At 47.5% G+C, this 57522-nt stretch carries 57 protein-coding genes, 1 pseudogene and 1 riboswitch (1 of these 59 only partly in view); of the genes and pseudogenes, 36 read left to right on the top strand and 22 right to left on the bottom strand.

Annotated features, from left to right (window positions below; translation table 11 throughout):
- The 5 genes from DN599_RS16745 to DN599_RS16725 form a co-directional block, all read left to right on the top strand.
- Positions 1-983, top strand: the end of a protein-coding gene (locus DN599_RS16745) for a molybdopterin-dependent oxidoreductase (RefSeq protein ID WP_110458740.1). Its footprint begins 1873 nt before the window's first position; 983 of the gene's 2856 nt are visible here — the last part of the coding sequence; its start codon lies beyond the left edge, outside the window; the stop codon is at positions 981-983.
- A gap of 20 nt (positions 984-1003) precedes the next feature.
- Positions 1004-1573 carry a formate dehydrogenase FDH3 subunit beta gene (fdh3B, locus tag DN599_RS16740; protein WP_110458739.1) on the top strand — a complete coding sequence of 190 codons (570 nt, stop codon included), beginning with the start codon at positions 1004-1006 and terminating at the stop codon, positions 1571-1573.
- A 72-nt stretch (positions 1574-1645) separates the two neighbouring features.
- Positions 1646-2635 carry a formate dehydrogenase subunit gamma gene (locus DN599_RS16735; protein ID WP_110458738.1) on the top strand — a complete coding sequence of 330 codons (990 nt, stop codon included), beginning with the start codon at positions 1646-1648 and terminating at the stop codon, positions 2633-2635.
- A gap of 321 nt (positions 2636-2956) precedes the next feature.
- Positions 2957-4339: a class II fumarate hydratase gene (locus tag DN599_RS16730; protein WP_110458737.1), complete on the top strand. Its 1383-nt coding sequence runs from the start codon at positions 2957-2959 to the stop codon at positions 4337-4339.
- Positions 4340-4671: 332 nt separating this feature from the next.
- Complete coding sequence (locus DN599_RS16725; protein ID WP_110458837.1) at positions 4672-6255, top strand: methyl-accepting chemotaxis protein; 1584 nt, start codon at positions 4672-4674, stop codon at positions 6253-6255.
- A gap of 111 nt (positions 6256-6366) precedes the next feature.
- Here DN599_RS16725 and DN599_RS16720 read toward each other — a convergent pair whose 3' ends face one another.
- On the bottom strand, positions 6367-7530 hold the full coding sequence (locus DN599_RS16720) for an iron-containing alcohol dehydrogenase (RefSeq protein ID WP_110458836.1): 1164 nt from the start codon (positions 7528-7530) through the stop codon (positions 6367-6369).
- Positions 7531-7722: 192 nt separating this feature from the next.
- Between DN599_RS16720 and DN599_RS16715 the strand changes: the two genes are divergently transcribed.
- The 6 genes from DN599_RS16715 to DN599_RS16690 all read left to right on the top strand — a co-directional run bounded on the left by DN599_RS16715 (position 7723) and on the right by DN599_RS16690 (position 13510).
- Positions 7723-8601, top strand: coding sequence for an AraC family transcriptional regulator (locus DN599_RS16715; RefSeq protein ID WP_239473338.1), 879 nt, complete (start codon positions 7723-7725; stop codon positions 8599-8601).
- A gap of 245 nt (positions 8602-8846) precedes the next feature.
- Positions 8847-10184 carry a coproporphyrinogen III oxidase family protein gene (locus DN599_RS16710; RefSeq protein ID WP_110458735.1) on the top strand — a complete coding sequence of 446 codons (1338 nt, stop codon included), beginning with the start codon at positions 8847-8849 and terminating at the stop codon, positions 10182-10184.
- Positions 10185-10259: 75 nt separating this feature from the next.
- Complete coding sequence (locus DN599_RS16705; RefSeq protein WP_110458734.1) at positions 10260-10895, top strand: HD domain-containing protein; 636 nt, start codon at positions 10260-10262, stop codon at positions 10893-10895.
- 198 nt (positions 10896-11093) lie between these two features.
- A complete protein-coding gene (locus tag DN599_RS16700; RefSeq protein WP_110458733.1) occupies positions 11094-11951 on the top strand; it encodes a PfkB family carbohydrate kinase in 858 nt (285 codons plus the stop codon).
- Between the two features lie 447 nt (positions 11952-12398).
- Positions 12399-13100: an MOSC domain-containing protein gene (locus DN599_RS16695; protein WP_110458732.1), complete on the top strand. Its 702-nt coding sequence runs from the start codon at positions 12399-12401 to the stop codon at positions 13098-13100.
- 89 nt (positions 13101-13189) lie between these two features.
- Positions 13190-13510: a DUF4870 domain-containing protein gene (locus tag DN599_RS16690; protein ID WP_110458835.1), complete on the top strand. Its 321-nt coding sequence runs from the start codon at positions 13190-13192 to the stop codon at positions 13508-13510.
- A gap of 96 nt (positions 13511-13606) precedes the next feature.
- Here the strand turns inward: DN599_RS16690 and DN599_RS16685 are convergent, their stop codons facing one another.
- Positions 13607-15523 (bottom strand): methyl-accepting chemotaxis protein, encoded by a 1917-nt coding sequence (locus tag DN599_RS16685; protein ID WP_110458731.1) that lies wholly within the window; start codon positions 15521-15523, stop codon positions 13607-13609.
- A gap of 241 nt (positions 15524-15764) precedes the next feature.
- The gene (locus DN599_RS16680) at positions 15765-17414 is read right to left on the bottom strand and encodes an electron transfer flavoprotein-ubiquinone oxidoreductase (RefSeq protein ID WP_110458730.1); all 1650 of its coding nucleotides are present in this window, start codon (positions 17412-17414) and stop codon (positions 15765-15767) included.
- 228 nt (positions 17415-17642) lie between these two features.
- A riboswitch (molybdenum cofactor riboswitch) is annotated at positions 17643-17776 on the top strand.
- On the opposite strand from DN599_RS16680, the gene moaA reads away from it, so the two are divergent.
- The 16 genes from moaA (at position 17764) to gltS (ending at position 29115) form a co-directional block, all read left to right on the top strand.
- Positions 17764-18744 carry a GTP 3',8-cyclase MoaA gene (gene moaA, locus DN599_RS16675; protein WP_110458729.1) on the top strand — a complete coding sequence of 327 codons (981 nt, stop codon included), beginning with the start codon at positions 17764-17766 and terminating at the stop codon, positions 18742-18744. (Overlaps the previous riboswitch by 13 nt.)
- A 116-nt stretch (positions 18745-18860) precedes the next feature.
- A complete protein-coding gene (gene moaB, locus DN599_RS16670; protein ID WP_110458728.1) occupies positions 18861-19391 on the top strand; it encodes a molybdenum cofactor biosynthesis protein B in 531 nt (176 codons plus the stop codon).
- Positions 19384-19860: a cyclic pyranopterin monophosphate synthase MoaC gene (gene moaC / locus DN599_RS16665; RefSeq protein WP_110458727.1), complete on the top strand. Its 477-nt coding sequence runs from the start codon at positions 19384-19386 to the stop codon at positions 19858-19860. The genes moaB and moaC overlap by 8 nt, the downstream gene beginning before the upstream one ends.
- A gap of 28 nt (positions 19861-19888) precedes the next feature.
- Positions 19889-20140 (top strand): molybdopterin synthase sulfur carrier subunit, encoded by a 252-nt coding sequence (gene moaD / locus DN599_RS16660; protein ID WP_110458726.1) that lies wholly within the window; start codon positions 19889-19891, stop codon positions 20138-20140.
- Between the two features lies 1 nt (position 20141).
- The gene (moaE, locus tag DN599_RS16655) at positions 20142-20609 is read left to right on the top strand and encodes a molybdopterin synthase catalytic subunit MoaE (RefSeq protein ID WP_162599231.1); all 468 of its coding nucleotides are present in this window, start codon (positions 20142-20144) and stop codon (positions 20607-20609) included.
- Between the two features lie 165 nt (positions 20610-20774).
- Complete coding sequence (gene modA, locus DN599_RS16650; protein WP_110458833.1) at positions 20775-21527, top strand: molybdate ABC transporter substrate-binding protein; 753 nt, start codon at positions 20775-20777, stop codon at positions 21525-21527.
- Between the two features lie 3 nt (positions 21528-21530).
- Positions 21531-22211: a molybdate ABC transporter permease subunit gene (gene modB, locus DN599_RS16645; protein WP_110458725.1), complete on the top strand. Its 681-nt coding sequence runs from the start codon at positions 21531-21533 to the stop codon at positions 22209-22211.
- On the top strand, positions 22192-23310 hold the full coding sequence (locus DN599_RS16640) for an ABC transporter ATP-binding protein (RefSeq protein ID WP_110458724.1): 1119 nt from the start codon (positions 22192-22194) through the stop codon (positions 23308-23310). Before modB ends, DN599_RS16640 begins: the two co-directional genes overlap by 20 nt.
- Positions 23311-23422: 112 nt before the next feature.
- Positions 23423-23770, top strand: coding sequence for a NirD/YgiW/YdeI family stress tolerance protein (locus tag DN599_RS16635; RefSeq protein ID WP_110458723.1), 348 nt, complete (start codon positions 23423-23425; stop codon positions 23768-23770).
- A 62-nt stretch (positions 23771-23832) separates the two neighbouring features.
- On the top strand, positions 23833-24369 hold the full coding sequence (locus DN599_RS16630) for a PepSY domain-containing protein (protein WP_110458722.1): 537 nt from the start codon (positions 23833-23835) through the stop codon (positions 24367-24369).
- 4 nt (positions 24370-24373) lie between these two features.
- Complete coding sequence (locus DN599_RS16625; RefSeq protein WP_110458721.1) at positions 24374-25051, top strand: response regulator transcription factor; 678 nt, start codon at positions 24374-24376, stop codon at positions 25049-25051.
- A gap of 49 nt (positions 25052-25100) precedes the next feature.
- Positions 25101-26360, top strand: coding sequence for a sensor histidine kinase (locus DN599_RS16620; RefSeq protein WP_110458720.1), 1260 nt, complete (start codon positions 25101-25103; stop codon positions 26358-26360).
- A gap of 15 nt (positions 26361-26375) precedes the next feature.
- Positions 26376-27050, top strand: coding sequence for a TIGR01621 family pseudouridine synthase (locus tag DN599_RS16615; RefSeq protein WP_110458719.1), 675 nt, complete (start codon positions 26376-26378; stop codon positions 27048-27050).
- 21 nt (positions 27051-27071) lie between these two features.
- A complete protein-coding gene (locus DN599_RS16610; protein ID WP_110458718.1) occupies positions 27072-27236 on the top strand; it encodes a YqaE/Pmp3 family membrane protein in 165 nt (54 codons plus the stop codon).
- Positions 27237-27243: 7 nt separating this feature from the next.
- On the top strand, positions 27244-27618 hold the full coding sequence (locus DN599_RS19015) for a DUF2986 domain-containing protein (protein ID WP_239473337.1): 375 nt from the start codon (positions 27244-27246) through the stop codon (positions 27616-27618).
- Positions 27619-27891: 273 nt separating this feature from the next.
- Positions 27892-29115: a sodium/glutamate symporter gene (gene gltS, locus DN599_RS16600; protein WP_110458717.1), complete on the top strand. Its 1224-nt coding sequence runs from the start codon at positions 27892-27894 to the stop codon at positions 29113-29115.
- A 106-nt stretch (positions 29116-29221) separates the two neighbouring features.
- On the opposite strand, the gene DN599_RS16595 is transcribed toward gltS, so the two are convergent.
- The gene (locus DN599_RS16595) at positions 29222-31762 is read right to left on the bottom strand and encodes a M14 family zinc carboxypeptidase (protein ID WP_239473336.1); all 2541 of its coding nucleotides are present in this window, start codon (positions 31760-31762) and stop codon (positions 29222-29224) included.
- A gap of 204 nt (positions 31763-31966) precedes the next feature.
- On the opposite strand from DN599_RS16595, the gene nfuA reads away from it, so the two are divergent.
- Entirely contained in the window at positions 31967-32545 is a 579-nt protein-coding gene (gene nfuA, locus DN599_RS16590) for a Fe-S biogenesis protein NfuA (RefSeq protein ID WP_110458715.1), read from the top strand.
- 109 nt (positions 32546-32654) lie between these two features.
- Here nfuA and DN599_RS16585 read toward each other — a convergent pair whose 3' ends face one another.
- Positions 32655-33998, bottom strand: a complete 1344-nt coding sequence (locus DN599_RS16585) for an MATE family efflux transporter (RefSeq protein WP_110458714.1) — start codon at positions 33996-33998, stop codon at positions 32655-32657.
- Positions 33999-34020: 22 nt separating this feature from the next.
- Here DN599_RS16585 and DN599_RS16580 point away from each other — a divergent pair, with 22 nt between their 5' ends.
- Positions 34021-35067 (top strand): polysaccharide deacetylase family protein, encoded by a 1047-nt coding sequence (locus tag DN599_RS16580; RefSeq protein ID WP_110458713.1) that lies wholly within the window; start codon positions 34021-34023, stop codon positions 35065-35067.
- 46 nt (positions 35068-35113) lie between these two features.
- Here DN599_RS16580 and DN599_RS16575 read toward each other — a convergent pair whose 3' ends face one another.
- From DN599_RS16575 to DN599_RS16555, 5 genes are all read right to left on the bottom strand, one after another.
- A complete protein-coding gene (locus DN599_RS16575) occupies positions 35114-35767 on the bottom strand; it encodes an SCO family protein (protein ID WP_110458712.1) in 654 nt (217 codons plus the stop codon).
- Complete coding sequence (gene cyoE / locus DN599_RS16570; RefSeq protein ID WP_110458711.1) at positions 35758-36660, bottom strand: heme o synthase; 903 nt, start codon at positions 36658-36660, stop codon at positions 35758-35760. Before cyoE ends, DN599_RS16575 begins: the two co-directional genes overlap by 10 nt.
- Before the next feature lie 11 nt (positions 36661-36671).
- Positions 36672-37655, bottom strand: coding sequence for a COX15/CtaA family protein (locus tag DN599_RS16565; protein ID WP_110458710.1), 984 nt, complete (start codon positions 37653-37655; stop codon positions 36672-36674).
- Entirely contained in the window at positions 37655-38200 is a 546-nt protein-coding gene (locus DN599_RS16560; RefSeq protein ID WP_110458709.1) for a hypothetical protein, read from the bottom strand. The genes DN599_RS16565 and DN599_RS16560 overlap by 1 nt, the downstream gene beginning before the upstream one ends.
- A 191-nt stretch (positions 38201-38391) precedes the next feature.
- Positions 38392-39126 (bottom strand): SURF1 family protein, encoded by a 735-nt coding sequence (locus DN599_RS16555; protein ID WP_110458708.1) that lies wholly within the window; start codon positions 39124-39126, stop codon positions 38392-38394.
- Between DN599_RS16555 and DN599_RS16550 the strand changes: the two genes are divergently transcribed.
- Positions 39125-39343: a DUF2909 family protein gene (locus DN599_RS16550; protein WP_110458707.1), complete on the top strand. Its 219-nt coding sequence runs from the start codon at positions 39125-39127 to the stop codon at positions 39341-39343. The two genes, DN599_RS16555 and DN599_RS16550, sit on opposite strands and share 2 nt — an antisense overlap.
- Here the strand turns inward: DN599_RS16550 and DN599_RS16545 are convergent, their stop codons facing one another.
- The 7 genes and pseudogenes from DN599_RS16545 to yrfG all read right to left on the bottom strand — a co-directional run bounded on the left by DN599_RS16545 (position 39344) and on the right by yrfG (position 46064).
- Positions 39344-40219: a cytochrome c oxidase subunit 3 gene (locus DN599_RS16545; protein ID WP_110458706.1), complete on the bottom strand. Its 876-nt coding sequence runs from the start codon at positions 40217-40219 to the stop codon at positions 39344-39346.
- The gene (locus tag DN599_RS16540; protein ID WP_110458705.1) at positions 40216-40785 is read right to left on the bottom strand and encodes a cytochrome c oxidase assembly protein; all 570 of its coding nucleotides are present in this window, start codon (positions 40783-40785) and stop codon (positions 40216-40218) included. Before DN599_RS16540 ends, DN599_RS16545 begins: the two co-directional genes overlap by 4 nt.
- A 1-nt stretch (position 40786) precedes the next feature.
- Positions 40787-42397: a cytochrome c oxidase subunit I gene (ctaD, locus tag DN599_RS16535; protein ID WP_110458704.1), complete on the bottom strand. Its 1611-nt coding sequence runs from the start codon at positions 42395-42397 to the stop codon at positions 40787-40789.
- Positions 42398-42415: 18 nt separating this feature from the next.
- A pseudogene (gene coxB, locus DN599_RS16530) lies at positions 42416-43528 on the bottom strand (cytochrome c oxidase subunit II); the annotation flags it as partial.
- Positions 43529-43929: 401 nt separating this feature from the next.
- Positions 43930-44439, bottom strand: coding sequence for a cell division inhibitor SulA (locus tag DN599_RS16525; protein WP_110458702.1), 510 nt, complete (start codon positions 44437-44439; stop codon positions 43930-43932).
- Positions 44436-45053: a transcriptional repressor LexA gene (gene lexA / locus DN599_RS16520; RefSeq protein WP_110458701.1), complete on the bottom strand. Its 618-nt coding sequence runs from the start codon at positions 45051-45053 to the stop codon at positions 44436-44438. Before lexA ends, DN599_RS16525 begins: the two co-directional genes overlap by 4 nt.
- 339 nt (positions 45054-45392) lie before the next feature.
- Positions 45393-46064, bottom strand: coding sequence for a GMP/IMP nucleotidase (yrfG, locus tag DN599_RS16515; protein WP_110458700.1), 672 nt, complete (start codon positions 46062-46064; stop codon positions 45393-45395).
- Between the two features lie 96 nt (positions 46065-46160).
- On the opposite strand from yrfG, the gene nudE reads away from it, so the two are divergent.
- The 4 genes from nudE to DN599_RS16495 all read left to right on the top strand — a co-directional run bounded on the left by nudE (position 46161) and on the right by DN599_RS16495 (position 49986).
- Complete coding sequence (gene nudE / locus DN599_RS16510) at positions 46161-46706, top strand: ADP compounds hydrolase NudE (protein WP_110458699.1); 546 nt, start codon at positions 46161-46163, stop codon at positions 46704-46706.
- Between the two features lie 49 nt (positions 46707-46755).
- A complete protein-coding gene (gene cysQ, locus DN599_RS16505) occupies positions 46756-47568 on the top strand; it encodes a 3'(2'),5'-bisphosphate nucleotidase CysQ (protein ID WP_110458698.1) in 813 nt (270 codons plus the stop codon).
- On the top strand, positions 47561-48016 hold the full coding sequence (locus DN599_RS16500; protein WP_110458697.1) for a GNAT family N-acetyltransferase: 456 nt from the start codon (positions 47561-47563) through the stop codon (positions 48014-48016). The genes cysQ and DN599_RS16500 overlap by 8 nt, the downstream gene beginning before the upstream one ends.
- 119 nt (positions 48017-48135) lie before the next feature.
- Entirely contained in the window at positions 48136-49986 is a 1851-nt protein-coding gene (locus tag DN599_RS16495) for an MFS transporter (RefSeq protein WP_110458696.1), read from the top strand.
- Positions 49987-50156: 170 nt separating this feature from the next.
- Here DN599_RS16495 and mnmH read toward each other — a convergent pair whose 3' ends face one another.
- The 3 genes from mnmH to DN599_RS16480 all read right to left on the bottom strand — a co-directional run bounded on the left by mnmH (position 50157) and on the right by DN599_RS16480 (position 53590).
- A complete protein-coding gene (gene mnmH, locus DN599_RS16490) occupies positions 50157-51263 on the bottom strand; it encodes a tRNA 2-selenouridine(34) synthase MnmH (RefSeq protein ID WP_110458695.1) in 1107 nt (368 codons plus the stop codon).
- Positions 51263-52306: a selenide, water dikinase SelD gene (selD, locus tag DN599_RS16485; RefSeq protein ID WP_110458694.1), complete on the bottom strand. Its 1044-nt coding sequence runs from the start codon at positions 52304-52306 to the stop codon at positions 51263-51265. Before selD ends, mnmH begins: the two co-directional genes overlap by 1 nt.
- A gap of 177 nt (positions 52307-52483) precedes the next feature.
- Positions 52484-53590 (bottom strand): fatty acid desaturase, encoded by a 1107-nt coding sequence (locus DN599_RS16480; protein WP_110458693.1) that lies wholly within the window; start codon positions 53588-53590, stop codon positions 52484-52486.
- A gap of 139 nt (positions 53591-53729) precedes the next feature.
- On the opposite strand from DN599_RS16480, the gene fabR reads away from it, so the two are divergent.
- Positions 53730-54344 carry an HTH-type transcriptional repressor FabR gene (gene fabR, locus DN599_RS16475; RefSeq protein ID WP_110458831.1) on the top strand — a complete coding sequence of 205 codons (615 nt, stop codon included), beginning with the start codon at positions 53730-53732 and terminating at the stop codon, positions 54342-54344.
- 109 nt (positions 54345-54453) lie between these two features.
- Here fabR and trmA read toward each other — a convergent pair whose 3' ends face one another.
- The gene (gene trmA, locus DN599_RS16470) at positions 54454-55551 is read right to left on the bottom strand and encodes a tRNA (uridine(54)-C5)-methyltransferase TrmA (RefSeq protein WP_110458692.1); all 1098 of its coding nucleotides are present in this window, start codon (positions 55549-55551) and stop codon (positions 54454-54456) included.
- 141 nt (positions 55552-55692) lie between these two features.
- On the opposite strand from trmA, the gene murI reads away from it, so the two are divergent.
- On the top strand, positions 55693-56475 hold the full coding sequence (gene murI, locus DN599_RS16465; protein ID WP_110458691.1) for a glutamate racemase: 783 nt from the start codon (positions 55693-55695) through the stop codon (positions 56473-56475).
- A gap of 84 nt (positions 56476-56559) precedes the next feature.
- Here murI and DN599_RS16460 read toward each other — a convergent pair whose 3' ends face one another.
- A complete protein-coding gene (locus DN599_RS16460) occupies positions 56560-57021 on the bottom strand; it encodes an RNA recognition motif domain-containing protein (RefSeq protein WP_110458690.1) in 462 nt (153 codons plus the stop codon).
- Positions 57022-57522: the final 501 nt, after the last annotated feature.

Raw genomic sequence — 57522 nt, 5'->3', positions numbered from 1 at the left:
GCAACAAGACGCTTGAAGCAGAAGGTGGTCCAGCGAAAGGTGAAACTTATGGTCTACCTTGGCCATGTTGGGGTACGCCAGAGCAGAAACACCCTGGTACTCAAATCCTATATAACACACACAAACATGTGCTTGAGGGCGGCGGTAACTTCCGTGCGCGCTACGGTGTTGAATACAAAGGTAAGAACCTATTGGCCGAAGGCAGCTTCTCTAAAGGTGCTGAGATCCAAGACGGTTATCCAGAGTTCAGCGCAGATATGCTCAAGCAACTTGGCTGGTGGGACGACCTTACTGCAGAAGAGAAAACCTCTGCCGAGGGGAAAAATTGGAAGACCGACCTTTCTGGCGGTATCCAGCGTGTGGCAATGAAACACGGTTGTATTCCATTTGGTAATGCTAAAGCGCGTTGTATTGTATGGACCTTCCCTGATCAAGTACCGGTTCATCGTGAGCCACTGTATACGCCACGTCGTGATCTTGTGTCTAAATACCCAACTTATGACGATATGCAAGTGCACCGTCTACCTACGCTGTACAAGTCAATCCAAGAGAAAGACAGTTCAGCCAAGTACCCACTAGGGTTGACCTCGGGTCGTCTAGTTGAGTACGAAGGTGGTGGTGAAGAGTCACGCTCTAACCCATGGCTCGCAGAGCTTCAACAAGAGATGTTTGTTGAAATTAACCCAAGCGATGCTGCCGATCGCGGTATTCGTAACGGTGACACAGTATGGCTAGAGGGGGCTGAAGGCGGCCGCATTAAGATTCAGGCCATGGTAACCCCACGGGTTAAACTTGGTGTGACTTGGATGCCTTACCACTTTGCGGGTGTGATGCATGGCGAAAGCCTCGAGAACAACTATCCAGAAGGTACAGTGCCTTATGTGATTGGTGAGTCAGCGAACACGGCATTAACTTACGGTTATGACCCTGTGACGCAGATGCAAGAGACGAAAGCTTCGCTTTGTCAGATCACTAAAGCCTAAGTACCGGGAGAATTGCCAATATGGCTACAATGAAATTTTTATGTGATACCAAGCGCTGCATCGAATGTAACGGCTGTGTCACTGCATGTAAAAACGAAAACGACTCTGCTCTCGAGTGGGGTATCCAGCGTCGCCGCGTCGTCACCATCAATGATGGTGTCAGAGGTGAAGCGTCTATCTCTGTGGCATGTATGCATTGTACCGATGCACCTTGCCAAGCAGTTTGTCCTACAAACTGTTTCTACAAGACTGAAGATGGCCTAACGCTACACAACAAAGATACCTGTATCGGTTGTGGTTATTGCCTATACGCTTGCCCATTTGGCGCACCTCAGTTCCCTAAACAGGGGGCATTTGGTAGCCGCGGTAAAATGGACAAATGTACTTTCTGTGCCGGTGGTCCTGAAGAGAACCATTCTGATGCAGAACGTCAGAAGTACGGTGCAAACCGTATTGCCGAAGGCAAATTGCCTATGTGTGCAGAGTTGTGTGCGACTAAGTCGTTACTTGCTGGTGATGCTGAGGTTATCTCAAACATCTTCCGCGAGCGTGTTGCATATCGTGGTTCCAAAAATGCAATTTGGGGTTAACCCTCTGCTTGCATAATGCCACTATTATTCCGCACCGTGCTGTCGAGCCGGTGCGGACGATAAGGATGTAATATGAACAACTGGTTCAAACAAATTAGCCTAGTGTTAGCCCTTGTCGTGGGGACAATGTTTAGTGCATTGTCGTTTGCCCAAGACGCTGCGGTGGCTAACCCTCAGGCAACAGAAGGGCAGATCTGGGCGCAGTTACAAGCGGGCGCTACCGGTGAAACCACTTCACATGGTCAATTCCATAATCAACCTATTAATACCTATGATTTGCGCGTCCTCGAGCTACGTAGTGACTGGTTAGCACCAGCACTAATGGCCGCGCTGTTTGGCATGATCATCATCTTTGTACTGTTTATTAAGGTGAATGGTATCTCCAAGTTACACGGCGGCTTCTCTGGTAAGTTAGTGTACCGCTGGTCTAAGTTCGATGTATCGATTCACTGGCTGGGCGCCATTCCTTGCTTGCTGTTAATCCTCACCGGATTAACCCTGTTGGCTGGACGTTTCTTCTTCCAACCTTATTTGGGGGAAGGCTTCTGGGCGGCATTGATCTACGGCGCTAAGCAAGTGCATGACGTCATGGCGATTCCGTTCATGATAGGTTGGGCCTTGATGACCGTATTATGGGCCAAGAATCAGCTACCTAAAATGTACGACTTAAAGTGGATGTTGGTCGTGGGTGGCTACATCAACTTCGGTCCATTCAAAGGCAAGCACCCAGATGCGGGCTTTGCTAACGCCGGTGAGAAGTTATGGTTCTGGGCATTTGCAATATTTGGTCTCGTGATCTCGGCATCAGGTATGTTGTTGTTATTCCCGAACTTGTTCGAGCCTAGCCGTACCCTAAGCCTGATAGCTTTGATATTGCACTCAGTTAGCGCCATCATTATCACCGCGTTCTCTATCGTACATATCTTTATGGCGACCGTGATGTCTGAAGGTGGTATGGAGTGTATGGTGTCGGGTTACTGTGATGAAAACTGGGCGACTCAGCACCACAACCTTTGGTTCGATGAGATCAAAGCCGACGGTACGCTTAAGTATAAAAAATAGGCTGTAGTCTTAGGTGATAGTGCTGAGGCGCTAGCCGCTATAATCGATTTGATAAAACACCTCGTTGGGTTACTAACGAGGTGTTTTTTTATGCCTGTTTGAACTGTGCCTACCCCACATGGCGTGACGGATATAAAGGTACTCGACGGTCTGCACCAAACAAGAGCAAGGCTGAGCTTAAATAGCCTCGGCGCCGCCAGAGTGAATACCTCAGATATTATTAACTGAAAAACTCTCTCAATTAATTGATTGGCTAGCGGACAGTGAAGTCATCGGTTTTGATCTAAGCTCAACATAGGGTGAGTTGAGAAGAGAGATACGATGAAATATAAAACGGTGCGAGACAGTATGGGGGAGGTTAAGGTGCCATTTGATGCTTTATATGGCGCGCAAACGGCGCGAGCCTTGGTTAACTTCCCCATCAGTGGCGACCCTATGCCCGAGGCCTTTATACGCGCCTTATTACTGGCCAAGCGCGCGGCAGCAGAGGCCAATGGCCAGCTAGCATTACTCGATAGCGTGACGGTAAATGCCATTGTCAGTGCGGTACAACAACTGCTGGACGATCCCCAATTGATGCAACATTTTCCCGTTGATAGGTTTCAAACCGGGTCGGGTACCAGTAGCAATATGAACGCTAACGAGGTTATTGCCAGTTTGGCCAGTCAGCGCCTAGGTCGTGAGGTGAGTGCCAACGACGAGATCAATTTAGGCCAAAGCAGTAACGATATTATCCCTAGCAGTATTCATATCAGTGCCATGTTGGCGCTTGAGCAGCAACTATTGCCCGCGCTGAGCCATCTGCAACAGATTATCAGCCAAAAAGCACTGACCTTAACCGAGCAAGTTAAAACTGGCCGTACTCATTTGATGGACGCTATGCCGGTGCGTTTTAATCAAGTGCTTGATGGTTGGGCCAGTCAAATTGAGCAATGCCAGCAGATGCTCATCGCGCTGCAGCCGTCATTATTGGCGCTTGCCCAAGGCGGCACTGCGGTCGGCACTGGGGTCAATACCCACCGCGATTTTGCGAGTAGCTTCTGCGATAAACTCGGTGCGATCACCGGCGTTGGATTTCGCCCAGCCGATAATCTCTTTAGTCGCATGGGCAGCCACGACACAGCGGTGGCGCTATCGGGGCAACTGAAGACCTGCGCGGTGGCAATGATGAAGATAGCTAACGATCTGCGTTGGATGAACTCTGGGCCGCTGGCCGGTCTTGGTGAGATTGCTTTATTAGCCTTGCAGCCTGGGTCGTCCATCATGCCGGGAAAAGTCAATCCGGTGATCCCCGAGGCGGCTTGTATGGTGGCCGCACAGGTGATTGGTAATGATGCGGCCATCACCGTTGGTGGCCAGTCGGGTAATTTTGAACTCAATGTGATGCAACCACTAATAGCGGTTAACCTTTTACATAGCATAGAGTTGCTTAGCAACACGAGCCATTTGCTGGCCGATAAGGCGATTGTCAGCTTTAGCGTGAATCAGGCCAATATAGCGGGGCCACTAGGGCGTAACCCCATTCTGGTAACAGCGTTAACACCTGTGATTGGCTACCTTAAAGCGGCCGAGATAGCTAAACAAGCCTATGAGCAGCAACGCGAAATCCTTGAGGTGGCCGTAGAGCAGACCGACCTAAGCCGTGATGAACTTAGACGCTTACTTAACCCTAAGCGGCTGACTAATGGTGGTTTAGGTGAATAAAAATAGGCCTTATTTCTGGAGTTAAATCTTGTTTTTGAAGCGTTTATACAATGAGATGTGCTGGTCAGATGTCTGCAGGCCTTATGTTTGCTGGAATATTGTCGATATTTAATACGGTAAGGGTGGTGCAGTACAATGTATCAACTCATAACTAAATCTAATGGATAAGGCTTTGTTATCGATAGTGAAACAGCGGCTATGCTTACTTCATGGGTAGTGAAATGTGCAGCAATGAGAGGGCATTTCCCCTTGGCTTAGTTTGCTAAGTGATGGTTTTCTTGTTGGTTATCGCCTTGATTGCCCACCTATTACGTTAGAGGTTTATGTTTATTATGATCCAGCACATCAAAACCAGTATTCTTACCGCACTACCCACTGCAATAACCAGCCTATTACTTATTGTTATTGGACTATTTTCTTACAGCACCTTTCTTGATCTAGAAGATGGAAATCGGCGTTTAGTGAATAATACTCAACTTGCAGAAGGTTTCACCAATGTGCGTGAAGCCTTTTTTCTATTGCGTCTTGCCACCGCGACTCATAATGCCGCAGAGGTTATTAATAGCCAAAATAAAACGCGCCAGTTAATTGCTGAGTTAAACAAATATGATATGGCTTTTTTAGGCCAAGTGAACAAGCAGAAGGAACAACTCCTGCCAGCGGTTGAGCGCTACGTTCGCTTATATAATGAAGAGCTAGCACTGGCTGAGCGTACTGGCACCGAGCCGGTTTTTACCCGTGAGCGTCGTGCGTTAGGTCCTGAAATTAGTGATATTATTCGCAGTTTGGTATCGGCTATTACCGCGCGTAATCATGACTTAGGTAAGCTGGCCAATGATGAAATTAAACAGGCTGAAATCACCATTATTAGCCTCATTTTACTGACCATTGCCATATCGTTAATCACGGCCTTAGTGATGAGTAATAAGCTAGTTGCCATTATTAATCAGATTAAATCTGTGGTCGAGCGGTTAGCCCAAGGTGACTTAACCCATAAAACCAATATCAAGGGGAATAATGAACTGTGTTCATTAGCTGGAGATCTGGACAGTGTGATTGATAATTTGTGCCATATGATTACCGATATTTCTCAAGCATCAGATCATATGTCACAGCAAATTGGTCAACTTAACGAGCAGTCGACCAGTAATAGTCAGGCACTACAAACTCATGCGATTGAAACCGATCAGGTCGTCACGGCAATGACGGAGATGAGCGCCACCGCACAAAATGTGGCAGGCGATGCGGCCTCGGCGGCGCAATTTACTCAACAAGCTAATGCTCAGGCGGATAAATCGAAACAAGCCGTAGAGCAAGCTACCAGCAGAGTTGTGGCCTTGGTTGGTGAAGTTGATAAGGCGGCAACGACTATTGGCGAAATGAATGAAAATACTCGTCAAATTGCCTCACTGCTTAATGTGATTGGAGAAATTGCCGAGCAGACAAATTTGCTGGCATTAAATGCCGCCATTGAGGCGGCGCGGGCTGGCGAACAGGGGCGCGGTTTTGCTGTGGTCGCTGATGAAGTGCGGGCTCTTGCGGCGCGTACTCAAGCGAGTACTTCTGAGATCAATACCATGTTAGAGCGCCTGCGTAGTGGGGCGGAGCAGGCGGTGGCGGCGATGGATCAAACTAAGCGCAGCTGCCAAGATGCGGCCGATAATACCGGACTGGTAACCGACAATCTCGATGGGCTTGTGGCTCATGTATTTGATATCAATGGTCTTAGTAATCAGATTGCCACAGCGGCCGAGGAGCAAAGTGCAGTATCGGAAGAGATTAACCGTAACTTAAGTACCATTCGTGAAATGGTCGATGAGCTTAATCACAGTGCCAATGCCACTTTAGCCAGCGCCACATCGCTGGCGGCGACCAAAGAGCAGTTAAGTGCAGTGGTCGCCAACTTTAAGTTGTAATCGGTTAGCTGGAGTCACTTAGATTGATAGACAAATAAAAACCGCCATTAAGGCGGTTTTTATTATCTAACCCGTTACCACGCTTTAATGGTGCAGGGTAGCTTTAATCGCTTACCAGGCCATCTGCATAATTTCGCGACTGATATCTAAATCAAGATCGCCTGATTCAGACAGTGCTGTCATACCATGTGCTTTGAGTGCCTCGATAACTAACTCGATTTGATCTTGGCTAACATCATGATCGCGCAGGCGGGTTTTTAATCCCACCTGCTGGAAGAACGCCTCGGTTTTCGCTATGGCCTGTTCGATACGGCTATCGTCATCACCCTCAGTGATATCCCAAACGCGCTCGGCATATTGCAGCAGTTTCGCGTGCTTTTGGGTTTTACGGATACGCCATACTGACGGTAGGATCACGGCCAATGTTTGGGCGTGATCGATATTAAACAGTGCCGTTAATTCATGACCAATCATGTGTGTGGTCCAGTCAAACGGTACCCCGACTCCAATCATGCCGTTAAGGGCAGAGGTGGCGCTCCACATCAGGTTGGCACGTGCTTGATAGTTCTCAGGCTCAGCAACTGTGATAGGGCCTATTTCAATCAGGGTGCGCATAATGCCTTCGGCCATGCGATCTTGCACGCGGGCATCTACCGGGTAGGTGGCATATTGTTCAATCACGTGTACAAAGGCGTCAACCACGCCATTAGCGACCTGAATTTTTGGCAAGCTAAAGGTGAGTGTGGGGTCCAGCATTGAGAAGGTCGGGTAGATGCTCGGATGGTTAACTGGAAACTTACCACCTTGATAGCTGACAACGCCAAAAGCATTCATCTCTGAGCCTGTGGCTGGCAAGGTGGCGATGGTTGCCAGTGGTAACACATCTTTAGCATCGACAGGAACAGGGCTAAAGCCGTGGAACAGTAAGCTGCTGCTATCACCTTCAAACTTAGTCGCCAGAGCAATAAATTTAGTGCCATCCATTACCGAACCGCCACCAACAGCGAGCAGGAAATCGATCGATTCTTTACGCGCCAATTCAGCCGCCTTGACTAACGTTTCAAATTTGGGGTTGGCTTCAATACCACCAAATTCAAACACGGTGCGCGACCCGAGTGCCGCCATTACCTTGTCTAGGGTGCCGAAACGTTTCACGCTGCCGCCGCCATAAGTGACTAATACACGGGCGTCAGCTGGGATTAATTTATCCAGTTCGGCGATTCTGTCTTTACCAAAAACAATGTGGGTCGGATTGCGATAATCAAAATTGAGCATGGTTAAATACCTTTTCATCAAGCTGTAACGTCTAGGGGTAATGTTAGGCTTCTTGGTGTAAACATAAATACCCATTGCTAGTCAATTTATGCCTATTCCTATCTAATTTAGTGGGTATTGATCTTAATTGGGTGGATTTAATGCTTTTTCCTATCTTGATGATAAAATCATCGCCAATAACAATAGAGGCGAATGATGACAAATATTGCAAGTTTGATGATGGCATTAGCACCGCAGGAGGGCTTTAACGACACCGCGATCGCTGGGATTAAGGTGTTTCGAAGTTCCGCCTATGGTTCGCGCGGCCCTATGTGCTATTCCCAAGGTATCTTAATTGTAGGCCAAGGTAAGAAGCGGGTGTATTTGGACAATCAGGTCTTCGATTATGATCCGCACAACTCCTTGGTGATGACTGTGCCTATGCCGCTAGAGTGTGAAACTTTTGCGTCGGTTGCTGAGCCGGTATTAGTGTTAATTGTAGATATTGATTTGCCACAATTGACCCAACTGGTTCGTCTGATGGACGAGTATCATCAGGTGCCAAGCGATCTCAATGAGACTCGCCAACCCGGCTACTTTGTTGCCGCTAACAGCGATGATATGACCTGTTGTATCGAGCGGCTATTACAGGCGATGCAGTCTCCCTTAGAGGCGCAAGTATTAGGGCGTCCTATAGTGCAAGAACTACTTTATCGGTTGCTGGCGCTAGATAATGCCGCGCCTTTGTATGCCTTGGCGCTGAGCCATACCCGTTTGTCGCGTATCGATAAGGCGCTGAGTTTTTTGCATCGTCATTATAGTGATAGCGTTGAGGTAGAGCAGTTAGCCAGCTTGGTGAATATGAGTCCTTCGGCGTTTCATCGCTGTTTTAAAGAGGTGACAGCCTCATCGCCTATCCAGTATTTAAAAAAAATTCGCCTCAATAAGGCGCGTGAATTATTGCAGTTACAACAGCTTAAGGTGAAAGAGGTCGCGCAGGCGGTAGGGTATGAAAGTCCGGCGCAGTTTAGCCGCGAATTCAAGCGTTATTTTAATCAAAGTCCAGGAGCGAGTGGCAAGGCGGTGTTGTAAGGCTTCATTTTCGTCACCGCTTTAACCATGGCTTGTCGTGTGATAGATCATTTGTTGCTAAAGTATGACATGCTTAACAATTATGCAGTTAATCTCGTGCTAGGTGTTGTAACTTATAGCCAGTTCACGTTTTATATATAGCGAAACTGATACTTTTGTGTTCCGCAAAAAACGGGTATCTCTTTTTAAGTCTCTATTTATTCATTGGCTTTGCAATCCAAGGTCTGTTTCAGTTAGGAATGTTTATGTCTTCAATTGTTCAAGCGGTGTCAGGTGATATGAGTAAGCCGTATCAAGCGAATATTACTGTGCCCAACTGGATGCTCAGCTCTATGGAACGAGTGATGCAGTACTATGTTGATAAAAATTTGCGACTCGATACCCAGTCAGCGTCTATGATGCCCGCGCCTATCGAGGGCAAAAAGTACATGTTGTATGCGCATATTCCTTTCTGCCATACCTTGTGTTCTTACTGCACTTTTCACCGATTTTTATTTAAAGAGGATAAGGCGCGCGCCTATTTTGTCTCGTTACGCAAAGAGATGGATATGGTAAAAGCATTGGGTTATGACTTTGAATCTATGTATATCGGTGGTGGCACGACCACGGTATTAGAGGATGAGTTAGCGCGTACGATTGAGCATGCTAAGACGCTGTTTCCTAGTATTAAAGAGGTGTCGTGCGAGTCTGATCCACAGCATTTAGACAGCCCTGGCTTTAAACAGTTAAAAGGCTTAGTCGATCGTATGTCGATTGGGGTGCAGAGCTTTAATGATGATATCTTAGCGATGACAGATCGCTTAGATAAGTTCGGCTCGGGCCAAGAGACCTTTGACAAGATCATGGCAGCCAAAGAGTTGTTCCCTATTATCAATGTCGATTTGATCTTTGGTTTTCGTGGTCAAACCGATGAGGTGATCCAACACGACTTGGATATGGCCTCGCGCCTCGATCCGCGTCAAATTACCACCTATCCTTTGATGATCACCCACCAAACGCGTAAGAGCGTTAAAGGTAAACTAGCGGCTCCTCAGGGAGACATGGCCCGTCAATATCGTCAAATCCTCAATAGCCTCAATGGCCAATACAACCAGTTATCGGCATGGGCATTTGGTAAGGCTAATGATGAAGGTTTTGATGAATACGTTATCGATTATGATGAGTATTTGGGGGTGGGATCGGGTTCGTTCAGTTTCCTCAACGACACCCTCTATGTAAATACCTTCTCGTTACGTAAGTATCAAGAGGATATCGCCGCCGGACGTATGGGCGTTGAGCAGCAGAAGAACTACAGCAAGAAAGATGTGATGCAGTATCGTTTCTTATTGGGCATGTTCTCTGGGCGCTTATCGCGTAAGTATTTCCGTGAGACATTTGGGGTCAATTTGGATTGGGCGCTGTTTAAAGAGATGGCTTCGATGAAGGCCATTGGCGCGATTAAGAATGATCCAACCGATCCTGATAACTTGATCGTCACAGATAACGGCAAGATGATGGGCTTGTTAATGATGAAAGAGTTCTACTCTGGCATGGATAACGTCCGTGCTCAGTTGCGTAAGCCGCTTAAGGCCTGCGACATGTAATGGGTTAATCCTCTTGAAATGATAACTAAAAAAGGTTGAACTAGGTTCAGCCTTTTTTGTCTTTAGGAGCCAGCGTTGCGCGATTTTGAGCAGCAATTTTCACAGTTTATTCAATTACAGCATGCTAGCGATGCGGCGCATGATCTACAGCATGTATTGCGGGTGGTTAAATCGGCTAAGCAATTGTGCCGAGATGAAGCGGCCATCGCCGATGTTGTCGTGCCTGCGGCTTGGTTGCATGATTGTGTGTCGCTGGCGAAAGATCACCCACAGCGTGACCAAGCCTCACGTTTGGCGGCCGACAAAGCTATCGAGTTTTTAGCTCAGATAAGTTATCCGCCAAGGCATTTTAGTGCGATTCACCATGCTATTGTCGCCCACAGCTTTAGTGCCAAAGTGACGCCTCACACTATAGAGGCGCAAATTGTACAAGATGCCGACAGGCTAGATGCGCTTGGTGCGATAGGTATCGTTCGCTGTATTCAGGTTGGCAACAGTTTACAGCGCACCTTATATAGTCTCGATGATCCATTTTGCCAACAGCGTCTCCCAGATGATACGCAATTTACCCTAGATCATTGCTATCAAAAGCTATTGGGTTTAAGTGACACCATGTGTACAGCAGCGGGTCGCCTAGAAGCGCACAAACGTAGCGAGGTTATGCGGGCTTTTTTACAGCAGCTTGCTCGCGAAATAGAGCCTCAGCTGTAGCACGTTCTCTTAGTTTCTCATTATCCAGTACCAAGCTAGATTATGACAAAGTTGAGCTATTTTAGCCCGCTTGGTATAAAGAGAAGTTGCCGCAAGGCGCATGGTTCATAGCTTGTGCCTAGTGCGTGTTCGCAGCGTTAATTTTAGGGGGTGTGATCATTGTATTATCACACCATCGTCCATTTTGCCGGAGTCCCCATGGCCAATATCTTGCTGGTTGCCAACTTAAATTGTGACCGTATCTTAAAGCTCAATAAGCCGCTAAAGATGGGGGGGCGCTTCCACTATCAAGATGGTGGTGAACGTCTCGGTGGTGGCGGTGCGAATACCGGTATTGGCCTAGTCTGGGCGGGTCACAATGTCGCGCTGGTGAGCCAAGTTGGCCGTGATAAAGTGGGTGATTGGCTATTAGCGCAGGTAAGCACCTTAGGGATCGACTGCCGGCTGATGCAGCGTCATGATGGTAATACTCCTGAAATGCTTTTAGTGATGACTCCCGATGGTGAGCGCACCATTATTCGTCCGCAGCGGCCGTTGTTCGAGTTAGCGGCTCCACCTAAGTGGTCTAACTGGGATGCGCTTTATATTAATTCGTCGGCCGAAGGTGCGGTGAGTTGGGCTAAGACCGCATTAAATCACTGCTGGGTGATCGCGCAGCTGGCTAAAGATAATCGCCCTCGGCCCTGTCATGTGTTAATTGCCTCTAAGGCCGACATGCAAGGGCGAAGTGCATTGTCGCCTTGGCAATACGGTTTGACCATAGCGGGTGCCAGCTTACAAGCCTTTGTGGTGACCGATGGTGAGTCGGGGGCAATGGTATATCAAGCCGATAGTGAGCAGCAGGTGGCGGCGCAGCCTGCCGAGGTGGTTGATACTACTGGGGCTGGCGATGCTTATGCTGCTGGATTAATTCATGGCTTAGTGCTGGGTTACCCAGTGTTAGTTGCCATGGAGGAGGCCGCGCGATGGGCGGCATTTGCGGTGTCGACTCACAGTTCTATTCCAGGGCCGCAGCTACAGCAATATTTAGAGGCATCGGTGGGCGATAAACTTTGAGGTTGGCACATGGTTTTAGCTTGTAGGCCGTCCCGTTTGACTTTGAATCAATCCGCCGATATTTATTTAACACTGTCATCTTAGTGTCATCATTGCCGCTTATAGTGGCTTCATGGTCATAGCGTAGCGCTGACCAAAAAGTATGACTTCTATTGAGTAGCGTGTTTCTGTTCTCTTGCCCTTATCCTAGGGCATTTTTTTTGTCTGTTATTTATCCCTATTGACGAACTGTTTTGTGGCAACAGCATGATTTAAAAGTTGTAACATTTTGATCTTGTTACGATGTCAATCAGTTGATGACATAAAAATCTCTATGGGTACTGCTAGCAATCAAGCCATTTTGTGTTAACTTATCTCGAGTTAAAAATGCTATTGATAACATAAAATCCATATATGAATCGCACCATGACCAGCCGAGCTGGGGCTTCACTTCTTTTGGGGTAACGCATGATTGAAAAAATATCAGGCTTGTATGCTGGCGATAAGGCGGGCTTAGTTGCAGCGGTTAACAGTATGATCGATGCAAAGCAGCCATGCCAGCAGTTGCTGGTGGGCACCTTAGCGGTCGAGGGGGATAGTCAGGCGGATCTTAAGCATCATGGCGGATTAGATCGCGTGCTACATCACTTTCCGCGCGAACATTATAGCCAATACCGGCGCTGGGATATGATGACTGGTTTCAAAGATGCACCGGCAATGGGCGAAAATATCAGTACGGTTGGCCTCGACGAAACACAGGTCAATATTGGTGATATCTTTGCCATTGGTGAGGTAAGAGTGCAGGTGACTCAGGGGCGTTCACCTTGTTTTAAACTCAATCATCAATTTGGTCATCCTGAATTTGCCTTAGCGATGCAAACCAGCGGTTTGTGCGGTTGGTTTTACCGCATTTTAACCCCAGGAACCTTGTATTTAAGCGATGGGATCCGCTTGATTGAACGTTGCAGCAATATCAGTGTACGTGAGTCTATGGCGATCTATTTTGCTAATCAATTTGATACGACTGCTTACGAGCGTCTTGCCCATTGTCCGGGATTAGCACAGGCATGGGTGGTCAATTTGCAGCGTCGTTTAGCGAGCCAAAAGATTGAGCCTTGGCAGATGCGTTTGTTTGGCCCAGATGCAACACATTCAGATTTAAGTGATTAATAATTAAGATTTATATCTACAATAAATGATGTATTACCAAGGAGAGAGTCGTGACAGAATATGAGGAATTGTCTAGAGATGATAAAAATATGGCGGTAGCGGTGCACCTTGCCAGCTTCTCAGGTTATCTCATTCCGTTGGGGTCGATATTAGGCCCGCTGATTGTGTGGCTGATGAAGCGCGACGAGATTGCGTTTGTCGACCAATGTGGCCGTAATTGTTTAAATTTTAAGATCAGCATCCTGGTCTATGCGCTGATCTGCATGATATTGATGTTTATCGGTATCGGCTTTTTCTTGTTTGGCATACTGGCGATTTTCGATATTGTGGTTACCATCATTGCGGCGATGAAGGCCAGTGAAGGGATCTGCTATCGCTATCCGATGGCTATCTCCTTTTTTAAGTCGTAGGTGTTTTATCAGCAGTTATACTTGTTGTTGACCTGCATCTAGATCGTATAAAAAAGCCCGCTGAATGCGGGCTTTTTAGTTTTTTAACCCAAGGTTTTACACCTTAAAACCCGCGACTAAAGCGTCTAAACGTAAGGCCAGCTGATTAAGCGATTGGCTGGCTTGTGCCACGGCATTGGACGTTTCGGTTGTGCGCTGGGTGATCTCGCTGATCTCGGTGACATTGCGATTAATGTCCTCTACCACGGTCGATTGCTCTTCAGTTGCTGCAGCCACTTGGATATTCATGTCGCTGATGGCACCAATCTGTTGGCTTATCTCGACTAATGAATGGCGCGCCTTATCAACGGCCTGTACCCCTTGCTCGCTGCGACTTTTGCTTTGCTGCATCGCAGCGACAGCTCGGGCTGCTTCGGCTTGCAAGTTATCAATCATTTTTTGTACTTCATCGGTCGATACTGCGGTGCGAGAGGCGAGATTACGTACCTCTTCAGCAACCACGGCAAAGCCGCGGCCCGCTTCACCGGCCCGCGCCGCTTCGATAGCCGCGTTTAATGCCAATAAATTGGTTTGGTCAGACACGGCGCGGATCACATCTAAAATGCTGCCGATAGACGTAGTATGAGTGGCAAGTGATTCGATAACATCGCCCACTTGTTCAACATCTTGCGACAAGGCGTTGATGGTATCGCGTGCATGGCCGACAACATCTTGGCCCGATTTAGACTCTCGATCGGCCTCTTTTGCGCTGTCTGCCGCTTGTGCCGCATTGCCAGCAATTTCATGTACTGTAGCGCCCATTTCATTAATGGCGGCAACCACCATCATGGTTTGATCTTTCTGCAGCAGGCTGTCATCTAAAGTTTGCTGGGCTTGTTCGGCCACCTCTTTCGCCGCGTGGCTCAGCTGTACGCTGGTGTCGGTAACTTCGATAATAGAGCGTTGAATTTTTTCGATAAAGCTATTAAAACCTTGCGCTAGTTGGGCCAGTTCATCATTGCCATCGACGGGCAGACGTTGGCGTAAATCGCCTTCGCCTTGGCCAATATCTTGGAGCATGTTAGCGACTTTGGCGATAGGTTGGCTGACAGAGGCTGCGACAACTACGGCCAAACCAATGAAGGCGGCGGCGATCAGTACGGTCCAGATTAAAATTTGGTAGGCGGACTCTTCTAATAAGGCAAACACTTCACTTTCGGGCACTTGAGCTATGACATACCAATCCATCGAGGCTAAATAACTGCTGGCAACGAGTACTGACTCACCGTCAATTTCGGTTCTGATCAGCTTAAATTCACTTTTTGACAATAAGGATTGAGTATCACTTTGCGGATAGAGCGAGGCGATATTAGCACTGCCAATATGGCTGGTATCTTGGTGCAACTGTACCTGACCTTTAGCATCAACAAGGTAGACAAATCCGCTCTGCTCTATGGTGAATGAGCCGAGTAGGCGCACCATATCGTCAAGGGATTTCCCCAGCCCCACTAAACCTCTGTCGTTGGGTTGCTGGTAGTTGATAAACAGTTTTACCTCGCCATTGGCCTCGGTAAACACATTGAGCATGCGCTCTTGACGACTGTCTCTATAGTCGAAGAACCAGCCATCTTGTTCTGGGCTTAGGACACGTAAAAAACCGTCTTGGGTATAATAGGCTCCGGTTTCGCGGTCAGCATAAGAGGTCTGAGCCAGGTGGTACTGCTGCTGCATACTCTTGAGCTGCTCGATGACAATTGCTTCGCTTTCAGCAGGACGTCCGGCGACCAGCCACTGTTTCAACATTTTGCTACTGGCGAGTTGTTCGGCGGCCTCCATTAAGATGGCGATATCCATTTCGATTTTATTGCGGATCGCAAACAGGGTATTAGGCAGTTCAGAGGTCAGCATGCGCTGCTCGACCACATCTTTGGCACTGCGTTGACTGAGCACACCGACGAGGGCGGTCGATAACAACACAGCCAAGGCGACAGTCAGTAAGATTTTTTGTTTAATGGTTAGCATATTAAGCTTCATAGCAGTCACTCACATCTACAATTGTTAAATAGCGGTTAGCCAATTTGGTGAGACAATCTAAGACAGAACATGAGCCATTAAGCATGTTCAAGTTCAGATAGCCTGTGGGGTAGGATGGTGTCAAATATGCGCTTTAAATAACGCTTGTCGGTATAGTGAGCAATTATGGTTGTATATGAGCACAAGCGCAAGCAAAAAAAACACGCCCATATGGGCGTGTTTCTAGTTAAAACTGAGCTGGTTACATATTAGGGTAGTTGGGGCCTCCGCCGCCTTCTGGCGTAACCCAGGTGATGTTTTGGCTAGGATCTTTAATGTCGCAGGTTTTACAATGGATGCAGTTTTGGGCATTGATCATAAATTTCTTTTCGCCCGCTTCTTCGACGATTTCATACACCCCGGCTGGGCAGTAACGCTGGGCGGGTTCATCAAATTTAACTAGGTTAACCAGCAGCGGAATACTTTCGTCTGTTAAACGCAGGTGACAGAGTTGATCTTCTTCATGATAAGTGTTTGATAAATACACCGAAGAGAGCTTATCGAAGCTGAGCTTACCGTCAGGCTTTGGGTAATCAATTTTATTGTAGGCGCCCACCTCGGCCATTTGAGCGTGATCAGGGTGCTCATCGCGCAGCGTAATAGGAAACTTGCCGCCAAACCAGTTTTGGTCAATATAGTTAAATGCGCCGCCGAGATAAGCGCCAAATTTATGCATTGCAGGGCCAAAATTACGTGAAGTGTAGAGCTCCTCTTGCAGCCAGCTTTGCTCAAATTTTTCTTGGTAACAGTCGAGATCTTTACCACCTTCTACCCCGGCATGTAATGCATGACAGATGGTTTCGGCAGCAATCATGCCGCTCTTCATTGCTGTGTGGGTGCCTTTTATCTTGGCAAAGTTAAGCGTGCCGGCATCACAGCCGATGATCAGCCCGCCTGGAAAGCTCATTTTGGGCAGTGAATTTAGCCCACCCTTGGTGATGGCGCGCGCGCCATAGCTGATACGTTCACCATTTTGCAGATATTGGCTGATCACTGGGTGGGTCTTATAACGCTGAAACTCATCAAAGGGACTGAGATGTGGATTTTGATAGTTAAGGTCGATAATTAAGCCCACCGCCACTTGATTATCTTCTAAGTGATATAGGAAACCGCCACCCGATGCCCCATCATTGAGCGGCCAACCGCCAGTATGGACCACTTTACCTTGCTGGTGCTGCTCGGCAGGAACTTTCCAGATCTCTTTAAACCCGAGGCCATAGTGCTGTGGCGTCTTGCCATTGTCTAGGTGGTATTTTTCTATCAGTTGTTTACCTAAATGACCACGGCAACCTTCACTAAAGACGGTGTATTTGGCATGCAGTTCCATACCCGGTTCATAGCTGTCTTTAGGTTGGCCATCGGCACCAATGCCCATGTCGCCAATGATGATGCCTTTGACGCTGTTGTCGTCATTAAACAGCAGTTCGCTGGCGGGGAAGCCGGGGAAAATCTCAACACCAAGTGCTTCGGCACGTTCTGCCAACCAGCGGGCAAGGTTGCCGACGCTGATGATGTAGTTACCCTCATTGTGCATCGTCTTGGGGATTAAGGCGTTGGGCATGGCGCGTGAAGCGGACTCAGAACCCAACATAAAGAGTTCATCGTGAGTGACGGCTGTATGAAGGGGGGCGCCAGTTGTTTTCCAATCGCTAAATAACTCACCCAGCACCTTAGGTTCAAATACGGCGCCAGATAAAATATGTGCGCCGACTTCCGAGCCTTTTTCTACCACGCAGACAGATAGTTCTTGGCCACTGTCTTGAGATATCTGCATCAGTCGGCAGGCTGTAGCAAGGCCTGCAGGCCCGGCCCCAACAATCACAACATCAAACTCCATCGATTCGCGTTCCATCACTTCACCTCTTTTGTTGCTTATCCCCCGATTGAAACGGGTGTTTTATTCTTTGCCACACCTTACCTTAAATTTGTTAGATGGCACAGAGTTTAAGCGGTCAAGATAGACTAATTGATAGCGATTCTCTACGTGAGCGCTGTCACAGAATGTTAACGGTGACTTGGGGGCTAAGCAAAAATGTGGCGTGAAAGGTGTTAACTGGTAAGCAATTCGGCCTATAATTAGTAAACGACGGTTCTCCGAGCTTTCTGTCCTACGTCTATGATACGGATAGTGAGCCGTGGCAATAGTGCCACCGGGGTGAGAAGAGAAATTGACTCACCTCCCCTTACTTGGAAAGGTGATCATGTCTCAGCTACAAGACAATTTTGGTCGAAGATTTCACTATTTACGGATGTCAGTCACTGACGTTTGTAATTTCAAATGCACTTACTGCCTTCCTGATGGCTACCGTCCCGATGGTAAGCCTAAGTTTTTAGATCTTAATGAGATTGAAAATCTAGTCGGCGCTTTCGGCGAAGTGGGTACGCAAAAAATTCGTATTACGGGTGGCGAGCCCACACTGCGTAAAGACTTTAGCGACATTATTCGTATTGTGGCCGATAACGACAATATCTCTACTATTGCCACGACGACCAATGGTTATCGCTTAGAAAAGCACGCTAAGGAGTGGTTTGATGCAGGATTAAGACGCATCAACGTCTCTATCGACAGCTTAGACCCGCGCATGTTTTATCAGATCACCGGCGAAAACAAGTTCGATGAGGTGATGCGTGGCGTCGATGCAGCATTATCGGCCGGCTTCGAGCGAGTAAAAATTAATGCAGTTCTGCTTAAAGGGCTGAACGACAAAGATTTACCGCGCTTTTTGCACTGGATTAAAAATACGCCTATCGACCTGCGGTTTATCGAATTGATGGAAACTGGGTTAGGACGTGACTATTTTCAGGCACATCACCTTGCCGGTGCCGACATCAAAACCCAGCTAATACAAGACGGCTGGCATTTAGATCGTTCGGCAGTCGATGATGGGCCAGCACAAAACTTCAGCCATGACGATTTTAAAGGCCGTATTGGTTTGATCATGCCTTATGAGAAAAACTTCTGTGCTAACTGTAATCGTCTGCGGGTATCGGCTAAAGGTAAGTTGCACTTATGCCTATTTACCGAACACGGCGTCGACCTTAGAGACTTGCTACAGCAACGTGAGCAGCGCAGCGAGCTTATTGAGCGGCTGCATGGTCAACTGCAGACCAAAAAGCAAACTCATTTTCTTCATGATGGCATCACCGGCGTTACCCAACATTTAGCATCCATTGGCGGTTAATTGGCTTCTATGACCTAACGCAATAACATGGTGTTAGGGCATAGGTATACTCGTCTGCCAGTCAGATGCTTTGGGTAAGGCTGGTTATCGAATCCATTATTGAGTGAAGGGGCGTTATGGGCCATTGTACTACTTCGAAATTCATACCATTAAATATTGCGATCTTAACCCTGTCTGATACTCGCGATCTGAGCCGCGATACGTCGGGCCAGTTTTTAGCCGACGCGGTTGTCGATGCCGGTCATCGCTTGTTGGATCGTCAGTTGTGTAAAGATGATAAATACCAGATCCGGGCGCAGCTATCGCAATGGATAGCGGCCGATGATATACAAGTTATCATCACCACAGGAGGCACTGGCTTTACCGAACGCGACAATACCCCCGAAGCGGTACGCCCACTGTTTGACCGTGATATTGATGGTTTTGGTGAGTTATTTCGCCACATCACTTATAACGAGCTGGGTACGTCGACGGTGCAGTCGCGTGCCTTAGGTGGTTTTGCTAATAAGACGGCAATTTTTTGTTTACCCGGCTCAACTGGAGCCTGCCGCACTGGCTGGAATCAGATTATTAAACAGCAACTTGACGCCACACATAGGCCTTGTAACTTTGTAATGCATCTCAAAAAGGTAGCGACAGATGAGTAATCAATTCACCCATATTAATGCCGACGGTAACGCCCATATGGTCGATGTGACTGAAAAGGCGGTTACCGAGCGCGAAGCCCGCGCCGAAGCCTTTATCGAGATGGCGCCCGCGACCCTCGAGATGATCATGAGTGGCAGTCACCATAAAGGTGACGTATTTGCCACAGCCCGCATTGCCGGTATTCAAGCGGCAAAAAAAACCTCTGACTTAATTCCCCTGTGTCACCCATTGATGCTGACTAAGGTCGAGGTTGAACTGGAGGCACAGCCCGAATTTAATCGTGTGCGTATTACTAGCCTTTGTAAATTATCGGGCAAGACAGGCGTTGAGATGGAAGCCCTTACCGCGGCTTCGGTGGCGGCGTTAACGATTTACGATATGTGTAAAGCGGTGCAAAAAGATATGCTGATTTCGCAGACACGTCTCTTAGAGAAGCGTGGCGGCAAATCGGGTCACTTCAAGGTATAACGGCTACAAGCGTTTAAGGTATCGATAAATGATAAATGTACTTTTTTTTGCTCAAGTTCGTGAGCTATTGGGTGAAGGTTCGATAAAGGTTGAGGCATCCGATGCAACGTGTACCGCCGAAGGATTACGGGCGCAGCTGGCGGCTAAAGATGACAAATGGGCTAAAGTGATGGCGTCAGATAAGTTATTGGTGGCCGTCAATCAAACCATTAGCAGCTGGGATACCCCAGTTGAAGATGGCGATGAAGTGGCTTTCTTTCCTCCTGTGACGGGAGGCTAATATGACAGCGATGTTCGATCGGGTACTGGTGCAGACTGACGATTTTAGCGTGCCACAAGAATATGCCCGTATTGCCGATGATAATAGCGACGGCGCTGTGGTGACGTTTGTGGGTAAAGTGCGTGATTTCAATGACGGCAGTGCCGTTACCGATCTCACCTTAGAGCATTATCCGGGTATGACAGAAGCCGTACTGCAACAAATCACGGCACAGGCACGTGAGCGCTGGCCGCTCAACAAGGTGACCATTATTCACCGTGTGGGGACCATGGCGCTTGGTGAGCAGATAGTGTTTATTGGTGTCACCAGTGCGCACCGCAAAGCCGCGTTTGCCGCCTGCGAGTTCTTAATCGACTTTTTAAAGACCAAGGCGCCATTTTGGAAGCTAGAGGCGGGCGATCAGGGTAAAAACTGGGTCGAAGCCAAAGATGCCGATGAACAAGCGGCGCAGATGTGGCAACAAAAATAGCCGCAATTTAGGGCATATTCTAGGGTAGTACTGCTGACGTTAGCTATGTTTTGCCATGGCTGTTAGCCGCCGATATTGACGATAATCAGCGTCGCAGGATAGCCTTTTGTTAGCATTGGGGAGAGAGGTGTGAAGAGCTTTATTCGCGCTGTGGCGATATTCATCATGTGTGTTGGTACATCGCCAAGCTGGGCAAGTGATGCCCCCGCCATTGCGGCGGCGGCTAACATTAAGTTTGCGCTCGATAAAATTGCCGCTAATTTTACCCAAGATACGGGGCAGCGGGTGCGGATCTCCTATGGCTCTTCGGGTAATTTAGTGGCACAGATCCGCCATGGTGCGCCATTTGAACTGTTTTTATCTGCCGACGATAAATATATTTATCAATTGCATAAGCTTGGTGTCACCACTAGCGATGGCGAGCTGTATGCCATTGGGCGTTTAGCCTTAGCAGCCCCTAAAACCTCTGCTTTAGCGTTAGATCCCCAGCTAGAGGGGTTAAAAACCATGCTGCAACAAGGTCAGCTGCAACGGTTTGCTATCGCCAATCCCGATCATGCGCCTTATGGTGAGCGAGCTCGCGAATACCTTGAGCATCTTGGCATGTGGCAGCAAGTTCAATCCCATCTTATTTTTGGCGAAAATGTCTCCCAAGCGGCTCAATTTGCCTTGAGTGGCTCCACCGATGGCGGCATTGTGGCGTTATCTTTGGCGATGGCGCCCCAATTTCAAGCGGTTGGCCATTATGTGGCGCTGCCCAGTGAGTGGCATACGCCGCTTAATCAACGCATGGTATTGACTGAGAAAGCGGGCGATACCGCCAAACTCTTTTATGATTACCTGCAGCAGGCAAAGTCGCGTGCTGTATTTACCGAGTTTGGTTTTGGTTTGCCTGAACTCACATCTCCGGGAGCGTAATAGATGGATTGGCAGGCGTTAGGTTTATCGATCAAATTAAGCTCTGTCACTGTGTTGATTCTGATCCCTTTCGCTATCTGGGTGGGGCGCTTGTTGGCCTATCATCAATTTCGCGGCAAATCTTGGGTCGAAGCCTTGATCATGGTGCCTTTGGTGTTACCGCCTACCGTTATCGGCTATTACCTGCTGGTGGGACTTGGTAGTCAGTCTTGGTTAGGCCAGTTGCTACAAAATGTGCTTGGGCAGCAGTTAGTATTCCACTTTTCAGGGCTGGTGGTCGCCTCGGTGTTAGTCAATATTCCGTTTGCTATTCAGCCCATTCAACGTGCCTTTGAGGCGGTACCCGAAGAGGTGCGTGATGCTGCAGCGTGTTGTGGTATGAGTCCGTTTAAAGCGTTAACCAAAATTGAGCTGCCCCTCGTGTGGCCTGGTGTACTGACCGCCTTGGTGCTCTGTTTTTCGCATGTGTTAGGCGAATTTGGTGTGGTATTGATGATGGGCGGCAACATTGCCGGTGAAACTAAGACCATCGCCATCTCGATTTATGACAGTGTACAAGCCTTCGATTTTGTCAGTGCTGGACAGATGTCGTTGGTATTACTGCTGTTTGCGGTTACGGCGCTGGCGCTGACCACCAGTTTGTCACGCCGTTTGGGAGGCTTAAGTGTCTCAAGACGTCGCTGATCTGTATTGCAGGGTTAATCAAACCCAAGAGATAGTGCTCGATGCCGAGTTTACCTGCCGTGCGGGTGAAGTGTTGGCGGTGGTGGGGCCATCGGGAGGCGGTAAGTCGACGCTACTGCGGATGATTGCGGGGTTAGCCAAGCCTCAAGCGGGAGAGATACGCTATGGCGAGCGTCAGTGGTTTAATAGTCAGCAGGGGGATTACCTTACCCCACAGCAGCGTCATTTAGGCTATGTGCCGCAACACTTTGGCTTGTTTCCCAATATGACGGCGCTCGAAAATGTGGTGGCTGCGCTCGATCATATCCCCAAGGCCGAGCGAGTTGAGCGGGCCAAAGATTGGTTAGAGCGAGTCAATTTACACGGTCTACCAGACCGACTCCCGGCTAATTTGTCGGGCGGTCAACGTCAACGGGTTGCTTTAGCGCGAGCGTTGGCGCGTCAGCCTTCGGTATTACTGCTCGATGAGCCTTTTTCTGCGGTCGATCGTGAAACCCGCGAGCGCCTGTATCTTGAGTTAGCGAGGCTTAAAGAGCAGTTATCGATTCCGGTGATTATGGTCACTCATGATCTCAATGAAGCCCTGTTGCTCGCCGATAGCATGATTTTAATCAGCCAAGGCGTGTTGTTACAACAAGGCGCTCCCAGAGACGTACTCACCCGGCCACGTAATGAAGCGGTGGCAAAGCAGATGGGACTGCGCAATGTGTTTGATGCTGAGGTGGTGGCGCAAGAAGAAGCGCGGCAGATCACTTGGTTGAAGTTTGGTGATCACCTCATCGCCAGCAGTTATTTTGACAGCCTAGATATTGGCTCCACGGTACGCTGGGTGATCCCCAATCAAGGCATTCGGTTTAACTCCATTGCTAAGGGGCGTCTGTGTCGGAGCTTTAACAAGTTGATTATCACAGTGGAGTCGACCTTGGCAATGGGTGAAACCATGCGCATCGTTGCCAGTATCAAGGGGGTAAAACATAGTCTCAATGCCGAGGTGCCGTTACATTTGGCGCAAAAGCTGGCCCTAGCCCCAGGGGTTGAGACTGAGGTGGCACTGAAATCAGAGCTTATCCATATCTTAGAAACCAGCGTTGCAGACTAGATGAACTCCGTAGATTGTATGATCAATGATTAATCTCTTTTCCATCTCTTTTCCATCATAGTGACTCTACAATAGCGCTTATTATGATCGGTGCGGTAGAGGAGCATAAAAGATGGCTAAAAAACTGACGGGTTCATTAATATTAGCTTGTGTACTGACCTTACCTAGCGTGGTGGCTTATAGCTATGCCAGCTCGTCTGTGGCGCAGACGGCAGCAGAAGCGGCTAAGGCTAAGCCCGATACTCCCGTTGCGCTCACTGGACACTTGGTAAAGAGCCTAGGGGAGGAAAAATACCTGTTTAAAGACCACAGCGGTGAGGTCGAAGTCGAAATCGACAATGCCTTATGGCGTGATATTGAGGTGTTGACTAACACCACAGTCACCCTAAAAGGTGAGGTGGATGATGAATGGCAAGGGGTTGAGATTGAAATTGATGCAATCGATCTCCTAGCAGATTAACACTAGCCCGCAGCTTGTTGCTGGGGTTAAGATACCGATATTAAACATTTTATGGAGGAGTTATGGCTCGTTGGTTAATCAGTTTAGTGCTGTTATCTAGTGTCAGTGTTGCTGGGGTTGCCAACGCGAACTCGACAGTACTGGAGTTACTATCAGATAGCCAGAGTCTGACGCCGCAGCAGCTGATTGCGCAAGCGGAAAAAAGTTACCCTGGCGTGATTTCAGAATTTGATATCGATGTGATTAATGGTGAGCTGATCTATGAAGTGAGTATGATCGACACCCAAGCCGATACCGTCACAGAATTTGAATTTTGGGCTAAAGATGGCAAGCTTATTAGGCAGAAAGTGGCAACCTTAGAGGCCGACGATCGTGACGAACTGAAAGCAGTGCGCATGATGCAAGAGATGGAGCTGGGTTTTTCACAGTTGCTTAAAACAGCCATGGGCGATAGCACGGCGCATATTGTCGAAGCGCAACTCGATCATGACTTGGGGATCAGTTACCTTGAGCTCAAATTAATTGATCAACATGGCAAACGTCGCTTGGCGTTTGATATTGAAAACCAGCGGCCTTTGCCCCTACTAAAGTGGGATTAATTGAATGAAAATATTGCTCGTAGAAGATGATGCCACCACAATTGATTATGTGGTGAAAGGCTTTACCGAACAGGGGCACAATATTGAAACCGCAAGCGATGGCCATCAAGGTCTGCTGCTTGCCACGAGTATGCAATACGATCTGATTATCTTAGACCGTATGTTGCCCCAGCTTGACGGACTCAAGGTATTAGCCGCGCTACGAGCAACGGGTAATCAAACCCCAGTGCTTATCTTATCGGCCCTTAGCCACGTAGATGAGCGAGTTAAGGGGCTTAGAGCCGGCGGCGATGATTACATGACTAAGCCCTTTGCCTTTTCTGAGCTGTTAGTGCGTGCAGAAAAACTGATGCAGCGAGGTAACTCTGCCCCTGCGCACACCGAATTAGCCGTCGGCAATTTGGTGATGGAACTACTAACGCGTAAAGTGACCTTAGCTGGCCATGAGATCCTGTTGCAACCAAAAGAATTCCAACTACTTAAGTACTTGATGGAACATCCTAATCAGGTGATCAGTCGTACCTTACTGTTTGAAGCGGTATGGGACTATCACTTCGATCCGCGCACCAATGTGATTGATGTGCATATTGCTAAGCTGCGTCGCAAGTTTGAAGAGCTTGGTTTTGGTGAGTTAATCGAAACCGTTCGAGGGGCTGGTTATCGCCTACGTCAAGGGCATTAAGCCTTACCAGAGTAGTGCCTGGCGGATCACTATCATCTTTTCAGGTTTAGTGACCTTGATCATCGGCACCTTGCTATTTGGTATGTATCGCCAGCTGATAAACGAGCAAGATCTGCAAACCAATCAGCATTTAGCGGCAGAAAAACAGCGCTATCAACAGATGGCGCTGACGCTCGATAGACGCAGTTTTGCGACTCAAATCCGTACCGCCGATCCTAAAACCGCCTTAGTGGTGTGGCGTAGCTCGCTCGATCTTGTCGGGGCCTTGAGCCTTATGCCTGACGATATGCCTATTTTGCCTGAAACCCGAGAGTTTCCTATTTTGGCGGGGGGCGCAGACAAGCTGCATATTTTAACCGGTGGCTTAGTTATCACCCGTTATGGTCCAGTGTTAATTGCCACGCGAACCGACCAGCTAGCGACCCTCATCGAGCGATTTGTGAACGCGGCGATCACCGCTCTGATGTTGACGATCGTATTAACCTTAGCCCTAGGTTACTTGTTTTCTAAGGCTATTCTCCGCCGCTTAGTGCAGTACAATCGCTTAAGCCGGCGTATTGAAAAAGGGGAGTATTCGACACGGTTACCCGTGAGTTGGCGCCAAGATGAATTTGACATGCTGGCGGGTAAGTTTAATGGCGTGCTCGACACGCTAGAAAACAACCTTAACGCGGTGCGAGGGGCTACCGATAATATCGCGCACGATTTACGTACTCCTTTGTCGCATCTGCGCATGGGGATAGAACAACTGCCGAATAAGTCGGCCGATGAGCTCGGCGAAGCCTGCGCAATTTTAACTGAAGAGCTGGACGATTGTTTAGCTACCTTTGATGCTATGTTGTCGTTAACTCGTATCGAAGAAGGGCAGCAAATTCTCGAGTTACAGCCTCTAAGTCTACAAGCCATGTGTAGTGATTTATATGAGATGGCGGATGCAATGGCGGAGCTTAACGAGCAAACATTGTCGCTGCAGACCGCTGACGATTATACGGTGATGGGTGATAAATACCTGTTGTTCCAAGCTTTATTTAATCTGGTCGATAATGCGATTAAGTATGCAGGCCAAGGCGCCAGCGTGCAGATAGTACAGCGTGGCAACCAAGTTCAAATTATCGATAATGGCCCAGGTATTCCGCCAGAGGCGACCGAAAAGGTGTTTGATCGCTTAGTACGGCTTGATCCAAGTCGTCACCATAAAGGCACCGGGTTAGGGTTATCGCTAGTGAAAGCCATTCTGCAGCGTCATAATGCGCGTATTACTCTTAGCGACAATCAACCTGGGTTGATTGTCACCATTGAATTCTCCTAATCTACATAGGTCAATATGTATCAAATCATTGCCGATGAAGTCGATTTTTTAGTGATCGACAAGTCGCCCAAGGTGCATTTTCACAGTCAAGATGGTAGCGCCGGCGTGATGGCGCAGATTGAGCTAGATTTAGCGATTAAGCTCTATTCTGTGCATCGGCTCGACACCATGACCTCTGGGCTATTGTTGTTTGCTAAAAGTAGCCAAGCTGCGGCCCGTTTTACGGCGATGTTTACTGCGCACCAAATTCAGAAATATTACCTCGCGCTGGCGAAGGGGAAACCTAAGAAGAAGCAGGGCAGTATTGTTGGCGATATGGCAAAGTCGCGCCGTAGCATGTATAAATTACTACGTAGCATTGAAAATCCGGCGGTGACGCAGTTTTTTTCGCAGTCGGTTGACGAAGGTCTGCGGCTCTATTTGCTGAAACCATTAAGTGGTAAGACGCACCAGTTACGCGTAGCGTTGGCCAGTATCGGTGTGCCTATTTTAGGGGATGAGCTTTATGGTGGCGCGACCGCGGATCGGGGTTACTTACACGCCTATGGTTTACATTTTGAGTGGTCAGGAAACATGTATTCTTACTTAGTAGCGCCGACATCGGGTGAATGGTTTGGCCATGAGGCCATTAAGCGTCAGTTACACACATGGGCTGAGCCTGAGTTGTTAGCTTGGCCAAAGCAAAAATGATGACAAAAGGAAGAGGCTAAAATGGATACAAATAAATTATTACTGGTGATTATTGCCATCTTATTGCCCCCAGTTGCCGTATTTTTAAAAAGTGGCGTTGGCCAAGATCTGTTGATCAATGTGATCCTATGTTTGCTATTTTTTATCCCCGGAATGCTGCATGCACTTTGGGTAGTGACTAAATGATAAGCAGATGATGAAAACAAAAGCACAGTTAAGGCTGTGCTTTTTTGTGGGTGATTTTCAGGATGGTTTTTTTCGTTACTGCCTGATTTTAAATTACTTAACCTTTAAGGTGACTTGCGATTTTGAGTTAGATCACATAATTGTATGGGGTAAAATTTGGCGTAAAAATGTACTGACGCAGCGGTGCAAGCTCACAAATGAGCTTTTTTGGGGTATACTCGCCGTCATGAATAGAAAGAAAAAAATCAATCAAACCCTGAAAGCTAAGGCCAAGAAAGCCAATGCTAAGCTGCACCACACGGGCAAGCCTAAGTATATTTCGAAGGCTGAACGTGAGCGTTTAGCGGTTGAGATTGAACATTCATCCGAAAATGCGTCTTAGCACTAAGCGCATAAATTTACCCAATTTCATTTTCCAGTCACTGAGATAATCATCCATTTATAGAAATCGCTCGGATGCGTTGCAGAGTTACTCTGTTGGCGTATTTGTATAGCGCGTGGCGGTTACCGATTATGCTTAATCAATCGTTAACTCACCAAATGGGATTGTTTTAACCGCGGACTTATTTTGTTATGAGTTTAGCGCACAAGGTGAGGCCGCGATAGACGCTGTAGTATCGGTCGTTGCGGACGGTTTTGCCGAAATAGGAGTGTTATGAATACTGTTTATTCTGTTGGAGAGCTCGAGTCTTTTTTGGTGGCTATTTTAGTCCTCTTTCTCGGTCACTCAGTTAATCGTCATGTATCTGTATTTAAAAAATATAATATCCCAGAACCGATTGTGGGTGGTTTAATCATCGCAGCGGTTATCGCCATACTGCATTTTAATCAGATCTCGTTAGAGTTTACGCTGTCGATGCAGAACACCTTGATGATGATGTTTTTTGCCACAGTAGGATTAGCGGCAAGTTATAAGTTATTGATGAAAGGCGGCACTAAGGTTTTTCTCTTTTTAGGTATCGCCTCTTTATATATCGTGATTCAAAATGCGGTGGGGGTTGGTATGGCTACCGCGTTAGGGCTAGAACCTCTAATGGGGTTGATTGCAGGGTCAATAACCCTGTCGGGTGGCCACGGTACGGGTGCCGCTTGGGCGCAAACGTTCTCTGAAAACTACGGCATCAATACCCTTGAGTTTGCGATGGCGGCAGCCACGTTTGGCCTCGTAATGGGCGGTATTATCGGTGGCCCTGTTGCACAGCGACTCATCAATAAGCATGGCCTAGTATCCTCTTATGGTGTGGGTGGCAACCATCATAAAGATCACCCAGATTTAGTGACCTATGATCAGTTAGAAGAAGACCGAGTTACCGCTAAGAGTATTCTTGAGGTGCTGTTTATTTTGCTGCTATGTGTGGGCGGAGCAAAATGGTTTAGCTCGTTGGTGAGTATGTTCGAACTCAACTGGTTACGAATGCCTGACTTTGTTTATGCATTGTTTTTTGGCGTGATGATCACCAATATCACTGAGTTATCGCGTGGCTATAAAATTAATAGCGAAAGCGTAGATGTGATTGGTACCGTGTCTTTATCGCTGTTTTTGGCGATGGCATTGATGAACTTAAAGCTGTGGGAAATTTTTGACCTCGCGGTGCCGCTATTGATTATTTTACTGATTCAAACGGTAGTGTTAGCGCTATTTGCCTACTTTGTTACCTTTAAACTGATGGGCAGTAATTATGATGCCGCAGTAATGGCGGGTGGTCACTGTGGTTTTGGTATGGGGGCGACGCCAACCGCAGTGATGAATATGGGGGCATTAGTCTCGAGAACAGGGCCTTCGCCACAAGCCTTTATGGTGGTGCCCATTGTTGGTGCTTTCTTTATCGATATCGTCAATGTAGTGATTTTAAAAGGCTATTTGAGCTTTATCATGTAAACATTAGCATGGCGCGCCATGTTGCTCGCTTTGCTTAAACGACTTAACGACAAACGGCACTTACTCAAGTAAGTGCCGTTTGTCGTTAAGCAGTAAATAGGTGGCTTCAGTGCAGCGCCGGAATGAAGTAGAGGCTGTTACTGTAGACCTTTTGCGCGTCGAGCCAGCTATTTCTAAACAGTAGGTTATCGGTTAGCGCCACTATGGCTCCCTGACCATGGCGTTCAACTCGGATGGCAGGGGTTTGGCTGAAGCTGCGCTGATATTCTGTTGCCAGATAGCCATCCAATAGCGGTTCATCAGCATAACTTGCGGCGGTGGTAAAAGAGCTTGAACCGGCGAGTAATCCCAGTGGCTTATTCTTGAGTATCGGCAGAATGTTGCCTTGTAGGCCGAAATTGATCGGGTGAGAGGTATCGAGATCCAGTGCCAATATGGCTCCGCCAATCGCCTTGCGTGCCCTTAGTGTCGCTTGCTCGTCAAAGCGCATGCCGTCAGTGGCAAATAACTGTTCAAATGCCCGTGGATTTCTCACATCACTCTTTAATAAGTTGCCTTTGCTTAGCCAGCTTAAGGCGCCCTTTTGCGCCACGATCACTCCGCCATTATTAACAAACTGTCCCAGTTTACGGGCGAGCTTTTCATCGATATTTTGATAGCTGCCATCGGCAAGAAACAGATGGGTGTATCGGTTAAGAGGCAGACTAGGCAAGCGAGACACATCCACTTGGGTGAGCGGCGCCGCCAAATGTTGATCCATAAAATACCCTAGCTCACCCACTTCTGACGCCGAGGTACCATAACCTGTGATCACCACTGCTTTGATTGGCGCAATAGGGTGAAAATCGGGACTGCCTAAATCGATACCTGATAACGCGCGGCTACTGGTAACCGTGGCCATGGTGAGACGATGGTGAGTGGCGAGCGAAATAAGCAGTTCTCTTAATGGTGCGCTAGCCATGGTTTGACGACCTAAGGGGATTTGCAATGTGCCAGCGGTAAAATCGCTCGCACCTGCTGAGGTCATGATGCTGAATGGTTTGGCGGCAAATTTTACTTTAACCCCATGACTAAGGAGCTGCTGTAGTACGGTCGCCGCATGATGTTGTCGCCAATCAATGAGCACGGCTACGCTGTCAGCAGCAATGCTTAGTGGCGCGTCAAGCGGGCGTTGGCTGCTTAGTGTATCCACATCTAGGCTGACATCACGGGCCAGTTGTAAATTATAGGCGTAGGTGAAGTTCCAACTGGAGACATCATAAAAGGTGGCATCGTCGAATTCGGTGCGTTGATCAAATAGTGCCAGTAGTAAGCTTTTTTGCGGCTGATTAATTGGGATAAATAGGCTATCGCGCGGCGCGTAATCATGGCGTCCTTGGCGCAGACCTTCTCGCAGGTAAAAAAATAGGATCTGATGCTGCTGTAACACCTGGGCTAAGTCATCGCGTCGGCCCGGATCTTGACTCGTGCTGATCAATAAGCCGCTTTCGCGCCCCGAAGGCTGATGCTTATCCTTGCGTTGATAAAAGCGTGTTTGAAACAGCTGTAACTCTTGTTTAAGTGCTAACGCCCCTTTAAGACTGGAAAACGACGTCGCCACTTGGTTTGCAATTGCCTGCTCAAAAACCAGCATGCCATTGTCAGATTCCTGTTGCTGCCCACGTACACTGGCCTGCTCAAACAGCATCCCGACAGAGCCATTGATATCAGGGTAGGTTGAACCTTTACCATAGTAAAAGTCATCAAACATTTGTTGGCTAAAATAGGGTTGCTGCCGTGTATCGAGCGCCTTAGCATGGTAGGCGGCTAGTTGATGGGTCAGTCGTTGGTTTTCTTCTGGGGTCAGCGGATGAGTGCGTTTAGGCACTCCAGGTTGAAAGAAGTAACTTTGGTTGTGGCCCATTTCATGAAAGTCGCCAACATAGTGAGGGTGCCAGCGATGAAACAGGGCGATGCGTGCGCGCGTTTCCGGATGGCGCAAGAACAGCCAGTCACGATTAAGGTCGGCAAAATAATGATTTGAACGCCCACTAGGCCAATTTTGTTGATGTTCATTATGGTTGCCATCACTGTTATTTACTTTACCTGTGTAGTTATTGGCCCAAGTAGAAAAGCGGTCTAAACCGTCAGGGTTTTGGGTTGGGGTGATGAGTACCACAGCGTTATCGAGCAAGTCGATAACCCAAGGTTCTTGGCTGCTACTGAGTTGATGGCTCACTGTTAATGCGGCATGCGCACCACTGGCTTCATCACCATGAATACTATAGGCCAACCAGATGACCAAGGGGCCCGTTTGTGGCTGGCCGCTTTTAACTTGGGCGCGTTGAGCCATGATCTGTTTAAGATTGGCTTGATTTGCGGCTGAGGTAATCACCGCCGTGAGTTGTGAGCGAGCTTCATGGCTGCTGCCAGTCGATTCTAGGCTTACTCGAGGGCTTTGACGTGCCAACTGTTTGAGGTAGAAGTTTATTTGGTCGTGTCGTAGATGCCAGCTGCCTAGTGGATACCCTAAAAACTGGCTCGGTGATTCGATGGCCGAGGTTGTTGCTATAGCCGATGTGGCGGTAGTCACATTTTGATTAATCGATGCTGCTTGAGCAATGAGTGGCGTAAAAAACAGCAGCAGTAGGCAGAGTCGCAGCATCATTAGAGTCTTTATTATTGTATATAAAGGTTAAATTAACAGCTCGATGAAATCGTTACCATAGCCAGTCGTCACTTTATACGACACTTTTTAGACAAAAAATTACTGTCTAATCGCCATAGGGGCTACAAAGCTGTTAGGAGTCGGAGTATCATAGTGGTAATTCTTACTAAAACACTCGGGTTTAACCTGACGGAGCATGTCTTAATGATCACCATTTCCGATGCAGCTCAGGCACATTTTGTAAAGCTACTCGCTGATCAGCCTGAAGGAACTCATATTCGCGTATTTGTTATCAGCCCTGGTACTCCATCGGCAGAGTGCGGCGTGTCTTATTGCCCACCCGATGCCGTTGAAGCCGATGATATCGAGCTAGAGTTTAATGGTTTTCATGCCATGGTTGATGAAAAGAGCGCTCCTTTTCTGGAAGATGCCTCAATTGATTTCGTCACCGATCAACTCGGTTCGCAACTGACGCTCAAAGCGCCTAATGCCAAGATGCGTAAAGTCGATAATGATGCGCCATTGAAAGAGCGTATCGAGTACGTGATTCAATCTGAAATCAATCCACAGCTGGCCAGCCATGGTGGTAATATCATGCTGGTCGAAATCGATGCCGCAGGCGTTGCAGTACTCCAATTTGGTGGTGGATGTAACGGTTGTTCTATGGTTGATGTGACCCTGAAGGATGGTATCGAGAAGCAACTGCTTGATATGTTCCCTGGCGAATTGACTGGTGTACGAGATGTGACAGAACATCAGCATGGCGACCATTCATACCAGTAACCTTGATTGGGTGAGTTCTGCTTACTGCAGGATGACGTTTATTACGGGATGACTTAGGTCATCCCGTTTTATTTTGTCGCCAATGGTGCATCGTATGTGGTGGCTTGTATTAGGCCTGCATCAATCTGGTTTTTAAACGGTAGTGATAATGCCATGCGAGAGTGACACTTCTAGCAAGCATAAACACACTCATCGCGGCCCATAAGGCATGATTACCACTGGTTTGCAGTAGCCACCATGTGGGAAAAAACACGCCAAAGGTCGACAATATCATGCTATTACGCATGGTGGCACCTTCGGCTGCGCCAATATAAACACCATCAAACAGGTAAGATCCGAACGCCAAAAGCGGCATGAATATCACCCAGATCAGGTACTCTTGCGCCACTTGCTGCACCGCATCAATACTGGTGAGGAGGGTAATAAATTGTCCGCCTAATGTGGCAAAGCATAATACAAATAGCAGGGCAGCAAGGGTTGACCAAAGGGTGGCTAATGTCACTGAATCTGACATTCGCTGTGGATTGTGTTCGCCAAAGGCCCGCCCCACTTCAGCCTCGGCGTAGTAGGCGATACCATCTAAGGCATAGGAAATTAGCAATAATAGGTTGAGCAGTACCGCATTGGCAGCGACGGTATTATCGCCTAAGCTGGCGCCTTCGAAGGTCATAAAGGCGAATGTGAGTTGTAAGCAGAGGCTACGAATAAAGATATCGCGATTGAGTCCCAAAAGTTTGTGGTAGCTGCGAAGTGATAATTGGCGACATAAAGTGAGTAGGTGAAAGCCACCCTGTTTGGCAATCACCCGGGATACCATGGTCGCCGCTACCGCAAAGCCCGTGATATCGGCAAATACCGATGCCCATGCCGCACCCTGTACGCCCCAATCGAATGCGATAACAAATAACAGATCCAATAAAATATTGGTACAATTGGCCGCGATCAGTTGCCACATGGCGGCTTTGGGTTGCTGCCTTCCGAGGAGCCACCCCAGCATGGCTAAGTTCATCAGCGCAAAGGGAGTCGACCAGATCCGTATGTGAAAGTAAGCCTGGCTGTAATAGAGTACCTCGGCGCTCGCATCAGATAGTGATAGTGCCAAGGTCATAATCGGCGACTGAAATAAGATGGCCGCGGTCCCGAGTAATAGGGCTAAACTGGCCGATTGCAACAACAGTCGATATTGCGCTTGCGTGTCGCCAGCTCCGAAGGCCTGCGCTACCAAACCTGTGGTCGACATGCGCAGAAATCCCAATACCCATAAGAGCAAAGTAATAAGGGTTGAGCCAACAGCAACACCCCCTAAATAATAAGCGTTACTCAGATGTCCCACCACGGCCGTATCGACTAAGCCTAGTAAGGGCACGGTAATGTTTGACAGAATCATGGGCAACGCAAGTGCAAGCAAATGCCTGTTTTTCTGTTTATCTAACAGTAAATTAACTAGGGACATAGATTCTCAGAGGTTACTTAATATGTTAAAGCGCGTTTTAGTTACGCTGATATGCTGCTTGAGCTTTTCGGCTCAGGCGGTGGTGATTTTACAGTATCATCATGTGTCAGAAGATACACCTAGAGTCACCAGTGTGACGCCATTAGAGTTTCGTCAACAGATGGCCTACCTGAGTGATAATGGCTTTACCGTTATCCCTCTGTCAGAGGTGGTCGATGGACTCAAAGCCGATAAAGCCTTTGCCGATAAAACGGTGGCGATCACTTTCGATGATGGCTATCAAAACATTGCCGATAATGCCCATCCAATTTTAAAAGAATATGGTTTTCCTTACACCATCTTTATCGCTGTCGAGCCAATAGAGCAGCAATATCGCGATGTGATGAATTGGATGACCTTGAAGCAGTTAGCCGCTGATGGCGTCGAGTTGGCGAACCACAGTTGGGGGCATGAGCATCTGATCCGTCGTCTCGACGGTGAAACCGAATCCGATTGGTTGACGCGGATTGAAACTAATCTGTTGGCAACCGAAGCGCAAATAGTGGCGAAAACGGGTCAGAGTTTGAAGATGTTGGCTTACCCTTATGGCGAATATAACGCGGCGATAGAAGCATTGCTTAGCAAGCTAGGCTTTGTCGGGTTTGGGCAACAATCGGGGGCCGCAGGCCATTATTCTAGCTTAACGGCGTTGCCTCGCTTCCCGGTGGCGGGCGCCTATGCGGATCTGTCTAGCTTAAAAGTGAAGTTGTACAGTTTAAACATGCCGGTATTGGCATTGTCTCCGGCGAATACCGAGCTAGCGCTAGGTGATTGGCGTCCAGAGATGAAGGTTAAGTTAGACATGAGTGATATCTACCCTCATCAGTTGATGTGCTTTATACAAGGACAGGGAGCCGCTAAGCCACTGTGGGTAAGTGAAGATGAGTTTGTTGTGCGCGCAGGACTCGACCTGCCGCCAGGTCGATCACGCTACAACTGCACTGCGCCCAGTAAGCAAAGTGGGCGTTACTATTGGTTCTCCCAAGCTTGGGTGCGACCTAAAAACGACGGTACTTGGGTTAAAGAGTAGCGGGCGTTAGCTTAGCGTTATCCATGCGGGCGATGCAGCTTGCTGTTTACAGCGTGTCATTGGCGGTGAGTTGCTGCAGATCGGCGACCAAGTTTTGGGTTGAGATCTGCGGCAGGCTGCTGAGTTGTGTCAGCTTAGGTTTAACCGTCGCGTAGCGTTCACCTTGTGGTGAGATGAGTGTCATCGAGGCGCTATGATCTACCTGATAATTCTCCCCCTCGCCAACCATGGCATAAACAAATCCAAGCTCGCGAGTCAGCGGCAGTAGCTGCGCGTGCGGCGCGGTGACCCCTATAAAGTCAGAATTAAAAAAATTCACATAATCTAATAACTTATCTGGCGTATCACGGCTCGGGTCTACAGATAAAAAGATCACTTGTAAATCCAGCTCAGGCGGTAAGCTCTGCACTGCGGCGGCCAGTTTTGCCATCGTAGTAGGGCACACATCGGGGCATGAGGTATAGCCGACAAACACCAGGCTCCATTTATGTAATAAGTGTTGGTTGGTAAATGCTTGCCCATGTTGGTCAACTAAGTTGAACTGTGATAAAGGCCGTTTAGTGGGATATAAATAGCTGGTGGTTAAGCTTAATGGCGGCGTCGCTGTTTGGTTAAGTGTATAAGCGGTTATCGCCCCCAATGTTGCACACACCAGTAGTATGCCCAGCAGCACAATTTTTTTCACAGGCGTTAACTCCATAAATAGTGGTCGACTAACAAAATTAAAAATAAGGCCATGAGATGGTAAATGGAAAATCGAAACACTTGCATTGCTAATTCCGGCTTATCGCGATATTTGAGCTGCCACGCCTTGTAGATAAAGCCACAGCTAAGCAGTGTCGAACCGATTAAGTAGAGCGGGCCGCACATACCAACCAGCACAGGATAAAGGCAGGCAAGCGCCAATAATATGGTATAGAGCAAGATACAGGTTTTAGTAAACTCAACGCCGTGAGTCACCGGCAGCATGGGCACATCCACCTTGGCATATTCGGTTTTACGGTGGATAGCCAATGCCCAAAAGTGGGGCGGGGTCCAGGCAAAAATGATGATCACCAATAACAGGGCATTAGCATGAAATTCGCCGGTGATGGCGGTCCAACCTAATAGTGGTGGCATGGCGCCTGCGAGCCCGCCTACGACAATATTTTGTGGTGTAGCGCGCTTTAGGTAGGCGGTGTAGATCACCGCGTAGCCAACGAGACTGGCAAATGTTAACCAAGCGGTGAGTGGATTCACCAAGGCATACAAAAGGATAAAGCCCAGCAATGCCATAGTGGTAGCAAATATCATCGCTTTAACGATGGAGATACGGCCTTTCGGCAGAGGGCGATTGTAGGTGCGCGCCATGAGACCATCTATACGGCGATCAATAAGATGATTATAGGCTGCAGCCGCCCCAGCCATCATGCCGATACCCACAAGGCCAGCAACCAAAGGTTGCAGAGGGACAGCCCCTGGCACGGCTAAGCACATACCCACCAATACCGTAAGTAACATTAACGCCACCACTTTAGGCTTGGTCATCTCTAAATAGGCGCGCCATTGAATATGGCTGGCTGCTGGGTTGCTGAGGGTTATCGGTTTTGTCATCGCTGCCTCGCTTATGCTTTACGCCACAGGGTGTAATTAATAAAGATCATGGTCAGCAGCAATAAAGCTGCCCCCGCGTTGTGAGCCACGGCAATGCCGAGCGGCAGATGCAGCACGACATTGGCGATTCCCAGCCCCACTTGTATTATCAACAAGGTGATAAGCACCCAAGCGCTGCGCTTAATCATGGCCGAACGTGCCTGTATCAATAGCCGATAGGCGAGCCAGAGAAGCAGTGTGGCGGTGATAATCGCGCCCATCCGGTGCGTGACATGTATGGTCATGCGTGATGCGTAATCGAGCACCCCAAATTCGTAGCTGCCTTCTGTTTGGTAGAACAAGTTGAACGCTTGCAGGGGTTGCAGATTATTGAGCCAGTCGCCCTCGCAGATGGGTAACGCAGTACAGGCGAGGGCGGCGTAATTAGATGAGGTCCAGCCGCCAAGCATGATTTGCAGCACTAACACGACAAGGCAGAGTAGCGCGAAGGGTGCGAGCTTTCTCACTTGAGGATCTCCCCCTACAATGCGCAACGGTGTGGTGCGTAAATACAAGATCCATAACAGCGACAGTAAGCTAAAGCCGCCAATGAGGTGTGACATCACCACTATAGGCATCAGCTGCATGGTGACAGTCCACATGCCTAGTGCCGCCTGAAATAGGATCAGTAGTGCGATAACGCTGGGCAGTTTTTTAGGGGCATCTTGAATTTTAAAACTGATATACAAGATATACAGCACCAGCAGCCCAAGGGCACCAGCAATATAGCGGTGTATCATCTCTAGCCAGGCTTTTTGGGTATCGACCGTATGCTCGGGGAAGGCTTGCTGCACTTGGCTTAGTTCATGGCTTTGTGTGGGCACTTTTAGCATGCCGTAGCAACCGGGCCAGTCTGGGCAACCAAGCCCAGCATCAGACAAGCGGGTATAAGCGCCCATTAAGATGACACATAAGGTAAATACTAATGTGAGTTTTAGCAGTGGCGTCATCTGCATTAGCCTATCCTCGATAATTTAAGCATCTTGCGTAAATCTGCAACCATGGCCTTACCTAGTAATACTTGCTGATCTTTAGTGTCCACCTGCTGATAACGCATCACCATAGCCCCAAGGGGGTCGACAATGATCAGCTGTTGCTGCGCCAGTAGTGCGCTAACGTCACGACTGGCCTTGGCGGTAGCAAAGTCAAACCCCTCGAGAGCGGAGCGATCGCTATTTTCTTGCAGCAAAATAATGGGGGTGACTCTTAATTGGTCACGCCCTAGGGCAATATGACTTTGGTGTAAAATATACAGACGGTTGAGGCAAGGGCTATCACAGTGTGCTGGTAACAAGTAGATCATCTGCCATGATTTGGGATGAGGGTTACTCATGTCGAGCTGGCTATATGTGGTATCAGGCATCAGCAGTTCGCCCTTGTTGGTCGCTCCACCGTGATACAGGTTCATGCTGAGCACCAACTTAGCCGCCACCACAGGTAGCACAAATACCAGTAGCAGTATCAATAATGGTTTAGTGCTTTTACGTTTGGGGGAGTTCATCTTAGCTCCTCTTGTTGATCACTTTGTGGCTGACATGGACTCAGCGCAGAAAAAGGCCAACTTCCCGAGACGGCTAGGAAGTGATTACAGGGTACGGTATCGATAATCGCTGTATTTATGTTCTAACCTACAAGGTCTTGTGATGTTAAGCAACTGCTCAATATCACCTGGTTTCGTTATTTATTTTGACGCTAACTTATTGTTTTTATTTTTCTTATCCATACATACCCCATGAGTAAGGCGAAGGCGGCCGCCATTGCAAACCACTGTAATGCATAGCCGTGATGCTTGTGAGCACTCAAGGGGATGGGCTGCCAAGGGTGTGCCAGTTCAGTTGGTAGCCTAGAGGTGGGCTGCAAGACCACAGGGGCCAAGCGGCGCTGTAACTGCTGCTGCAGTGCGGTAATATTGAGGTTTTGAATTCGCATAGGATCACCAGACTCAGCAAATAGTTGCTCGCTCAGCGGGTTGAGAGATTTTTGATATAGCCTACCGCTTAAGGAAACTGAGCTCGTGATTGGCTGCACTTGAGGTAAGGCGCGCCGATCTATGCCGCCAGGGACAAAACCTAACTCAACCAGTAATGCCGTTTCATGAGGAGCGACTTGCATCACTTGCAGCACCAAATACCCCACAGTGCCGTTATAGACTTGGTTGTCGAGCATAATAATGGGGGAAGCGGTTGGGCTGACGTCGACCTGTAAACGGTAACCGGTTAAGGCCGTGTCTGTTGTCATAGTCAGCAGTTGAGGATATGACAGCGGCGCCGATGCTTGGCGAGCGGTTAATTGCTGCTGCCATGCGGCTTTTTCATCGGCACGGCTGAGTTGCCAAAACCCGAGCTTGACCAAGATGCTAAACACCAGCACAGTAATACAAACAACTAAGGCCGTTGTCCATGACAACCCACGTTTAGGAGCCTGCATGAGTGCAATATTGCTATTTAAAGTGGCATTAGTATTACTGCTTTTTTTCATCATTTTTAATCTTGGGCGTGCGTTGTTTATCTTAGTGAAAGGGGAAAGTAAGATCCCCATGAGCCAATATTTAGGCCGCCGGGTATTGTTTTCGCTATTGGTGATCCTACTGCTGCTACTAGCACTAGGGTTGGGGCTAATTACTCCCAACCCTAGGCCTTATTAGCTACAGCACATACACAAAAATAAATAAGCATAGCCAGACCACATCGACAAAATGCCAATACCAACTGCCCGCCTGAAAAGCAAAGTGTTTATCTGGGGTGAAGTGACCTTTTAACACTCTAAAAAACAACACCAATAAGAAGATGGTGCCTAAGGTCACGTGCATGCCGTGGAAACCGGTGAGCAAGAAAAAGGTGTTGCCATAAACGCCAGAGGAGAGGGTCAGCCCCATCTCCTGATAAGCATGAGCATATTCTTCAACCTGTAACAGTAAGAAGGCCAACCCGAGTAAGATGGTCAGCCCCAACCACAGGGTGAGGGCGGTGCGTTTCCCCTTTTCGAGACTAACATGGGCAAAGTGTAAGGTGACCGATGATGTGAGTAATATGATGGTGTTGTACAGTGGTAAGCCCGTCCACCCCATTACTTGGGTTTTGGTGCCATCTGGCGTGGTGACCAAGGGCCACATCGCTTCAAAGGTAGGCCACAACACTTCGTGTGTCATGGCGTTATTGGAGGCTCCGCCTAGCCATGGCACGGCTATCATACGGGCATAGAGTAACGCGCCAAAAAAAGCGGCAAAAAACATCACCTCCGAAAAAATAAACCAGCTCATCCCTTGGCGAAACGATCTGTCCATCTGTTTCGAATAGAGTCCAGCCATCGATTCGTCAATCACGGTTCTGAACCAGCCAAAAATCATATACACAATCACTGCAATTCCGGCAGTCAGAATATAACCGCCGCTCGATTGCTCGCTATTGAGCTGCTGTATATAAGTACCTGCCCCAAAGGCGATTAAAAATAGCCCGATGGCGCCTATTATGGGCCAGGCACTTTGCGCTGGCACATAATAGTGTTCGTGTTTAGTGGTCATTTTGCCGCTCCTTGCTCAACAGCGCCGACATAACCCTTGTCGGTAATGTTGTAGAGAGTATAGGAAAGTGTCAGCGTCGATATCGTGTCTGGTAGATCGGGATCGACATAGAAAATTAGCGGTAATGCAGCACTACCTTGCGCCGCTAACAGCTGCTGATTAAAGCAGAAACACTCGGTTTTATTAAAGTAGGCTGCCCCCTGCCCAGGTGAAACCGAGGGAATGGCTTGGCCTACGGTGGTCGCGAGCGCTAGGCTCTTAGCGTTAAAGTTGGTGCGTACAAGCTCACCAGGGTGAACCTGCATACGTTTGACTTCGGGCGTAAATTCCCATGGCATATCCTGTTGTATGTTAGCCATAAATTCGACGGTTATCACTCGCGACGTATCTATGGTCATTGGCTTGTAAGTCGACGCTGTCGATTGTGTTTTACCGTTAATCCCCAATTGTTCACACAGCACGTCGTATAACGGCACCAAGGCAAATCCAAAGCCAAACATGCCTATGGCACCAGTCATTAGCCAGATGATCAGCTTGCGGTTCGATGTTGCCGTGGGCTGGGACATGTTATTTCACCTCAGGTGGAGTCGAGAATGAGTGATAAGGAGCCGGGCTTGGCAGAGTCCATTCCAGCCCTTCGGCACCATCCCAAGGTTTAGCTGGTGCTTTTTCACCGCCCTTGATGCACTTAATCACCAAGGCGAGAAAGATAAACTGCGATAGCCCGAAAGCGAAGCCGCCAATAGAGACAATTTGGTTAACATCAGCAAATTGAATTGCATAATCAGGAATTCGACGCGGCATTCCCGCGAGTCCTAAAAAGTGCATAGGGAAAAACAACACGTTAACTGAGATAACCGAACACCAAAAATGCAGTTTACCCAACTTCTCGTCATACATATGCCCGGTCCATTTAGGTAGCCAATAATAGGCGGCCGCCATAATGGAGAAGATGGCCCCTGTGACCAATACATAATGGAAGTGAGCCACCACGAAATAGGTATCGTGATACTGGAAATCCACCGGAGTAATGGCCAGCATCAACCCCGAAAATCCGCCTATGGTGAACAGTATGATAAAGGCGATGGCAAACAACATAGGCGTTTCAAAACTGAGTGATCCGCGCCACATGGTGGCGACCCAATTAAAGACCTTAACCCCAGTTGGTACCGCGATGAGCATAGTACAATACATAAAAAACAGTTCAGCAAATACTGGCATACCTGTGGTAAACATATGGTGTGCCCAAACCAAGAAGGACAAAATCGCAATACTGGCAGTGGCATAAACCATAGAGGAGTAACCAAAGAGACGTTTGCGACTAAAGGCGGGCACAATAGCCGATATGATCCCAAATGAAGGTAAGATCATAATGTAGACCTCGGGGTGGCCGAAGAACCAGAAAATATGCTGAAACATCACAGGATCGCCGCCACCTGCTGCATCAAAGAAGCTGGTGCCAAAATATTTATCCGTCAGCACCATAGTGACCACCCCTGCAAGCACAGGCATGACGGCGATCAACAAGAAAGCGGTGATTAACCAGGTCCACACAAATAGCGGTAATTTCATCCAACTCATGCCGGGGGCGCGCATATTCACAATCGTCACCACCACGTTGATGGCTCCCATGATGGAGCTGATCCCCATAATATGGATAGAAAATACAAACAGTGCCGTGCTATCAGGGCTATAAGTGGTGGATAACGGAGCATAGAATGTCCAACCAAAGTTGGGGCCACCACCTTCCATAAAGAGTGAGCTTAATAATATGGTAAAGGCGAAGGGTAAAATCCAAAAGCTCCAGTTATTCATCCGTGGTAGCGCCATATCAGGTGCGCCAATCATCATGGGTATTAGCCAGTTTGCAAGCCCTGTAAAGGCGGGCATGACGGCACCAAACACCATGATCAAGCCATGTACAGTGGTCATTTGATTAAAAAAGTTGGGCTCGATTAATTGCAGACCCGGTTGAAACAACTCGGCCCGGATCACCATGGCCATGGCACCGCCAGTAAGAAACATAATAAAGCTGAACCACAGGTATAAGGTGCCGATATCTTTATGATTAGTGGTAAATAGCCAACGTTTTATGCCGGTTGGGTGAGCTTCGTGGTGTTCGTTAGACTCTTCAATATGAGCGGCATCCATATTGGCTTCGCGGGTTGTTGTATTCATCATGCCTCCCTATTGACCATGTTGACTAACGTCAGCGGCTTGGACGGTATCACCGACATCATTGCCCCAAGCGTTACGCTCATATGTCACCACAGCCGCTATCTCCTGTGGTGTTAGCTGTCCAGCGAAGGCTTGCATTGCAGTGCCCACCTTTCCATTAACCACAATATCGATATGTGCAGTGACTGGGCCGGTGGCAATGGCGCTGGCTTTTAATCCGGGGAACACCCCAGGAAGTCCCATGCCATTTGGCTGGTGGCAGGCGGCGCAGCGTGCCATGTATATCTGCTCACCTTGGGTCATCAGTTCATCCATCGATAAGGTTTGTGATAACGAGGCTTCGGTCGCGGCGGCGGCGATTGTGGCTTGGTTTTTTTGCTCTTCGATCCAGATATCAAAATCGGCTTCAGACAACACTTCAACCACTATGGGCATAAAGCCGTGATCCTTACCGCACAGCTCTGCACATTGGCCGCGGTACGTGCCGGGTTTATCCACGCGGGTCCAGGCTTCATTGATGAAACCGGGGTTAGCATCTTTTTTTACCGCAAAGGCCGGCACCCACCAAGAATGGATCACATCATCTGAGGTCATCAAGAAACGCACTTTTTTATTAATGGGAAGCACTAGGGGTTTGTCGACTTCTAATAGATAGTTTTCGCCCTTCGTTTCACTGCCTTCAATTTGTGCTCTAGGGGTAGCAAGCAAGCTGTAGTATTCGATATCGTGATCAAAGTAACTGTAATGCCATTTCCACTGTGAACCCGTTACCTTGATGGTGATATCTGCATCGCTAGGATCTTCCATGGCGATAAGGGTTTTCGTGGCAGGGATAGCCATCAGAATCAAGATAACAAAAGGCACGATAGTCCAAGCTATTTCGACTTTAGTGCTTTCATGGAAATTGGCTGCCACCGCGCCTTTTGAGCGACGATGGTTAATGATGGAGTAGATCATTGCTCCAAACACTATGATGCCGATGGCGCAACAGATATAGAGAATGGTCATATGAAGGCCAAAAACTTTGCCACTGATCTCTGTTACCCCTGGTGTCATATTAAGGGGCATATCGGCTGCGAATATGGGCGGGGCTAGTAATAACCCCAGCAAGCTATACCACAGATGCTTCACTAGACTTCTCCTCTGTCAATTGCGAAGGCAACTACAAAGAAAAGTCACACAGTATGTCTCGGCTCCATGCAAACTTTTCAGTTCCCAAAAAAGCAACGATGACTTCATAGTGCGCTGGTGGTATGGATGTTGTTATTGCTGGTGGTCACCACACTTGCACTTACGGCTGACTATATCAGGCGAATTTCAACTTAATTGGACTTTGCTAGAGATGTTCACTCGCAGGCCAATGAAGCCGACTACTAAATTGTTCGGATATAACAAATAATCGTTGATATCTATTACTAACTTAATCGCTGTTTAAATATTGATCAAGATCACTTTTTTTTATTTTGTTAAAAAAAAACAGCGACAAAAAAGCCCCTCGCGGGGCTTAAGTATGGAAAGTTTGAGCTGTAATGCTAGTGCAGTGAGCCAAATAATGATGTTTGGCGGCAGCCTTGATCTTGCTCTGCTAGGATTGTTACTGGTAGGTGACGATTAGCTTCTTCAATCACAATGCCTAAAGCCTGAGTGCTTTTGGCGACCAATTGTAAGCGGCGACAATCACGTGCATCGAGTGCTTGGGTCCAACTGATCACCGCACTGGATGTACCACTTGTAAGCGCTTTTTCCATCGCCCATAGTGCTTCAACTTCATCTTTGGTGTGCACTAATAAGATTCTATCCATACGAACACCGGCATCGGCGAGCATCTGCTTATAACCAATATTTGGTGGGCTAATCAGAACTACCCACTGGCCTTGTTGGCTTAATCTTGCTAATTGCGGCGTTAGTGCTTGCAACTCATGCTTACCTTGGGTGCGACTCGATAATGTCGCGATGGTGCTGTGCTGAGTAGGCTTATGTTGCGTGTTTATATCGACCCAAAGGCCGGGATGTCGTGGGGCATTACCCATTAGATTATTCATTGCCAATCTCCATTACGGATAACACCTACGGCAAGCCCTTCGATGCTAAGGCTTTGGCTGGATAGGTCGACCACTATCGGTGAATATTCTTCATTCTCGGCGTGAAGATATACAGTATTACCTTTCTTTTCAAAACGCTTTACTGTGACATCATCTTCGACCCGAGCCACGACGATCTGGCCATTACTGGCTTGCTCTACTTTATGTACCGCGAGCAGATCACCTTCGAGAATACCTATATTTTTCATGCTATCGCCGCGGACTCTTAAGAGAAAATCGGCGCTTGGGCGAAACATCGCTGGATCAACTTTATAGTGTTGCTCAACATGTTCTTGGGCCAAAATGGGTTCACCGGCAGCGACTTGTCCAATCAGTGGTAAACCAAGATCTTCGCTGTCATCTTCTTGAGTTAGCTTTATGCCTCGCGAGGTCCCTGGCATTATTTCGATGCAGCCTTTTTTGGCTAAGGCTTTTAAATGCTCTTCGGCCGCATTGGCGCTTTTAAAACCTAGGCGACGAGCAATTTCAGCCCGGGTAGGCGGCATGCCTGTATCGGCAATATTGCGTTTAATTAATTCTAATATTTCGGCTTGTCTAGGGGTTAATGGTCTCATTACAGATCCTGTCTTTCCATACAGTAACTGTCAGTATATACAGTATTTAAAGTAGCGCAAGGATTAAGCATATTTTTGTCGGCAATGTGGTGGAATTTGTTTGAAACTGAAAGCAAAATCGCAGATTTATTTTCATTGAAACCTGATATTTTTTACTTAAATCAATGTTATGAAATGGATTTTACGGAATAAATGTATTGAGTGATGCGATTGTCTCTTATCTGTTGAGATGATTTCTGTGCCAAGTTAGGGCGGCGAAACAACGTTAGCAGGTAATAGGGTTCAGTTGCACTCTGTGCCTGCAGTTACCGTTATCTTATATCGTTAAGCGTACGGCTATTATGGCTTGCTGGCGATAAGGTCATCTAACAGGTGGTGGTAATCATAGATTGCGGGAAAGTGGGTAAATATTTTATGGGGCTTTTTGCTATCAGGATTGCTTATGCCAAGTAAATACCCAACTCCTGCTTGTTTGGCGGCATGCAAGATAGCTTCGCTATCATCGATAAATAAACACCGATTGGGTTGTAATTGATATTGGTTAAATAAGCTAGACCAAAATTGAGGGTGCTCTTTTGCAAAACCCGTTTCATGGCTGGAGAGCATATGGTCTAACCCTTGCGCAAGCTCTGTGTGTTCTAGTTTGAGTGCTAGGCTATGAGGGTGGGCATTGGTCACTAATATTCTGGTTTTATGCTTTTTAGCCAATGTATGCAGAAATGGCATGCTGTCTTGGCGTAACTGTATCCTGTCGGCCAATGTGCGTTGCAACGTCACAATATCCAGTTGCAGTTGTTGCTGCCAGTAGTCGAGGCAATACCAATCCAAGGTGCCAACCACTTGGTCGTAGGCCTGTTCCACTAAGACATTGGCTTCATTTAGAGAGATGTTTCTGTTGTGACTTAAGGTTTGCGGCACTAGTTTGAGCCAAAAATGGCTATCGAAGTGCAAGTCTAGTAGCGTGCCATCCATATCAAGCAGTACGGTATCAATTTTATCCCAAGGAAACATAAGGTCAGTAAAAAAATTCTATCGTGAGAGTTGTGGATTAAACCCATCATAGTAAGATTGAACTGTGATGCAAACCTCATTTTATCAGGGACATTCATGTCGGACCAAAAGCCACAGATATTACATACACAAGTTGTTGCTCAGAGTCGGTTATTTCAAATTGAGCAAGTGCACCTGAAATTTTCTAATCAGGTCGAGCGCCAGTATGAGCGTATGAAAGGCAGTAATCGTGGCGCCGTAATGGTGGTTCCTGTATTGGGGGAGCAACTACTGCTGGGCAGAGAGTACGCTGCAGGAACCCACAGCTATGAACTGGGCTTTCCCAAAGGGTTAGTTGATCTGGGGGAGACTCCTGAGCAGGCCGCTAATCGTGAACTGCAAGAGGAGATAGGCTTTGGGGCTAAAAAATTAACCCATTTGATGGAGTTAAGTCTGGCGCCCAGCTATTTTGTCAGCAAGATGCAGATCTATATTGCAGAAGATCTGTATGAAAGTCGCCTTGAAGGCGATGAACCTGAGCCAATAGAGGTCGTTTCTTGGCCGCTTGCACAGTGGTCAGGGCTATTGGCATTGGAAGATTTTTCAGAATCGAGAAGTGTTAGTGCCTTGTTTTTAGCTCAGAAGCATTTAAAACTAAAATAGTTATTTAATTCGGATATATGCATTACCTGTCTAGGTTGTTGGAGTTGTGATGAAGCCAGAAGAGTGTGTGGAACAGGTGATCGCCATCGCCGTTGAAGCGGGCATGGCCATCAAAGATATTTATCTTGAAGGTAGCTTTGATAAAGAAATTAAGGCGGATAATACCCCTGTGACGTCTGCCGATCTTGCTGCGCACCAAATTATCACTGCAGCGCTGACTCAGCTGACTCCCGATATTCCTGTGTTATCTGAAGAAGATGCCGACATCCCGTTATCCGAACGCGTCGATTGGCCCAGGTATTGGTTGGTCGATCCGTTAGATGGTACCGGAGAGTTTATTGCCGGCAGTGGCGACTTTTCGGTGATCATTGCGCTAGTTGAGCATAATCGCCCTATTATGGGGATTGTTTATGTGCCCATGACAGAGGTGATTTATTATGCCATCGCAGGACTAGGGGCTTATAAGCGCTCAAATAAAGGCGAACAGCGTATTGCCAGTCGTCAATTGACACTCGATGATTCGCACTCATTGCGCTTGGCGGTCAGTCGTCGCCAAGATCCGCAATCGGTATTAAAGCTACTAAACCAGCCTAAGCATTGTGAGTTAGTGGTGCTCGGCGGGGCAGCGCTTAAAAGTTGCTTGGTCGCAGAAGGACGTGCCGATTGTTATGTACGCATTGGCCCTACTGGCGAGTGGGATACCGGCGCGGCACAAATTATTGTCGAAGAGGCGGGCGGGCAGATCATGGATCTTGAACTGCAACCGCTAAGTTATAATGAACGTGAATCGCTCGAAAATCCTAATTTTATCGTTGTCGGTTCGACCCATTTACCTTGGGATGAGTTGTTAGTCAGTGAATAATTCGGTTGATATTACCCTGCGTGCGGCGCAAAAGGGCGAACTGGCCGGCGTTTATCGGCTTGAACAGCGTGTGTTTGGCGCGCATTGTTATCCGGACTTCTTTTTTCGTCAGAGTTTCGATTGTTGGCCAAATGGTTTGCGTGTTGCAATAGATCAAAATAATCATCTTCTTGGCTATATTCTAATGGTGCAAAGTGAGCAGCCGCATATAGGATGGATATTATCTGTCGCCGTGGATACACTCGCCCAAGGCCGAGGTATCGGCAAACGTTTGATAAACGATGCGCTTAATCACTTGGCGCCGTCAGTCACTCAGGTGATGCTCACTGTTGATCCAGCTAATCCAGCGCGCCATTTATACCTCGCATTGGGGTTTGTTGAGCTACAAACGGAAGCCGACTATTTTGGTCCGGATACATCGCGGGTGGTAATGTGTCTGATGCGCTAAGCCTTATCTATTGTGCATGGCTAAAGAGTGGCAATGACTTATATGAAACCTTCATTGTCATCTATTCATTGTCATCTAGATGGTTAGGCTAACTAAGCTTGAGGCAAGCTGGAGCACATATGCTGTTAACAAAACGTTTTTTGCCCTATTTTGTCACCCAATGTTTAGGCGCATTAAACGATAATATTTATAAAAACGTTTTACTCTTGATGGTGGCTTATAGCCAGATCAATGAGTTGCCAATCAGCATTAATTTATTTGTCAATTTGGCCGCGGGCCTGTTTATTTTACCCTTCTTTCTTTTTTCAGCTCATGCCGGGATGCTCGCCGATAATATGGACAAGGCGAAGCTTATCCGCAGACTTAAACAACTCGAAGTGGTTATCATGTCGTGCGCTGCGATGGCTATTTTGTCTCAAAGCTACATGGTGATGTTACTGCTGTTATTTTTAACCGGCTGTCAGTCGGCCTATTTCGGGCCAGTAAAATATTCACTGCTACCGCAAGTGTTGACCGATGAAGAATTAGTTAAGGGCAATGCTTGGGTCGAAATAGGCACATTTTTAGCTATTTTAAGTGGCACATTGAGCGCCGGGCTGTTGATGGCTAGTACGCATGGAATTGTCGCCAGTGCCTTGATTGTCTTTGTACTTTCCCTGTGTGGATATCTGGCCAGTTGTGCCATTCCGGCTTTACCTTTACAGCATGACGTGACCCAGATCCGTTTTGCCCCTTTATCTGGCACGTGGCGCGCCATTACCCAGGTGAGAAAGACGCCAAGCATCTGGATGGCGATCATCGCCATTAGCTGGTTTTGGTTTCTTGGCGCAACTTATCTAACGCAATTTGCTTATTTTGCTAAGTTACATTTGTCCTCTGATACCAGCGTAGTGTCGCTTCTATTAGCACTATTTTCGGTGGGTATCGCGGTGGGCTCCTTTTTATGTGAACGCTTATCCTATGGTCATGTTGAATTAGGTGTCGTGGCTTTAGGCATGGCGGGGTTGACCCTGTTTGGCCTCGATTTGGTCTGGGCCATTCCACCTGCACCGTTAGATCCCTTGTGGGTTTATAGTGTGGGAGACTTTATCGCCACAACGGCGCATTATCGACTGATGTTTGACTTGTTGATGGTCGGGGTCAGTGGGGGCTTATTTATCGTCCCGTTGTACGCTTTTATCCAGTCGCGTGCTGCACCGGGTAAATGTGCACAGGTGATTGCCGCAAATAATATTGTTAATGCGCTGTTTATGGTGTGCTCGGCGTTATTGGCCATGTTACTACTGGCGGGCTTAGGCTGGAGTATCCCTGAGTTATTTACCTTGCTAGCGGTACTTAATTTGGTAGTCGCTGCCTATATTTATGGACAAGCGCCTGAGTTTCGTTGGCGCCTTGTCAGTTATTTATTTCGTCATGTGCGTTACCGCATCAGTGTTGAAGGGCGTGAAAAACTGCCCAAGCAGGGGGCGGTGTTACTGGTGTGTCCCCATACTAGTCAGTTCGATGCTTTGTGCGTGATGGGGGTATCGAGTCGTCTGGTGCGCTTTGTTATGCCACCCTCTATCATAGCGAACTCAGTTAAGCCGGCAGGAGTGATCCCTTTGGCTATGGGTGAGATAAACGGCGCAAGCAATAATGAAGCATTAACCATGATTGAGCAGGCGTTAGCCAATGGCGAGTTATTGTGCTTATTAAGCGATTATTTAACCGCGAGTGATACCATGCCTGAGAGTTATCGGGCTCAATTTAACGCCTTGATCGCAAGTGTTGTGACGCAACATCCAGTGAAGATTATCCCACTTGCAATGAAAGGATTAACAGAGCCGAGTAAGAGTCAAGCAAACACGTTCCAACCGCGGGGGCTTTGGCCAAGGGGGTCGCTGATTGTCGGTGATGCGATGGCGGTTCCTCAGGTGAGCGCCGCATTACTGCAACAGCACATCACCCGCTTGATGACAGACCCATTATAAAATCAAGACTCGGGCTTAAAACTGAACACTGAGTTATCTGCATTTTGGAGTTTAGCTTTGAGATGAAATAACCTTAAATAGCTAAGCTATCTCGGATTATTCCATCGTTTTACTCGAATTCAGGTGAGTGATTCAGTCACACTTAATGGCGGTCATGTCATTAAGTGATGTTATTGGGGCGTGTATTGAGCGAGCCACTGATGCACTGCTTGATGATCACCTTTAAAAATAACCCGATCGGCTTTTTTATCAATCTGATATTGGTACATAGGATCGTAGTATTTACTCAGCAGCACGTTTATCCACTCGAGATGAGCTGCTGTTGTGCCCTGATTTTGTTGTGCATGTAAGGCATGAGTCACCATCGCCTGCAGTTCATCATGTTGTTTGCCGCCAAGGCGTTTTTTTATGCCACTGATGCTTTGCGACAAATAATTGGCAAAAGCGATAAAGCCGGCCTCTTGGCCGAGGCGATCAAGATAACCTTGGTGCATTTTATGGACATATTCGTCGAGCAATCGGTTTAATCTGGCAGTTTGACTTTCTTCTAATACCACCAATTTTGCTACTTGCATGCCTTTATAAAAGGCTTGTGGTAGCGCCGAGCGACCAATGAGGTAGCTCTCATCTTCGAGCAGTAAGAATTTGGCATCGCTGGCTTGGTGTTTTAGCAGTGCCACGGCGAGGTTATTTTCGAAGTTGATCTGTGATGGTTGCGGCTCGTGGTAGCGGCCAAAGCTTGAGCCGCGATGATGGGCAATGCCTTCTAAATCGACGCCTTCTGGGCGCTGTAATAAGAAGTCTGTTTTACCACTGCCGGTGATGCCGCTGAGGATCAGCATGGGTTTTACCCTAGGGGCTTGATCTATGTTGTCTATCAAAAACTGACGCATCGCCTTATACCCACCTTCGATATAGGGGACAGATAGCCCAGCCTCCTTAAGCCATTGTTGCGTCAGTTGTGAACGCAGTCCACCGCGGAAACAATATAGGTAAGCATTAGGGTGATACGCAAAATATTCGTGCCATGCATCGATCCTTTGCTGTTTGATGTCATCATTAACGAGTGTGTGACCTAAGGCGATCGCGGCGGCTTGGCCGTGTTGCTTATAACATGTGCCCACCTGTTTGCGCTCATCATTTTGCATTAATGGCAAGTTAGTACTGGCCGGAAACGCCCCTTTATCGAACTCGATGGGCGCGCGAACATCCATTATGGGGTGGTCGTTAATAAACAGCTGGGCATATTGGTTTTTAGAAACCATAAGTGGTGGCATTAGCACAGTTCCACGAGTTGCTTCGTTGCAGGCTTAGTCACCAAATGACCAATGCTTATTGGCGTAATATCATTAGCTTCTAGTAGGCTAATTAAAGCCGCTTCATGGCTTGCTGAAACGGCAATCAATAATCCGCCACTGGTTTGTGGATCGCACAATAGTGCTTTTTGTTCTTCATTGACCAGGGGTAAATGTTCGCCATAGCTGTCGTAGTTTCTGTGGGTACCACCGGGAATGCAGCCCATTTGCAGGTAGTCTTTTGCTTTGGGTAACAAGGGCAGGGCGTCGATATCAATCTTAGCTGCCACATCAGCACCTAAGCACATCTCAATGAGATGGCCCGCTAAGCCGAAACCTGTCACATCTGTCATGGCACTCACGCCGGCAATTTTTGCGATAGCTGGGCCGATTTTATTGAGTTGGCACATGGCGTCTGGAGCGATATTGCTATCCTCATCGGCTAGCTTTTTTTGCTTCTGAGCCGTGGTCAAAATACCTATCCCCAGTGGTTTAGTGAGATACAGTTTATCACCGACCTTAGCGGTATTGTTCTGTTTGAGTTCGGTTAACGGAATTTGCCCTGTAACGGCTAGACCAAAGATAGGTTCTGGCGCATCGATACTGTGGCCACCTGCCAGCATGATACCTGCATCCGCGCACGCTTGGCGCCCACCATCGACAACTTGTTGGGCGATCTCTGCGGGTAAAGTATTCACTGGCCAGCCCAATATAGCGATAGCCATCATCGGTGTACCCCCCATAGCATAAATATCGCTAATCGCGTTGGTGGCGGCAATGCGACCGAAGGTAAAAGGATCATCCACGATTGGCATAAAAAAGTCTGTGGTGCTGATAATGCCCGTTTCATCATTGAGTTTATAGACGGCGGCATCATCGCGGGTGCTGTTACCAACGAGAATATTAGGGTCATCGAAGTGAGGTAATTGCGATGCCAGAATTGTCCCTAAGACTTTGGGTGAGATTTTACAGCCACAACCCGCGCCATGACTGTATTCGGTAAGTTTGATTTTAGTGTCTGACATAAGCTCGAACTCTCTCTAAATGAATGGGTTAGCCGCCCATCATAGTCTCATCTATTTTGCACTTCAATCGGCGGTGATACAGATGTGCGTGATGCACGTTAAGGGAGGTGAATTTAAGTAGAAATCTAAATAAAACGGACCACTGCGATGAGTGGTCCGGTGGGGTAAGCGGCTAATTTAGGCGTAATTTGCGGTGAGTAATTTCCAATTACGTTTGCGCATCAATAGGTCTTGTTTAAGTTGTTCGACTCTGAGCATTAACTGGTTGTGGGTCAGTTTTTGCCGTTTGGCGTCGAGTAACTCTTTGTGCGCTTGGTAATAGTCGCTAATGTGGGTTTTAAGCAATTCGTATTCATCATGCAGTTTCTCGAGTATCTCTTCACCATTAGCCAGATGTTCAACCTTATTGAGGGTGCGTGTTAACTGCATCTGTAATTTAGCCCTCTCGATCCGCTCTTGTGGGGTGACTCGCAATTGGGTGGCCAAACCTGTCCATGCCATCATATTGATAAGCCACTTAGTGGGATCGTATTGCCACCAATGTATGCCATTGCGATAGTCGTTTTCAAAAATATGGTGGAAGTTATGGTATCCCTCACCATAGGTAAACACAGCCAAAATGCCATTGTCTCGCGCGGTATTCTTATCTGTGTATGGCTGTTTGCCCCAGATATGTGCCAGCGAGTTGATGAAAAAGGTGCAGTGATGCACCACTACTAACCTCAGTAACCCTGCCATGAGTAACATGGCCCATATATCACCATTGAGCCAACCCAGTAACGCTGGCAAGCCAATGTTCATGATTAGCATCAGTGATAAATAGTGTTTGTGCTGCCACATCACAATTTTATCATTTTGCAGATCTCGCACGTTTTTATAATCGTGGTAACGCTGAGCTTGATACTCGCGCAACATCCACCCAATATGGCTATACCAGAAACCCATGTTCGCCGAATAGGGATCTTTATCGTTATCATCGACATGCTTGTGATGAATGCGATGATCTGATGACCAATGCAATGCACTGTTTTGTAATGCGAGTGCGCCGCCTAATGCAAATAGCAGGCGCATTGACCAGTGTGATTTATAGGTTCTATGAGACCAAAGTCTATGATAACCGGCGGTAATTGACAATCCGCTTGCAAAGGCAAGGGCGACAAAGGCCACCCATTCAGCAATGCCGTAACCGTAAGTGATACCGTACCAGGGGACGAGTATAGCAGCACCTAAAAAGGTAATGGCAAACAGCAGTATGTTAGTCCATATCAGGGGAGGTTTTTTCATTATAATATCCAACAGCTAAATTGAGCGTACATCTGTGCGCCAATTTAGCGTGCTTGATAGGTGAGGTCAAGATAGGCTGCGTTTTTATGTTAAAGAATGTATTATTAGCTGATTCTATTTATCTAGTGGATTCATCATGATGGGGATCAGGGCACAGCAGAAAGAAAAAACGCGTCGGGCGTTAGTTGATGCTGCATTTAATCAGTTAAGCGCAGAACGTAGTTTTTCTAGCCTGAGTTTGCGAGAGGTGGCCCGCGAAGCCAATATTGCACCAACCTCATTTTATCGTCATTTTAAAGATATGAATGAACTGGGTTTGACCATGGTCGACGAAGGCGGCCTAACATTGCGTCAGATGATGCGTAAGGGGCGTCAACGCGCAGAAGCCGGAGGTAGCGTGATCCGTATCTCGGTCGAGACCTTTATGGAGGTACTCGAGTCTAACCCAAACGTGTTCCGTATTTTATTGCATGAACGTTCTGGCACATCGGCACCGTTTCGTGCCGCAGTTGCACGTGAGATTGAACATTTTATCTCAGAGTTGGCGCATTATACCGAAGCCACAGCAAGGCGTTCGCCCGAATTAGCGCGTGCCCAAGCAGAGGCATTGGTCACCTTGGTGTTTAATGCAGGAGCTGCCGCGTTAGATATGAAACGCGTCGATCGTAAGATATTAGCCGACAGGTTGGTTATCCAGTTGCGGATGGTGGCGAAAGGGGCGGAGTGTTTACAGCAAAAAATGGAAAATCGCTGATTCTGCATAAGATTTTAGCGAGGCTCGATACGCAAAAGGGCCTAATGGCCCTTTTGGGATCTTAATACTTAGTTCTTAAGATTTTAGTGTGAGCTGAACAATTTGGTGTCTAGCGCTTTTCTAATAACACGCCAGACTCCATGTGGTCTGTATATGGGAACTGATCAAATAGTGCAAAGCGGGTGATTTTGTGGGTGCTATTTAGCACCTTGAGGTTATCTATAAGCGTATTTGGATTACATGAAATATAGATGATCCGCTGATAACCTTGCACCATGGTTAAAGTATTGTCATCGAGACCGGCCCGAGGTGGGTCAACAAATATGGTGTTACAGTGATAGCTATCTAAATCTACCCCTTCGAGACGTCTATAACTGCGTTTCTTGGCTAATGCGTCGGTGAAGTCTTCGGCCGACATGCGAATGATCTGCACATTCTCGATATTATTGGCTTCAATATTATATTGCGCAGAGTCGACCGAAGGTTTAGCTAATTCGGTAGCGAGCACGCGATTGAAGTTCTGTGCCAACGCAATAGAGAAGTTACCGTTACCACAATAGAGCTCTAAAAGATCGCCACTGCTCTCTTTGGTGCTATCGATAGCCCACTCCAGCATCTTGATAGACACTTGTCCGTTAGGTTGAGTAAAGCTATTTTCCACCTGCTTATAAATCAAAGTCTGCCCATTAACGGGTAATGACTCAATTACATAATCTCGATCTAGCGTCAGCTTTTGTTTGCGGGCACGACCAATAATATTGACATTAAATTGTTTACCTAGACGTTGCTTGAGGGCTTGTGCTTCATCTTGCCATTGTTGGTCAAGTTGTTTGTGGTACAGCAATGAGACTAAAATTTCACCGCTTAGGGTAGACAAAAAGTCGACCTGAAATAGCTTATGGCGTAATACTGGGTTAGGGCGAAGCTCGGCCATTAACGCTGGCATCATCTGATTGATCAGCACGCTGGCGGGTAAGAACTGCTCACAGCGCACTTTTTGGTTAAGTACCTTGTCAAACATATAGTAGTAGAGATCTTCACCCTCATGCCAGACGCGAAATTCGGCACGCATGCGATAGTGTTCGGGTGTCGACGCGAATATTTGCAATGATGGGGTGTCAAAGTCAGCAAAAAGTTGCGCTAATTTTTCACGTTTAGCATCGAGTTGCTTATCGTATTGGTTAGGATCCATTGCTTCTAAATTCATTTTAAAACACCGTTACTATCATTGGGGCGCAAATAGTATACTACCCAGCCTTGATGTCCAATATCTGGCTTTTGATTTATCCCTCGCTATGGGAAAATACTATGTTTATCTCATTTTGAGTTTACCCATGGGGAATTGAGTTTGTCGGCAAATATTTTAGTATTCGATTCAGGTGTGGGTGGGCTTTCTATACTCACCGAAATTAAGCAGACATTGCCTAATGAAAACTATTACTACTTATTCGATAACGCCAGATTGCCTTATGGCGAGCTAGAAGAGGATGTATTAATTGATGGCGCTGTGCAGCTTATTACTCAAGCGGTAGGTAGAGTCACAGCCGATATTGTTGTTGTGGCTTGCAATACTGCCAGCACCTTAATATTACCAGTATTGCGCGCTCGGTTGGCTATTCCGGTTGTGGGGGTGGTACCTGCGATTAAACCTGCTGCTACCACGAGTCTGAATAAACGCATCGGATTACTCGCCACACCTGGAACCGTTAACCGCACTTATACACGCACGTTGATCCAAAAGTTTGCCGCTGATTGCGAAGTGACATGTTTCGGATCATCAGAACTGGTACTCTTAGCCGAAGCTAAGATGGCGCAAGAGCCTATCGATCATGCGCTGCTCACCCAAGTATTATCACCTATAAAGCAATCAGGCATAGATACATTGGTCTTAGGCTGCACGCACTTTCCTATCTTAAAAGCGGAGTTACAACATTACCTTGGTGAAGGGGTTCGGTTATTAGATTCTGCCAAAGCGATAGCTGCCAGAGTTAAAACCTTGCTCAATGGTGATACTACAGAAGGAAAAAGAGGAGAAAGCCATGCTTTCTTTACCACACAAGAGATATCTAAAGGATTAAAAACAACACTAGTGGAATATGGCTTCTCATCTATTGGTCAGTTAAGGCCATAGAATCTGACATAAGACCACTAATGTTATTTGCTCATACTATAATAAGTATGCTTTTTACATGTATAGGTATAAGAAGAGTACTTACTAGTTAGCTTCCTGAGTAGATTCTGGCTTGTCAGCATCTTGTGACTTTGCTTCACGCACTTTAAGTGTACGCTCCTGAAAATCAAACTCGTTTAACTTAACCATGGCTTTCTTAGCACCCGCTTCTGACATCTCGATAAATCCAAAACCTTTACGGCGTCCCGTTTTACGATCGCGAACTAAACGTACTGAGTTTACTGGGCCGTATTTACCAAATAACACCTTTACTTCGCCTTCATGGACACGATATGGCAAGTTGCCAACATACAGTGTCATCGTTGGGCCTTTATACTGTTCATCAGTATCGGTATCTGACTTAGGTGATTGAAGGGTAAAAATAACGCTTGCGATAATAGCACCAGTGAAAAACGCGATTGCAGAATAGAAGTCTGGCGCGAACTGAGATATTGCCAATGCGCCAACAAGGGCGACGATCAAAACAATAAGAAATGGCTTTTGCATATATTTGTTCTCTGAAGAATTGATAATTAACTGTTAACAGCTCGTATATGGTAATGAATTATTGGCAATTACACTAGTATATTGACGAAAAAACGAACTTAATTAACGATTAATATAACTGAGTCGTTTGCCCCATCGGTGTAAAACCACACAAAGTGATACAAAAAGCGCCATAACGGCGAAAAGATCGTCGAGCGATCGCCGATCGTTTAAAAAGCCCTTGCGCCCCCAAGATAACTCCCTATAATGCGCAACCACTGACACGGCGAAGCTCGCAGAGATAAGTCGTAAAGCACTAAGTAACATGGTTAAACACCTAGCTTACAGGGTGGTCAGGCACTGAAAAGTGCCGCATCGAAAAGTTTTCAAAAACTGCTTGACGCGAACCAAGGATTGCGTAGAATACGCAGCCCTAGCCACTTGGAACTACCGAGATGTGCTAACGCTCTTTAACAATTTATCAAGTAATCTGTGTGGACACTCACAGGTGTTGAGTTAATC

This window comes from Shewanella algidipiscicola, assembly GCF_900380485.1.
Taxonomy (GTDB): Bacteria; Pseudomonadota; Gammaproteobacteria; order Enterobacterales; family Shewanellaceae; genus Shewanella; species Shewanella algidipiscicola.
The sequence above is the reverse complement of the archived record's forward strand: the minus strand, read 5'-3'. Positions and strand labels throughout refer to the sequence as shown.

Bases quoted from the DNA above. Each gene is read 5' to 3' on its own strand.
- fdh3B (WP_110458739.1), top strand. From the start codon at position 1,004: ATGGCTACAATGAAATTTTTATGTGATACCAAGCGCTGCATCGAATGT.
- DN599_RS16735 (WP_110458738.1), top strand. From the start codon at position 1,646: ATGAACAACTGGTTCAAACAAATTAGCCTAGTGTTAGCCCTTGTCGTG.
- DN599_RS16730 (WP_110458737.1), top strand. From the start codon at position 2,957: ATGAAATATAAAACGGTGCGAGACAGTATGGGGGAGGTTAAGGTGCCA.
- DN599_RS16725 (WP_110458837.1), top strand. From the start codon at position 4,672: ATGATCCAGCACATCAAAACCAGTATTCTTACCGCACTACCCACTGCA.
- DN599_RS16720 (WP_110458836.1), bottom strand. From the start codon at position 7,530: ATGCTCAATTTTGATTATCGCAATCCGACCCACATTGTTTTTGGTAAA.
- DN599_RS16715 (WP_239473338.1), top strand. From the start codon at position 7,723: ATGATGACAAATATTGCAAGTTTGATGATGGCATTAGCACCGCAGGAG.
- DN599_RS16710 (WP_110458735.1), top strand. From the start codon at position 8,847: ATGTCTTCAATTGTTCAAGCGGTGTCAGGTGATATGAGTAAGCCGTAT.
- DN599_RS16700 (WP_110458733.1), top strand. From the start codon at position 11,094: ATGGCCAATATCTTGCTGGTTGCCAACTTAAATTGTGACCGTATCTTA.
- DN599_RS16695 (WP_110458732.1), top strand. From the start codon at position 12,399: ATGATTGAAAAAATATCAGGCTTGTATGCTGGCGATAAGGCGGGCTTA.
- DN599_RS16690 (WP_110458835.1), top strand. From the start codon at position 13,190: ATGGCGGTAGCGGTGCACCTTGCCAGCTTCTCAGGTTATCTCATTCCG.
- DN599_RS16685 (WP_110458731.1), bottom strand. From the start codon at position 15,523: ATGAAGCTTAATATGCTAACCATTAAACAAAAAATCTTACTGACTGTC.
- DN599_RS16680 (WP_110458730.1), bottom strand. From the start codon at position 17,414: ATGGAACGCGAATCGATGGAGTTTGATGTTGTGATTGTTGGGGCCGGG.
- moaA (WP_110458729.1), top strand. From the start codon at position 17,764: ATGTCTCAGCTACAAGACAATTTTGGTCGAAGATTTCACTATTTACGG.
- moaB (WP_110458728.1), top strand. From the start codon at position 18,861: ATGGGCCATTGTACTACTTCGAAATTCATACCATTAAATATTGCGATC.
- moaC (WP_110458727.1), top strand. From the start codon at position 19,384: ATGAGTAATCAATTCACCCATATTAATGCCGACGGTAACGCCCATATG.
- moaD (WP_110458726.1), top strand. From the start codon at position 19,889: ATGATAAATGTACTTTTTTTTGCTCAAGTTCGTGAGCTATTGGGTGAA.
- moaE (WP_162599231.1), top strand. From the start codon at position 20,142: ATGACAGCGATGTTCGATCGGGTACTGGTGCAGACTGACGATTTTAGC.
- modA (WP_110458833.1), top strand. From the start codon at position 20,775: ATGTGTGTTGGTACATCGCCAAGCTGGGCAAGTGATGCCCCCGCCATT.
- modB (WP_110458725.1), top strand. From the start codon at position 21,531: ATGGATTGGCAGGCGTTAGGTTTATCGATCAAATTAAGCTCTGTCACT.
- DN599_RS16635 (WP_110458723.1), top strand. From the start codon at position 23,423: ATGGCTAAAAAACTGACGGGTTCATTAATATTAGCTTGTGTACTGACC.
- DN599_RS16630 (WP_110458722.1), top strand. From the start codon at position 23,833: ATGGCTCGTTGGTTAATCAGTTTAGTGCTGTTATCTAGTGTCAGTGTT.
- DN599_RS16625 (WP_110458721.1), top strand. From the start codon at position 24,374: ATGAAAATATTGCTCGTAGAAGATGATGCCACCACAATTGATTATGTG.
- DN599_RS16615 (WP_110458719.1), top strand. From the start codon at position 26,376: ATGTATCAAATCATTGCCGATGAAGTCGATTTTTTAGTGATCGACAAG.
- DN599_RS16610 (WP_110458718.1), top strand. From the start codon at position 27,072: ATGGATACAAATAAATTATTACTGGTGATTATTGCCATCTTATTGCCC.
- DN599_RS19015 (WP_239473337.1), top strand. From the start codon at position 27,244: ATGATGAAAACAAAAGCACAGTTAAGGCTGTGCTTTTTTGTGGGTGAT.
- gltS (WP_110458717.1), top strand. From the start codon at position 27,892: ATGAATACTGTTTATTCTGTTGGAGAGCTCGAGTCTTTTTTGGTGGCT.
- DN599_RS16595 (WP_239473336.1), bottom strand. From the start codon at position 31,762: ATGATGCTGCGACTCTGCCTACTGCTGCTGTTTTTTACGCCACTCATT.
- nfuA (WP_110458715.1), top strand. From the start codon at position 31,967: ATGATCACCATTTCCGATGCAGCTCAGGCACATTTTGTAAAGCTACTC.
- DN599_RS16585 (WP_110458714.1), bottom strand. From the start codon at position 33,998: ATGTCCCTAGTTAATTTACTGTTAGATAAACAGAAAAACAGGCATTTG.
- DN599_RS16580 (WP_110458713.1), top strand. From the start codon at position 34,021: ATGTTAAAGCGCGTTTTAGTTACGCTGATATGCTGCTTGAGCTTTTCG.
- DN599_RS16575 (WP_110458712.1), bottom strand. From the start codon at position 35,767: ATGGAGTTAACGCCTGTGAAAAAAATTGTGCTGCTGGGCATACTACTG.
- cyoE (WP_110458711.1), bottom strand. From the start codon at position 36,660: ATGACAAAACCGATAACCCTCAGCAACCCAGCAGCCAGCCATATTCAA.
- DN599_RS16565 (WP_110458710.1), bottom strand. From the start codon at position 37,655: ATGCAGATGACGCCACTGCTAAAACTCACATTAGTATTTACCTTATGT.
- DN599_RS16560 (WP_110458709.1), bottom strand. From the start codon at position 38,200: ATGAACTCCCCCAAACGTAAAAGCACTAAACCATTATTGATACTGCTA.
- DN599_RS16550 (WP_110458707.1), top strand. From the start codon at position 39,125: ATGAGTGCAATATTGCTATTTAAAGTGGCATTAGTATTACTGCTTTTT.
- DN599_RS16555 (WP_110458708.1), bottom strand. From the start codon at position 39,126: ATGCAGGCTCCTAAACGTGGGTTGTCATGGACAACGGCCTTAGTTGTT.
- DN599_RS16545 (WP_110458706.1), bottom strand. From the start codon at position 40,219: ATGACCACTAAACACGAACACTATTATGTGCCAGCGCAAAGTGCCTGG.
- DN599_RS16540 (WP_110458705.1), bottom strand. From the start codon at position 40,785: ATGTCCCAGCCCACGGCAACATCGAACCGCAAGCTGATCATCTGGCTA.
- ctaD (WP_110458704.1), bottom strand. From the start codon at position 42,397: ATGAATACAACAACCCGCGAAGCCAATATGGATGCCGCTCATATTGAA.
- DN599_RS16525 (WP_110458702.1), bottom strand. From the start codon at position 44,439: ATGAATAATCTAATGGGTAATGCCCCACGACATCCCGGCCTTTGGGTC.
- lexA (WP_110458701.1), bottom strand. From the start codon at position 45,053: ATGAGACCATTAACCCCTAGACAAGCCGAAATATTAGAATTAATTAAA.
- yrfG (WP_110458700.1), bottom strand. From the start codon at position 46,064: ATGTTTCCTTGGGATAAAATTGATACCGTACTGCTTGATATGGATGGC.
- nudE (WP_110458699.1), top strand. From the start codon at position 46,161: ATGTCGGACCAAAAGCCACAGATATTACATACACAAGTTGTTGCTCAG.
- cysQ (WP_110458698.1), top strand. From the start codon at position 46,756: ATGAAGCCAGAAGAGTGTGTGGAACAGGTGATCGCCATCGCCGTTGAA.
- DN599_RS16495 (WP_110458696.1), top strand. From the start codon at position 48,136: ATGCTGTTAACAAAACGTTTTTTGCCCTATTTTGTCACCCAATGTTTA.
- mnmH (WP_110458695.1), bottom strand. From the start codon at position 51,263: ATGCCACCACTTATGGTTTCTAAAAACCAATATGCCCAGCTGTTTATT.
- selD (WP_110458694.1), bottom strand. From the start codon at position 52,306: ATGTCAGACACTAAAATCAAACTTACCGAATACAGTCATGGCGCGGGT.
- DN599_RS16480 (WP_110458693.1), bottom strand. From the start codon at position 53,590: ATGAAAAAACCTCCCCTGATATGGACTAACATACTGCTGTTTGCCATT.
- fabR (WP_110458831.1), top strand. From the start codon at position 53,730: ATGGGGATCAGGGCACAGCAGAAAGAAAAAACGCGTCGGGCGTTAGTT.
- trmA (WP_110458692.1), bottom strand. From the start codon at position 55,551: ATGAATTTAGAAGCAATGGATCCTAACCAATACGATAAGCAACTCGAT.
- DN599_RS16460 (WP_110458690.1), bottom strand. From the start codon at position 57,021: ATGCAAAAGCCATTTCTTATTGTTTTGATCGTCGCCCTTGTTGGCGCA.